The sequence below is a fragment of the Coprococcus sp. AF99-45 genome (assembly GCF_027663865.1).
Taxonomy (GTDB): Bacteria; Bacillota; Clostridia; order Lachnospirales; family Lachnospiraceae; genus Allocoprococcus; species Allocoprococcus comes.
Map to the genome: position 1 here is coordinate 1 of NZ_JAQDGZ010000007.1, position 57,671 is coordinate 57,671.

61 protein-coding genes, 2 tRNA genes and 1 riboswitch (1 of these 64 running past the window's edge) are annotated in these 57,671 nt (G+C 39.9%); of the genes, 12 read left to right on the forward strand and 51 right to left on the reverse strand.

The annotated features are described in order from the left end of the window. Positions 1–191: 191 nt before the first annotated feature. The 10 genes from PGR14_RS07265 to PGR14_RS07310 form a co-directional block, all read right to left on the reverse strand. Positions 192–281, reverse strand: a tRNA-Ser gene (locus PGR14_RS07265). A gap of 231 nt (positions 282–512) precedes the next feature. After that, positions 513–598 (reverse strand) — tRNA-Ser (locus tag PGR14_RS07270). Positions 599–686: 88 nt separating this feature from the next. Further along, positions 687–1,394 carry a 2-C-methyl-D-erythritol 4-phosphate cytidylyltransferase gene (gene ispD, locus PGR14_RS07275; protein WP_008373678.1) on the reverse strand — a complete coding sequence of 236 codons (708 nt, stop codon included), beginning with the start codon at positions 1,392–1,394 and terminating at the stop codon, positions 687–689. 42 nt (positions 1,395–1,436) lie between these two features. Beyond that, positions 1,437–2,468, reverse strand: coding sequence for a tRNA (adenosine(37)-N6)-threonylcarbamoyltransferase complex transferase subunit TsaD (gene tsaD / locus PGR14_RS07280; protein ID WP_008373677.1), 1,032 nt, complete (start codon positions 2,466–2,468; stop codon positions 1,437–1,439). Positions 2,469–2,494: 26 nt separating this feature from the next. Beyond that, on the reverse strand, positions 2,495–3,403 hold the full coding sequence (locus PGR14_RS07285) for a ribonuclease Z (protein ID WP_008373675.1): 909 nt from the start codon (positions 3,401–3,403) through the stop codon (positions 2,495–2,497). Further along, complete coding sequence (locus tag PGR14_RS07290; RefSeq protein ID WP_055158650.1) at positions 3,397–3,648, reverse strand: hypothetical protein; 252 nt, start codon at positions 3,646–3,648, stop codon at positions 3,397–3,399. Before PGR14_RS07290 ends, PGR14_RS07285 begins: the two co-directional genes overlap by 7 nt. Before the next feature lie 141 nt (positions 3,649–3,789). After that, complete coding sequence (gene rimI, locus PGR14_RS07295; protein WP_055247571.1) at positions 3,790–4,254, reverse strand: ribosomal protein S18-alanine N-acetyltransferase; 465 nt, start codon at positions 4,252–4,254, stop codon at positions 3,790–3,792. Beyond that, a complete protein-coding gene (gene tsaB / locus PGR14_RS07300; protein ID WP_008373668.1) occupies positions 4,247–4,984 on the reverse strand; it encodes a tRNA (adenosine(37)-N6)-threonylcarbamoyltransferase complex dimerization subunit type 1 TsaB in 738 nt (245 codons plus the stop codon). Before tsaB ends, rimI begins: the two co-directional genes overlap by 8 nt. A gap of 1 nt (position 4,985) precedes the next feature. Next, positions 4,986–5,417 carry a tRNA (adenosine(37)-N6)-threonylcarbamoyltransferase complex ATPase subunit type 1 TsaE gene (gene tsaE / locus PGR14_RS07305; RefSeq protein WP_022220008.1) on the reverse strand — a complete coding sequence of 144 codons (432 nt, stop codon included), beginning with the start codon at positions 5,415–5,417 and terminating at the stop codon, positions 4,986–4,988. Positions 5,418–5,432: 15 nt separating this feature from the next. Further along, positions 5,433–5,945 carry a YcxB family protein gene (locus PGR14_RS07310; protein WP_055247568.1) on the reverse strand — a complete coding sequence of 171 codons (513 nt, stop codon included), beginning with the start codon at positions 5,943–5,945 and terminating at the stop codon, positions 5,433–5,435. A gap of 162 nt (positions 5,946–6,107) precedes the next feature. Further along, positions 6,108–6,257, forward strand: a riboswitch (FMN riboswitch). Between the two features lie 113 nt (positions 6,258–6,370). On the opposite strand from PGR14_RS07310, the gene PGR14_RS07315 reads away from it, so the two are divergent. Beyond that, on the forward strand, positions 6,371–7,015 hold the full coding sequence (locus PGR14_RS07315; protein ID WP_055158641.1) for an ECF transporter S component: 645 nt from the start codon (positions 6,371–6,373) through the stop codon (positions 7,013–7,015). 118 nt (positions 7,016–7,133) lie between these two features. Here the strand turns inward: PGR14_RS07315 and glgD are convergent, their stop codons facing one another. From glgD to PGR14_RS07345, 6 genes are all read right to left on the reverse strand, one after another. Beyond that, complete coding sequence (glgD, locus tag PGR14_RS07320; protein ID WP_055247566.1) at positions 7,134–8,252, reverse strand: glucose-1-phosphate adenylyltransferase subunit GlgD; 1,119 nt, start codon at positions 8,250–8,252, stop codon at positions 7,134–7,136. Between the two features lies 1 nt (position 8,253). Then, positions 8,254–9,393 carry a glucose-1-phosphate adenylyltransferase gene (locus PGR14_RS07325; RefSeq protein WP_008373659.1) on the reverse strand — a complete coding sequence of 380 codons (1,140 nt, stop codon included), beginning with the start codon at positions 9,391–9,393 and terminating at the stop codon, positions 8,254–8,256. Between the two features lie 223 nt (positions 9,394–9,616). Next, positions 9,617–10,150, reverse strand: a complete 534-nt coding sequence (locus PGR14_RS07330) for a hypothetical protein (protein WP_055247564.1) — start codon at positions 10,148–10,150, stop codon at positions 9,617–9,619. After that, positions 10,141–10,824, reverse strand: coding sequence for a DnaJ domain-containing protein (locus PGR14_RS07335; RefSeq protein WP_008373654.1), 684 nt, complete (start codon positions 10,822–10,824; stop codon positions 10,141–10,143). The genes PGR14_RS07330 and PGR14_RS07335 overlap by 10 nt, the downstream gene beginning before the upstream one ends. Next, complete coding sequence (locus tag PGR14_RS07340; protein WP_055247562.1) at positions 10,805–11,656, reverse strand: DUF5685 family protein; 852 nt, start codon at positions 11,654–11,656, stop codon at positions 10,805–10,807. The genes PGR14_RS07335 and PGR14_RS07340 overlap by 20 nt, the downstream gene beginning before the upstream one ends. A 3-nt stretch (positions 11,657–11,659) precedes the next feature. Further along, complete coding sequence (locus PGR14_RS07345) at positions 11,660–13,813, reverse strand: Tex family protein (RefSeq protein WP_055247560.1); 2,154 nt, start codon at positions 13,811–13,813, stop codon at positions 11,660–11,662. A gap of 172 nt (positions 13,814–13,985) precedes the next feature. Between PGR14_RS07345 and PGR14_RS07350 the strand changes: the two genes are divergently transcribed. Then, positions 13,986–14,594: a TetR/AcrR family transcriptional regulator gene (locus tag PGR14_RS07350; RefSeq protein WP_022220003.1), complete on the forward strand. Its 609-nt coding sequence runs from the start codon at positions 13,986–13,988 to the stop codon at positions 14,592–14,594. 126 nt (positions 14,595–14,720) lie between these two features. Here the strand turns inward: PGR14_RS07350 and PGR14_RS07355 are convergent, their stop codons facing one another. Then, a complete protein-coding gene (locus PGR14_RS07355) occupies positions 14,721–15,752 on the reverse strand; it encodes an aldose epimerase family protein (protein WP_055156242.1) in 1,032 nt (343 codons plus the stop codon). 325 nt (positions 15,753–16,077) lie between these two features. On the opposite strand from PGR14_RS07355, the gene PGR14_RS07360 reads away from it, so the two are divergent. Then, positions 16,078–17,910 (forward strand): NAD(P)-binding protein, encoded by a 1,833-nt coding sequence (locus PGR14_RS07360; protein WP_055247558.1) that lies wholly within the window; start codon positions 16,078–16,080, stop codon positions 17,908–17,910. Further along, positions 17,904–19,640, forward strand: coding sequence for a [FeFe] hydrogenase, group A (locus tag PGR14_RS07365; RefSeq protein WP_008373638.1), 1,737 nt, complete (start codon positions 17,904–17,906; stop codon positions 19,638–19,640). The genes PGR14_RS07360 and PGR14_RS07365 overlap by 7 nt, the downstream gene beginning before the upstream one ends. 185 nt (positions 19,641–19,825) lie before the next feature. Here PGR14_RS07365 and PGR14_RS07370 read toward each other — a convergent pair whose 3' ends face one another. The 3 genes from PGR14_RS07370 to PGR14_RS07380 are packed head-to-tail and all read right to left on the reverse strand — an operon-like array spanning position 19,826 to position 21,481. After that, positions 19,826–20,419 (reverse strand): cytidylate kinase-like family protein, encoded by a 594-nt coding sequence (locus tag PGR14_RS07370; RefSeq protein WP_055247555.1) that lies wholly within the window; start codon positions 20,417–20,419, stop codon positions 19,826–19,828. A gap of 17 nt (positions 20,420–20,436) precedes the next feature. After that, the gene (locus PGR14_RS07375; protein WP_055156236.1) at positions 20,437–21,129 is read right to left on the reverse strand and encodes an LrgB family protein; all 693 of its coding nucleotides are present in this window, start codon (positions 21,127–21,129) and stop codon (positions 20,437–20,439) included. Continuing rightward, positions 21,122–21,481 (reverse strand): CidA/LrgA family protein, encoded by a 360-nt coding sequence (locus tag PGR14_RS07380; protein ID WP_055247553.1) that lies wholly within the window; start codon positions 21,479–21,481, stop codon positions 21,122–21,124. The genes PGR14_RS07375 and PGR14_RS07380 overlap by 8 nt, the downstream gene beginning before the upstream one ends. A 167-nt stretch (positions 21,482–21,648) precedes the next feature. On the opposite strand from PGR14_RS07380, the gene PGR14_RS07385 reads away from it, so the two are divergent. From PGR14_RS07385 to PGR14_RS07395, 3 genes are all read left to right on the forward strand, one after another. Next, entirely contained in the window at positions 21,649–22,563 is a 915-nt protein-coding gene (locus PGR14_RS07385; RefSeq protein ID WP_055247551.1) for a diacylglycerol/lipid kinase family protein, read from the forward strand. 17 nt (positions 22,564–22,580) lie between these two features. Continuing rightward, positions 22,581–23,402: a glycerophosphodiester phosphodiesterase family protein gene (locus PGR14_RS07390; protein WP_070098648.1), complete on the forward strand. Its 822-nt coding sequence runs from the start codon at positions 22,581–22,583 to the stop codon at positions 23,400–23,402. Positions 23,403–23,519: 117 nt separating this feature from the next. After that, positions 23,520–24,191, forward strand: a complete 672-nt coding sequence (locus PGR14_RS07395; RefSeq protein WP_055247549.1) for a phosphatase PAP2 family protein — start codon at positions 23,520–23,522, stop codon at positions 24,189–24,191. Positions 24,192–24,265: 74 nt separating this feature from the next. On the opposite strand, the gene mutY is transcribed toward PGR14_RS07395, so the two are convergent. From mutY to PGR14_RS07430, 7 genes are all read right to left on the reverse strand, one after another. Next, a complete protein-coding gene (gene mutY, locus PGR14_RS07400) occupies positions 24,266–25,990 on the reverse strand; it encodes an A/G-specific adenine glycosylase (RefSeq protein ID WP_055247547.1) in 1,725 nt (574 codons plus the stop codon). 220 nt (positions 25,991–26,210) lie between these two features. Continuing rightward, a complete protein-coding gene (locus PGR14_RS07405; RefSeq protein ID WP_207738560.1) occupies positions 26,211–26,690 on the reverse strand; it encodes a YcxB family protein in 480 nt (159 codons plus the stop codon). A 141-nt stretch (positions 26,691–26,831) separates the two neighbouring features. Continuing rightward, entirely contained in the window at positions 26,832–27,026 is a 195-nt protein-coding gene (locus PGR14_RS07410; RefSeq protein WP_081445273.1) for a hypothetical protein, read from the reverse strand. Between the two features lie 92 nt (positions 27,027–27,118). After that, entirely contained in the window at positions 27,119–28,246 is a 1,128-nt protein-coding gene (locus tag PGR14_RS07415; protein ID WP_270223193.1) for a coiled-coil domain-containing protein, read from the reverse strand. Positions 28,247–28,478: 232 nt separating this feature from the next. Next, a complete protein-coding gene (locus PGR14_RS07420; RefSeq protein WP_172679826.1) occupies positions 28,479–30,590 on the reverse strand; it encodes an efflux RND transporter permease subunit in 2,112 nt (703 codons plus the stop codon). A gap of 344 nt (positions 30,591–30,934) precedes the next feature. After that, complete coding sequence (locus PGR14_RS16260; RefSeq protein ID WP_242856276.1) at positions 30,935–31,132, reverse strand: hypothetical protein; 198 nt, start codon at positions 31,130–31,132, stop codon at positions 30,935–30,937. 205 nt (positions 31,133–31,337) lie between these two features. Next, the gene (locus PGR14_RS07430; RefSeq protein ID WP_270223194.1) at positions 31,338–31,568 is read right to left on the reverse strand and encodes a DUF5348 domain-containing protein; all 231 of its coding nucleotides are present in this window, start codon (positions 31,566–31,568) and stop codon (positions 31,338–31,340) included. Between the two features lie 202 nt (positions 31,569–31,770). On the opposite strand from PGR14_RS07430, the gene PGR14_RS07435 reads away from it, so the two are divergent. Then, positions 31,771–32,304 (forward strand): helix-turn-helix domain-containing protein, encoded by a 534-nt coding sequence (locus PGR14_RS07435; RefSeq protein WP_270223195.1) that lies wholly within the window; start codon positions 31,771–31,773, stop codon positions 32,302–32,304. Positions 32,305–32,332: 28 nt separating this feature from the next. Then, positions 32,333–32,698 carry a hypothetical protein gene (locus PGR14_RS07440; protein WP_055261619.1) on the forward strand — a complete coding sequence of 122 codons (366 nt, stop codon included), beginning with the start codon at positions 32,333–32,335 and terminating at the stop codon, positions 32,696–32,698. A gap of 393 nt (positions 32,699–33,091) precedes the next feature. Here the strand turns inward: PGR14_RS07440 and PGR14_RS07445 are convergent, their stop codons facing one another. The 17 genes from PGR14_RS07445 to PGR14_RS07525 form a co-directional block, all read right to left on the reverse strand. Next, positions 33,092–33,748 (reverse strand): MAE_28990/MAE_18760 family HEPN-like nuclease, encoded by a 657-nt coding sequence (locus tag PGR14_RS07445; RefSeq protein ID WP_055296464.1) that lies wholly within the window; start codon positions 33,746–33,748, stop codon positions 33,092–33,094. Continuing rightward, entirely contained in the window at positions 33,745–34,854 is a 1,110-nt protein-coding gene (locus tag PGR14_RS07450; RefSeq protein ID WP_055260956.1) for a DUF262 domain-containing protein, read from the reverse strand. The genes PGR14_RS07445 and PGR14_RS07450 overlap by 4 nt, the downstream gene beginning before the upstream one ends. 12 nt (positions 34,855–34,866) lie before the next feature. Then, entirely contained in the window at positions 34,867–35,784 is a 918-nt protein-coding gene (locus tag PGR14_RS07455; protein ID WP_055260954.1) for a BsuBI/PstI family type II restriction endonuclease, read from the reverse strand. After that, positions 35,777–37,261 (reverse strand): Eco57I restriction-modification methylase domain-containing protein, encoded by a 1,485-nt coding sequence (locus tag PGR14_RS07460; protein WP_055260952.1) that lies wholly within the window; start codon positions 37,259–37,261, stop codon positions 35,777–35,779. Before PGR14_RS07460 ends, PGR14_RS07455 begins: the two co-directional genes overlap by 8 nt. Before the next feature lie 25 nt (positions 37,262–37,286). Further along, on the reverse strand, positions 37,287–38,273 hold the full coding sequence (locus PGR14_RS07465; RefSeq protein WP_055260950.1) for a reverse transcriptase family protein: 987 nt from the start codon (positions 38,271–38,273) through the stop codon (positions 37,287–37,289). Further along, positions 38,266–38,565 carry a helix-turn-helix domain-containing protein gene (locus PGR14_RS07470; RefSeq protein ID WP_055260948.1) on the reverse strand — a complete coding sequence of 100 codons (300 nt, stop codon included), beginning with the start codon at positions 38,563–38,565 and terminating at the stop codon, positions 38,266–38,268. Before PGR14_RS07470 ends, PGR14_RS07465 begins: the two co-directional genes overlap by 8 nt. A 563-nt stretch (positions 38,566–39,128) precedes the next feature. Further along, positions 39,129–39,503 (reverse strand): TnpV protein, encoded by a 375-nt coding sequence (locus tag PGR14_RS07475; protein ID WP_055260946.1) that lies wholly within the window; start codon positions 39,501–39,503, stop codon positions 39,129–39,131. A gap of 4 nt (positions 39,504–39,507) precedes the next feature. Beyond that, complete coding sequence (locus PGR14_RS07480) at positions 39,508–40,923, reverse strand: plasmid recombination protein (RefSeq protein WP_330663442.1); 1,416 nt, start codon at positions 40,921–40,923, stop codon at positions 39,508–39,510. 297 nt (positions 40,924–41,220) lie between these two features. Then, on the reverse strand, positions 41,221–41,448 hold the full coding sequence (locus tag PGR14_RS07485) for a DUF5348 domain-containing protein (protein ID WP_055066584.1): 228 nt from the start codon (positions 41,446–41,448) through the stop codon (positions 41,221–41,223). Between the two features lie 117 nt (positions 41,449–41,565). After that, positions 41,566–42,903: a virulence-associated E family protein gene (locus PGR14_RS07490; protein ID WP_055260942.1), complete on the reverse strand. Its 1,338-nt coding sequence runs from the start codon at positions 42,901–42,903 to the stop codon at positions 41,566–41,568. Beyond that, positions 42,878–43,522, reverse strand: coding sequence for a CHC2 zinc finger domain-containing protein (locus tag PGR14_RS07495; RefSeq protein ID WP_055260940.1), 645 nt, complete (start codon positions 43,520–43,522; stop codon positions 42,878–42,880). Before PGR14_RS07495 ends, PGR14_RS07490 begins: the two co-directional genes overlap by 26 nt. Positions 43,523–43,709: 187 nt before the next feature. Continuing rightward, entirely contained in the window at positions 43,710–43,880 is a 171-nt protein-coding gene (locus tag PGR14_RS07500; protein ID WP_009243121.1) for a hypothetical protein, read from the reverse strand. A 17-nt stretch (positions 43,881–43,897) separates the two neighbouring features. Next, positions 43,898–44,368 (reverse strand): site-specific integrase, encoded by a 471-nt coding sequence (locus tag PGR14_RS07505; RefSeq protein WP_270223198.1) that lies wholly within the window; start codon positions 44,366–44,368, stop codon positions 43,898–43,900. A gap of 87 nt (positions 44,369–44,455) precedes the next feature. Next, positions 44,456–46,030, reverse strand: coding sequence for a recombinase family protein (locus tag PGR14_RS07510; protein ID WP_118364721.1), 1,575 nt, complete (start codon positions 46,028–46,030; stop codon positions 44,456–44,458). Then, positions 46,021–47,721 carry a recombinase family protein gene (locus PGR14_RS07515; RefSeq protein ID WP_055182399.1) on the reverse strand — a complete coding sequence of 567 codons (1,701 nt, stop codon included), beginning with the start codon at positions 47,719–47,721 and terminating at the stop codon, positions 46,021–46,023. The genes PGR14_RS07510 and PGR14_RS07515 overlap by 10 nt, the downstream gene beginning before the upstream one ends. Beyond that, positions 47,722–48,936, reverse strand: a complete 1,215-nt coding sequence (locus PGR14_RS07520; protein WP_270223199.1) for a recombinase family protein — start codon at positions 48,934–48,936, stop codon at positions 47,722–47,724. Beyond that, complete coding sequence (locus tag PGR14_RS07525) at positions 48,933–49,307, reverse strand: MmcQ/YjbR family DNA-binding protein (RefSeq protein ID WP_118046419.1); 375 nt, start codon at positions 49,305–49,307, stop codon at positions 48,933–48,935. The genes PGR14_RS07520 and PGR14_RS07525 overlap by 4 nt, the downstream gene beginning before the upstream one ends. Before the next feature lie 249 nt (positions 49,308–49,556). Between PGR14_RS07525 and PGR14_RS07530 the strand changes: the two genes are divergently transcribed. After that, positions 49,557–49,880: a MobC family plasmid mobilization relaxosome protein gene (locus tag PGR14_RS07530; protein ID WP_005344262.1), complete on the forward strand. Its 324-nt coding sequence runs from the start codon at positions 49,557–49,559 to the stop codon at positions 49,878–49,880. Continuing rightward, positions 49,847–51,226 carry a relaxase/mobilization nuclease domain-containing protein gene (locus PGR14_RS07535; RefSeq protein WP_270223200.1) on the forward strand — a complete coding sequence of 460 codons (1,380 nt, stop codon included), beginning with the start codon at positions 49,847–49,849 and terminating at the stop codon, positions 51,224–51,226. The genes PGR14_RS07530 and PGR14_RS07535 overlap by 34 nt, the downstream gene beginning before the upstream one ends. Before the next feature lie 15 nt (positions 51,227–51,241). Here the strand turns inward: PGR14_RS07535 and PGR14_RS07540 are convergent, their stop codons facing one another. Both PGR14_RS07540 and PGR14_RS07545 read right to left on the reverse strand, forming a co-directional pair. After that, on the reverse strand, positions 51,242–51,634 hold the full coding sequence (locus tag PGR14_RS07540; RefSeq protein WP_270213417.1) for a hypothetical protein: 393 nt from the start codon (positions 51,632–51,634) through the stop codon (positions 51,242–51,244). A 236-nt stretch (positions 51,635–51,870) separates the two neighbouring features. Further along, positions 51,871–52,137, reverse strand: coding sequence for a hypothetical protein (locus PGR14_RS07545; RefSeq protein ID WP_270223201.1), 267 nt, complete (start codon positions 52,135–52,137; stop codon positions 51,871–51,873). 115 nt (positions 52,138–52,252) lie between these two features. Here PGR14_RS07545 and PGR14_RS07550 point away from each other — a divergent pair, with 115 nt between their 5' ends. Then, positions 52,253–52,456, forward strand: coding sequence for a hypothetical protein (locus tag PGR14_RS07550; protein WP_117579891.1), 204 nt, complete (start codon positions 52,253–52,255; stop codon positions 52,454–52,456). A gap of 226 nt (positions 52,457–52,682) precedes the next feature. Here PGR14_RS07550 and PGR14_RS07555 read toward each other — a convergent pair whose 3' ends face one another. The 5 genes from PGR14_RS07555 to PGR14_RS07575 all read right to left on the reverse strand — a co-directional run. Beyond that, positions 52,683–53,006 (reverse strand): hypothetical protein, encoded by a 324-nt coding sequence (locus PGR14_RS07555; RefSeq protein WP_117484512.1) that lies wholly within the window; start codon positions 53,004–53,006, stop codon positions 52,683–52,685. A 468-nt stretch (positions 53,007–53,474) separates the two neighbouring features. Continuing rightward, positions 53,475–53,774 (reverse strand): metal-dependent transcriptional regulator, encoded by a 300-nt coding sequence (locus PGR14_RS07560; RefSeq protein WP_117579893.1) that lies wholly within the window; start codon positions 53,772–53,774, stop codon positions 53,475–53,477. A 293-nt stretch (positions 53,775–54,067) separates the two neighbouring features. Further along, positions 54,068–54,961, reverse strand: a complete 894-nt coding sequence (locus PGR14_RS07565) for an alpha/beta hydrolase family protein (RefSeq protein ID WP_118364728.1) — start codon at positions 54,959–54,961, stop codon at positions 54,068–54,070. A gap of 340 nt (positions 54,962–55,301) precedes the next feature. Continuing rightward, entirely contained in the window at positions 55,302–57,050 is a 1,749-nt protein-coding gene (locus PGR14_RS07570; protein WP_117484509.1) for an ABC transporter ATP-binding protein, read from the reverse strand. Beyond that, positions 57,043–57,671, reverse strand: the end of a protein-coding gene (locus PGR14_RS07575) for an ABC transporter ATP-binding protein (protein WP_270213419.1). The gene runs 1,153 nt beyond the window's last position; the window shows 629 of its 1,782 coding nt (coding positions 1,154–1,782); its start codon lies beyond the right edge, outside the window; the stop codon is at positions 57,043–57,045. Before PGR14_RS07575 ends, PGR14_RS07570 begins: the two co-directional genes overlap by 8 nt.

Sequence of the window (57,671 nt, forward strand, 5' to 3'; positions counted from 1 at the left end):
GTTTGTCAACAACTTTTTTATTTTTTGTTCTGCATTTAAAACTTTCATTTCTCATGCATCAGCTTGTTTATAATAACATCCGTTTTCCTGAATGTCAAGCACTTTTTTCGACTTTTTTCACATTTTCTTGATCTGTATTTTACATTCAATATTATGTTTTATCGATTACTGCTTTTTAGCTTTGAACAAAACGGAGAAAGAGGGATTCGAACCCTCGCGCCGCTATTAACGACCTACTCCCTTTCCAGGGGAGCCCCTTCGGCCAGCTTGGGTATTTCTCCAAAACGTCCGTTATTTAATATACACGATTCTTTCTTTTTTGTCCAGTACTATTTTCAAGTTTTATATATTACTCACTTACAAGATTAAATTCCACTCTTATGTGGAATTTAATCTTGTAAAATGATGTAACTTCAAAGGTAAATCTTGCCTTTTTTCATTTCACCTTTTTACTCCCCCCCAAAAACCAAGCAGAACAATAAAAAAAGCAGAACATATTGTTCTGCTTCAACCGGAGAGGGTGGGATTCGAACCCACGCGCCCTTTCGGACAAACGGTTTTCAAGACCGCCTCGTTATGACCACTTCGATACCTCTCCGCATTTATTAAGTTGTTGCTGTGTATCAGCGACAAGATAGATAATATCATAGTGATACATTATTGTCAACACTTTTTTTAAATTTTTTTCAATTTCTTTTTTTGATCAGACTTTCTGCTAATATCAGATCTTCTGGCGTTGTAATCTTTATATTCTCATACGAACCTTCTACCAACTTTACTGCACAGTTTTCCATACGCTCTACAACCATCGCATCGTCTGTTATCCCTGTTTCATTTTCTTCATTTTCCATCAATTTAAAATATGCATGACGAATCAATGCAGTCTCAAATACCTGCGGAGTCTGAATACACCACACAAATCTTCGTTCCGGTGTATTTACTGCGAAATCATTCTCATCTACAATCTTTACCGTATCTTTCGATGGCATTCCTGCCACACATGCCCGGTATTCTTTTACTGCCTGGTAAGTTCGTTCTATGATCGATTCATCAACAAACGGACGTGCTCCATCATGAATAAAGACATAACCTTCCGGTTCTATTTCTCTTAGTGCTTTATATACAGATTCATACCGTTCTTTTCCACCAACCACAATTTTATTAACTTTTGTGATTCCATAAGCTTCTATAATATTTTTCCGGCAATAATCAGTCTTACCTTCTCCTGTCACAAGAACAATTTCATCAATAATCGGAGATGCTGCAAATGCAGCAAGAGAATAGTAAAGTACAGGCTTTCCACATATTTCCAGATACTGCTTCTGTATTTTTGTACCCATCCGGCTTCCTTTTCCTGCTGCCAGGACTACTGCTGTACATTTTTCCCTGTTCATATTATTCTCTCCTTTTTACCTGCATTTCGTGGTTCGCCCACTCTATCTTTCGCCAAGTTTCAGATTCGGGACTGCATTCAGATCCCATCCATGTCTGGTTCCATTTATGTATTCATAATAAGCCGCCACACCGATCATTGCTGCATTATCTGTACAGAAAATCGGTGACGGATAGTAAAATTCTATTTCATTCTTTTCACATGCCTGTTTCATTGCTGCACGAAGACTACTGTTTGACGCCACGCCTCCCGCAATTGCAAACTTATTAAGTCCATATTCTTTTACTGCATGCATTGCATTGTCTACCAGCACATCAGTAACTGCTTTCTGGAAGGATGCAGCAATATCAGCACGGTTGTATTCAATCCCTTTCATCTTGCAGCCGTTAATATAGTTTAAAACTGCTGACTTCACGCCACTGAAGCTGAAATCATATGGGGAATCTTCGATATGCGCGCGTGGAAATGGGATTGCATCTGGATCCCCCTCTTTTGAAAGCTTATCAATCTTCGGTCCTCCCGGATATCCCAGACCAATTGCTCTAGCCACTTTATCAAAAGCCTCCCCTGCCGCATCATCTCTGGTTCTTCCAAGAATCTCATAAGTTCCATAATCTTTGACGCATACGAGATGCGTATGTCCCCCAGACACAACAAGACACAAGAACGGTGGTTCCAGTTCCAGATTCTCAATATAATTTGCAGAAATGTGCCCTTCAATATGATGAACTCCAACAAGTGGTAACTTTTTCGCATATGCGATTGCTTTTGCTTCTGCCACACCGACAAGAAGCGCACCAACAAGCCCCGGACCGTAAGTTACACCGATTGCATCAATATCATCCAGTGTAACCTCTGCATTTTCCAGAGCCTCTTCTATTACCTGATTAATCTTTTCAATATGCTTTCTCGATGCGATTTCCGGAACCACACCACCATATAATTTATGTAGATCTATCTGTGATGAGATCACATTTGACAACACCTGTCGTCCGTTCTTTACAACGGCTGCTGCCGTTTCATCACAGGAACTTTCAATTGCCAGTATTAATATATCCTTTTTCTCTGTATCCATATTTTTCCTTCTCTCTACTGCTTTGCTTATTCCGGGAAATCCAGTTCTGTTGTCATACGGTCTTTTCCTGCGATCGCATGTGGAAAGATTGCCCGCACTTCATCCATATATTCTTCCGGATGGCGCAGGGACGGGCTGTAATGCGTAAGCCACATTTCTCCCACCTCTGCCTCTTTTGCCAGGTTTGCTGCCTCATAAAAGGTCATATGCTTATATTCTACTGCCTTTGCCGCTTTTTCTTTTTCTCCGTACATTCCTTCGCAGATAAACAGGTCTGACCCTTTTGCATTCTTCCGGATAGAATCCGTCGGTCTTGTATCTGTACAATAGGTAAGCTTAATTCCTCTTCGAGGTGGTCCAAGGACCATCTCCGGCGTCAGTATTCTTCCGTCAAGCTCTACTGTCTCACCTTTTTGAAGATGTTTCCAGTATTCCTTCGGAATTTTCTGTTCTGTTGCCCTCTGCACATCAAATTTGCCGGCACGGTCGATCTCAATCGTATAACCGTAACAGATCACATTATGTTTTACACGAAATGCTTTCAGACGATATCCATCCATCTCAAAAATCTGTTCTGGCTCTGTAATTTCTCTATAGTGGATTTCAAATGGCAGTTCCGGCGCGATCACTCGCAAAGAACTCACCACTCTCTCCAGACCTTTCGGTCCAATCAGAGTAAGCGGTTCCTTTCTGTCCGCATTTCCCATTGTAAGAAGAAGTCCCGGAAGTCCGCTGATATGATCTCCATGGTAATGTGTGAAACAAATTACATCGATCGGTTTAAAACTCCATCCCTTCTCTTTTAACGCAATCTGTGTGCCTTCACCACAGTCAATCAGCAGCTGGCTGCCGTTATATCTTGTCATAAGTGCGGTCAGCCATCGATAAGGAAGCGGCATCATTCCACCGCTTCCAAGCAAACATACATCTAACATTCTAACTCCTGTTCTCCATATACCGGAATCTGGAAAGATGCTATCCAGGTATCATAACATTCCTCACAGATATCAAATCGATGGAGTTCTCCGTCTTTGTGCGAAAAATATCCCCATCTTTTTTCAACTGTAAGCATCTCTTCCTCCGGTATTCCATTTTTTATTGTGATTTCTTTTTTACATTTATTGCACACAATCTTTGTGACTGTATTTTTTTCTGTCTGAATTTTTTTATAATTACGCATCTTACTTCCTCCTGAGTATCTTTGCAAAAAAAGACTGCCATTTCATTTTTCAGCTCTTTCTATGTTCAGGTACATTATAACGTCACAGACTGACGCCTTCCAGTGGGAAGTCTTGTATATTCTTGCGATTTCTTCCATTTTCTAAACCATGCGGCTCATCAGGATTGCATCTTCCGGATTTTTCCCTCCGTAATAGAACTTTCGCTCTCCATCGATTCCAAATTTGTTTTTTTCATAAAATGCAATCGCTGTCTGATTACTCTTACGGACATCAAGAAGCATTCTTTTCAGTTGCTTTTCATGGCAGATCTGTTCCATAAATCCAAACAGCATCTGTCCAATTCCTCTGCGTCTTTCAGATTCAGCAACTGCAATTCTTGCAATCTCGCATTCATCCAGAACATAATAACACAGAAAATATCCCAGCAGGGTATCCCCTTCCATTGCTGCCGCACAAAAAGTATGCTTCTGTCTGACAGTTGATCTCACTTCATGATAACTCCACGGATCCGGAAATACGTCTGTTTCCATCTGCGCCACCTGTTCCATTCGTTCTCTGTCATTTTCTGTTATCAAAGTAATTTCTATGTTATCTCTATTACTCATGTGTTTTTTCTGCTTTCAGACGTTCTTCTCTTTCCCGTTCTGCCTGTGATACACGCAGATAATCCGGTTTGTGTTCCATTGCGGTTTCTGTTTTTCCTTCTTTATAATACTGAATTCCAAGCATACCGACTGCTGCCGCTCTCTGCTGGTTCATATGTGCCGGTGCAAATGCAATATCATAATTCGTCATCAATTCCTTCTCCAGCCTGTCTTTATGCACCGGTACACCATCTCCAAGAAAGATCACTGGTTTTCCATAAGTACAAAGTTTTTTGGCAAGTTCATCGATTTCGACTGCCATCTGTGCTTCCAAAACCTGCAGTTTATCACCGTCCATCTGATAAATACCAGTATATACCTGATTTCTTCTTGCATCCATGATCGGACAAATGATCCTGTCTGTATAACACAGATTATAAGCAAGTCCGTCTACTGTCGGAATGTGAATCAAAGGCTTCTTCAGTGCCAGCCCCAGTCCCTTTGCAGTTGCTGAACCAATTCTGAGTCCGGTAAATGATCCCGGTCCTCCTGCTACCGCAATCGCATCAATCGTATCCAGATTCATATCCGTCATCTTCACGATTTCATCCAACATCGGTAATAAGGTCTGTGAATGTGTCTTTTTATAATTGATCGTATACTCTGCAATCGTTTTGGAAATTTCGTTTTCTTCTTCAACTACTGCGACAGTTGCAACAAGTCCCGAACTGTCTATTGCTAAAATGCGCATATTATTCTCCTCTTTTCTCTACCGTAATCCGGCGGAAATCAAATCCCTGTTCCAGATCTTTTTCTATCGTGATCTCTGTCCGGTTCGCCGGAAGAATCTCATCGATCAGGTTCGCCCATTCGATCAGGCTTACACCGTCTCCATATACATAGTCTTCAAAACCAATCTCGTCCATCTCTTCAATGTCACCAATCCGATACACATCAAAATGATAGAACGGAAGTCTTCCGTCATCATATACCTGGACTATTGTAAAGGTTGGACTGCTGATCGGTTCTTCAATCCCCAGTCCTTTTGCCAGTCCCTGGGTAAATACGGTCTTTCCGACGCCGAGATCTCCTACCAGTGTATAGACTTCTCCTGCTTTTGCATGACTCCCGATCTTCTTACCGAGATCATAGGTTTCTTTGGCACTTCTTGTTTCAATTATCATCTTCTGGTCTGCCTCCTAATTTGCACTGACGTGTCTGATATTGACTTTCTTGGCTGGCATATGTGTAGAAATCATCTGCACTGCTGCCGCATACTGTTCTCCCAGGGATTCTCTTGGAAAAATCAGTGCTCTTACCTTTGTTACATATATAATTACAGACTGACCGGTTGAAACTGCCTTCCGGAAATCTCCCCATTCATTAAGCACACTTTGTTCATCCTGTGAAATGCGGATTCCTTCTTCGTTAAGTTCATAACTAATCGGTTTCTGAAACATCGGAGAGCGCATTACCTGTTCTGCCGCACGTGCTTTTAAATGAAGTGGGTTTCCGATCAGAAAAATTGCGGCAAACAAAAAGAACGTTGCAGCTGTACTGTAGCTTCCAAACATACATTGTCTGATTCCCAGCACCAGTGTTACACCACCGAAAATCACACCAACGATTCCGCTAAGGCTTGTATAGGAAGTATAGAGCATAAAATCAAACATGGCTTTTTTTGTCATTTTTACTTCAAACTTTATATTCATTCATTTTCCTCCATATCAGATTAAGTCACACCGATTATATCATACCGAATCTTTGGAAACAAGTCGTTACTGCTCACTCCGGGTTTAGAAAAACACTGTCTTTTCTTAACTTGTACTTGTATTTTATATACGCCTGCGCTATAATGTGTTCAAATGAACAAGGAAATTCTTCGGGGTAGGGTGACTTCTTATCGCTATAGTATAAGCAGAATTCCCAACCGGCGGTTACAGTCCGCGACCTGTCAGATTTCTGACAGCTGATTTGGTGCAATTCCAAAACCGACAGTAAAGTCTGGATGAGAGAAGAAAAAGTGATTTTGCAAATAATCCCCCCGACGTATTACGTCGGGGATTTTTTTGCATAGGCTTTCGAAGATTTTCCTCCTCAATTCATCTGATTATGTCAAGAGAAAAGGAGAGAAAAAATGAGTACAGATGTAATGACAAACCCAAAAACAACAACGAAAGAAAAAAAACGTATCAGCACAAAGGTAATTGCACAGATTGGTGTGCTCGGAGCAATCGCTATGGTTCTGATGTTATTTGATATTCCACTTCCATTTGCACCAACCTTTTACAAAATTGATTTCAGTGAAGTTCCGGTCCTTATCGGAGCATTTACCATGGGACCTGTAGCCGGCGCTTTGATCGAACTGGTCAAAATCCTGTTGAACCTCCTGATCAGAGGTACATCAACAGCTGGTGTTGGAGACCTCGGAAACTTCCTGATCGGATGTGCAATGTGTATTCCGGCTTCCCTGATTTATCAGAAGTTACATTCTCGCAAGGGTGCGATCATCGGTATGGTAACAGGAACTGTTTTTATGACAATTGTCGGATGTTTTATCAATGCATACCTTCTGCTTCCGGCATACGCTGCTGCATTCCATATGCCGATCGACGCACTGGTTGCCATGGGAACCGCAGTCAACAGTCATATCAACAGTCTTCTGACTTTTGTTTTACTTTCTGTTGCACCTTTCAATCTGCTGAAAGGTTTCCTGGTATCATTGATCGTATTCCTGATCTACAAAAAGATCAGCCCGATTTTACAAATGGGACGCGAATAGATTATAATTTTACAAAACAGCAAAAGGGGTTCGTTATGAGCCTCTTTTTTTATGAAACCAAAAAACAGAGAGAAGTCTGCCCAAGCCGGCATTCTTCTCTCTGTTGAATTTCTTTTGATTATAAAGTATCGTTTCTTCTTACATATCCTGGTTTTTCCGGATCTGCAATCAGTTCCTTTGCATGGACAATCCTTGCACTCTTGTCCACTACCTGCGCTTCAATCCGTGCATCCTCTCCAATTACAACTCCCGGAAGGATAACACTGTCTTTGACAACTGCACCTTTCTTAATTACGCATCCACGTCCGATTACCGAATTCTCAACAGTACCCTCGATCAGGCATCCATTGGAAATTACTGAACTCTTGACACTTGCTCCTTCATAATACTTTGTTGGGCATGAATCATTTGTTCTTGTGTAAATCGGCCAATTCTTATCAAACAAAGTCACTGCATTCTTCATATCGATCAGTGATAAGTTTGCATTATAGTAGCTCTTAAAATCTGTGATAGATGCAAAGAATCCTCGATGTGACACTCCACGTACATCCAGTTCACTGCATGCCATATTCACAATATCATTAAGTGTGAACATGGAAGAAATCTTTCTTCCCTTTTTAACCAGTTCCATAAACAGATCTTTGCGCATTACATAAGTGTCCATGAAAATATTACGGTTTTTCGCGTTACCATGGTTCGGTTCCAATGAAAGGACACCCTTCTGCTTGTTCAGATTAAGTGTTGAACAGTTCAGATAGTATTCTTTTGCATTATCCACACTGTGATATAACAGGGTAATATCTGCACCGGATTCAATATGTGTCTTAAGTAATTCATCATAATTCTGTGTATAAATCATATAACTTGGTGCAATAACTACATATGGATATTTTACAGCTTCAATACACTCCATATTTTCTTCATATGCCGCCAGGTCATTATTGTATACACTCCATTCTGCATTTGCAAAATCAGAATAAAGAATATGAAGACGGCCACTCTTTGAGTTGATATTGTAATGACGGCCTGTTCCAAGATGTTCTGTAAGAGAACGCGGTTTTCTTCTTACATAAACCTGAATATGTTCGATTTCACTGTTGCTCATATTAGAGATTGGGAAATCGATAACTCTGTATCTTCCAAGGAATGAAACAGCACCAACCGGACGGTAATTCTGCATCTCTCCTACCCGGATATTGTTGCCGGCAAAACTTACGATTCCAAATGCCTGTGCCATATTACTCATCCCCCTTAACACGTTTTGATACTAATTCAATATGTTCACTGTCTGCTGATCCGACAACTGCATTTTTGCCAATCTTTACGCCATCAGCCACAAGCGCTCTTGTTACAACTGCACCTTCTTCTACTTCAACGCCCGGCATCAGTACACTGTCAATAATCTGTGCACCTTCGCCGACTCTTGCACCTGTAAACAATACAGAATTTTTGACTTTTCCATTGATCACACATCCCTGGTTGATAAATGCTCTTTCAATCTCTGCTGTCGGGCCAACATACTGAGGAAGCACAGTTGTATCCTCTGTGTAAATCTTCCATGAATCATCATTCAGATCAAGTTCATTTTTACTATTGATCAGATCCATATTTGCTTCCCACAGGGAATCAATTGTTCCGACATCTTTCCAATATCCTTTGAACTTGTATGCATAGAGCTTTCTTCCATCATTCAGCATAGTCGGAATGATATCTTTTCCGAAATCATGATTGGAATCCTGATTTTTCATATCTGCAAGGAGCATCTTTCTTAAAAGCTTCCAGTTGAATATGTAAATACCCATGGATGCCAGATTGCTCTTTGGATTCTCCGGTTTCTCTTCAAACTCTACAATTCTTCCCTCATCGTCCGTATTCATAATACCAAAACGGCTTGCTTCCTTCATCGGAACCTCAATGACCGCGATTGTTGCATCTGCTCCAGTCTCTTTATGATAATCAAGCATATTATCATAATTCATCTTATAAATATGGTCACCGGAAAGAATCAGTACATATTCTGGTGCAAACATGTCCACAAAATCAATGTTCTGTGAAATTGCATCTGCTGTTCCTCTGTATACATCCAGATCCGCATCCGCTTTTTCACGCGGTGGAAGTACATAGACTCCGCTGTTCTGGGCATCTAACCCCCATCTGCGGCCTGCCGCTACATAACTGTTAAGTAAAATAGACTCATACTGTGTCAGGACTCCTACATTATCAATTCCGCTGTTGGCACAGTTGCTAAGTGGAAAATCAATGATTCTGTATTTTCCACCATATGAAACCGCAGGTTTGGCTACTTTATTTGTAAGCTCGTGAAGACGACTTCCTCGTCCGCCCGCCAAGATCATAGCAAGCATATTATTCTGCTTCATAAGTGAATCCTCTCTTTCCTATTTGTCCTGTCTTATATTATACAATTTTTCTGTTAAATTTTCCACTTTTTTGTGCAAAAAATACATAAAAATTTATATTTTTATTATTATGATGTGTTCGAGGATTATGGGAATTGCGTAGCAATAGAACAATCCGGTTACATCAGTGAGCAGCAAAATTTACTTTCGACACTCACATCATCATTATTGTATTATATATGCTTTAAAATCCGAATTTATGTCTATTTTCTTTCCAGATTTTCCCCATTGCATATTCATATGTCTTATCAAAGACAAAAAGTATAAGTTGTCCGAATACAACAGACATAAGCATTATTCCTTTTGCGGTCTTTTTTTCAGATAACATACTCCAGAAATATATTAAACCCGGAATATAAAGTACATTAAATACCAGATATTTCATGAGCCAGAAAAAGTTACGGCTTCTGATCCATCCGGAAGCTCTTCCAGAAAAATGCCATATTGTTTCTATAATTAGAATATAAAATCCCATAAATGCATAGGAAACCACATATAATTTATTCGGAGACAGAAGGATTGCCAGCAAAATTCCTGCCAGTAAAAAGCCTGCCCCGCTTTTCAATCCAAATTCCTGAATCACAATCCCGACAAAAAAGGACGCCGCCGCCAGTAAAAAAAGGGTATTCGTTTCGATCACACTGCCAAGCGCAATCCCCACTTCTGTCAGTGCAAGCATAACGCCTGCAAATGCAATCTTTTTTGTATTTAGATGCATGGACACAGATCTCCTCCCATACATTCACATAATGAATCTGCGATCCACAGATCACAGCACATATTTCCAGTTCCACACGGAGAGGAATTACGATTGCCATATCCCTGACCAAACGGATTACTATTATATCTCTGTGCTCCCCAGTTCAGCTGGTTCATCAGCTCTCTGTACTGCGGGTTATTCGGGTCCATATTCACTGCCTGCGCAGCATAATCCCTTGCCAGCACATTGTTGCCTACGCCGGCGTTGGCCATGGAACTTGCATAATACCATTGTGCAGTCCGGTCATTCATACGGTTCAACACATTGATCGCGTCCTGATATCTACGGTTATTGATAAAATTGAATGCCGCCTGCATCTCCGGATTCATATTATTGTACTGCTGATATCTGCCATTGCCATAAGATTGATTTCCATAGGAATTATTACCATAAGAATAGTTCCCTGAACCCGCGCCGTATCCGTAATTATATCCTCCATTCGCCCGCTCTTTCATAATTTCATCATAAGCTTCCTGTACTTCTTTGAACTTTTCTTCAGCAAGATCCCGAAGCGGATTATCCACATTGGCATCCGGATGATATTTCCGGCTCAATTCTCTGTACGCCTTTTTTATCTCCTCTTCCGACGCATTTGGTGATACGCCAAGCACCTCATAAGGATTCTTTGTCATCTTCCTTTTCCTCGCTTTTCTTTTCTTGTATCTTTCTGTAATGTTTCCATACGCCATCATACAGGATATTCCGCAGGATATCCACGTCCAGTATACATGGCAGAATTTCAAAATTTCTTGCGCATTCGCCGATCATCATGCACAGAATGTCTCTGCATCTTTCTTCATATCCGGCTTCTTCATGCATCTTTTTTAATGGATTATAAGTCCCTTTTTCCAGGTCCTTATCCAGATCTTCGTAAGCATCCATAATATAAATATATTTGCCCAGATAGAAACCGATCCCTCGAAGCTGCTGTTCCCAGCAGTCTTCTTTATATACCATCATCTCTTCCATCAGCCGGCCAAAACAGCCTGCCGGATAGTCAACTTCCTGTATACCCTGACTTTCATATTCCGAAAGCTTTGCCATTTCTTCTCTGATCACACGACTCTGCCTTGGATATTTCCGAATTGCTTTTTCTACTTTTCGCTTCAAGGCCATACTCCCGAGAAGCCCTGCTACTTTCTTCTCATCCTTCCAATCATCTTCCAGATGATAATACGCCATGATCAGATTCATATCGGCCGCATACTCTGTGATCTCATTTTCCAGCATTGGCTGTGGCTTTAACGGATGCATCTTACAGCGATGGCTTTCTGCCTTTGTTTCACTTTCATATAAAGAAGTAAGTAAAATGATCACAAATGTCATATCATAGGCAAGCGTAAGCTGACCTGCGCTGCCATACTGTCTCTTCAGCGACTGACAAAGGCCACAGTAATACGCTTTATATTTATGATAATCTTTTACTTTTAATTCCGGCTCATTCGCCGTCACATATCCGAACATGTATTACTGAATTCCTCTCATTGTAAGCTGGATCCGCTTCTTCTGTAGATCAACGCTCATCACCTTTACATCTACAACATCTCCTACGCTGACTGCTTCCAGTGGATGCTTGATAAAACGATCCGTGATCTGGGAAATGTGCACCAATCCGTCCTGATGCACTCCAATATCGACAAATACACCAAAGTCAATGACATTTCGCACGGTTCCTTTCAGAATCATTCCTTCCTTCAGATCCTTCATATCAAGGACATCCGTTCTGAGAATTGGTTTCGGCATCTCATCTCGTGGATCACGCGCCGGTTTTTCCAGCTCTTTGACAATATCCCGAAGGGTGATCTCTCCTATTCCAAGTTCCTCAGCGAGCTTTTTGTAATCTTTGATGGTAAGAGACAGACCTGCAAGTTTGCCGCCTGCAATATCTTCCGGCTTGAAGCCCTGCTTTTCAAGAAGCTTTCCTGCCGCCTCGTAAGACTCCGGATGTACACTGGTTCCGTCAAGTGGATTGATTCCGCCCTGTATCCTCATAAACCCGGCACACTGCTCAAATGCTTTTGGTCCAAGTTTTGGTACTTTGAGAAGTTCTTTTCTATTCTCAAATTTTCCATTTTCTTCCCTGTAAGCAACAATATTTTTCGCAAGGGTTCCGGAAATACCGGAAATATAAGAAAGCAGCGGAGCCGATGCAGTATTTAGGTCCACACCGACTTTATTTACACAGTCTTCTACCACACCGCCAAGTGCTTCTCCTAATTTTTTCTGGTTCATATCATGCTGATACTGCCCGACACCAATCGACTGCGGATCGATCTTTACCAGTTCGGCAAGCGGATCCTGAAGCCGTCTTGCAATGGATGTCGCGCTTCTCTGCCCGACATCGAATTTTGGGAATTCTTCTGTAGCAAGTTTACTTGCTGAGTACACAGATGCTCCCGCTTCATTTACGATCACATACTGCACTTTTTCCGGAATCTCTTTTAACAGTTCTACAATAAACTGTTCTGATTCTCTGGATGCTGTTCCATTTCCCAGGGAAATCAAAGAGATGTGATACTTTGGAATAATCTTTTTCAGCAGATCTTTTGCTGCCTGGATCTTCTTCGGAGTCGTAGGCGCTGTCGGATAAATTACAGTCGTACCGATTACTTTTCCGGTCGGATCTACCACAGCAAGCTTGCATCCGGTACGGAATGCAGGATCCCATCCAAGCACAACCTGTCCGACGATTGGCGGCTGCATCAGAAGCTGCTCCAGATTCTTTCCAAACACAAGGATTGCGCCATCTTCTGCTTTTTCCGTCAGTTCGTTTCTCAGTTCACGCTCGATCGCCGGTGCGATCAGTCTCTGATAGCTGTCGGCCACAACCTCTTTCAAAATCGGTGTTGTGTATGGATTATCCCTGCGGATCGCTTTCTTTTCCAGATAACGGAGAATTTCCTCTTCCGGTGCTTCAATCTTAACACTCAGGAATTTTTCTTTTTCTCCACGGTTGAGTGCCAGCACACGGTGTCCGGCTACTTTGCTGACCGCTTCTGTAAAATCATAATACATCTCGTATACAGATTCTGCTTTTTCATCTTTTGCAGCAGAAACCAGCGTACCCTTTTTGAACGTCAGATCGCGGATCCTCTTTCTGTAATCTGCCTCATCTGAAATATTTTCTGCAAGAATATCTTTCGCACCGTCAATCGCTTCCTGCACATTTTTCACGCCCTTTTCTTCAGAAACATATTTTTCTGCCTCTTTTTCCAGGGGTTCCTTACTATTCTGAAGAGAGATCAGAACCGCCAGTGGTTCCAGACCTTTTTCTTTTGCAATTGTCGCACGGGTCCGGCGTTTTGGTCTGTACGGACGATAAAGATCATCCACCAGAACCTGCGTCTCTGCTGCCACGATCTGTGCTTTCAGCTCAGGTGTTAACTTGCCCTGTTCTTCAATACTTGCAAGAACCTGTTCTTTTTTCTCTTCCAGGTTCCGCAGATAGGTCAGTCGTTCATATAATTTACGAAGCTGTTCATCATCCAGTGTACCGTGTGCTTCTTTTCTGTAACGCGCAATAAACGGAATGGTATTTCCTTCATCGATCAGCTTTACAGCCGCATCTACCTGCCACTTTTTTACGCCCAGTTCTTCTGTTATTTTCTGGTTAATATCCATTGATATCCAATCCTCTCTTTTTGTTCGCTATGGATTTAATGATACCATGTCATCTCTTATTTTTCAATTCCCGTTAAAATTACAGAGTTCGCTCGGTTTTCTTGTCTTTTTCTATTAAATATGCTATACTACATCTAATCTGACTGAAAAGTTTTAAGAAAGGATTAACCAAATGTCAAGCGATATTGAAAAAGAGCCACTGTCCAGACAACAGAAAAAATCAAAAGAAACCAAAGCACGTATCTTTCATGCAGCCAAGACAATTCTGCAGAAGCAGGGATACGATCAGCTTTCCATAAAAAATATCTGTGATGAAGCAGGTGTCTCCAACGGCAGCTTCTATCATCATTTTAAAACCAAAGATGATCTTTTATCTTATTATATTGAAGAACAGCCAAGCATCAATCCGGATCTTCTGGATACGCCGGAAGATGCAGATGAGGCAAAGATCGGTATCATCCACGTTTATCTGAATTACGCACAGTACTGCCGGGAACTCGGAGTAGAATTCATGTCCAACTACTACACACCGCGCAACCAGGCACTGAACCCAACGATCCGTACCGAGCGACCGTACCCGATCCTTACCGTAGAGAATTATCTTCGCAAAGCGATTGATGCCGGCATCATTGCGCCAAAGATTTCCCTGGATGAAATCTGCACTGATATCCGTATGCTGGTTATCGGAAATGTATTTGAATGGTGTCTGCATAACGGAGAGACTGATTTTGAAGGTAATATCCGCCGTTCGATCGGGCATTATCTGGATGGCATTTTCTGATTTCACAGATATACCACAGCGTAAAATGAATTTTTCATATTCCTTCGCTGATTTTTTACAGCACATATTTTCAAAAAAGGTGTCATGGATTTTTATGTCCATGGCACCTTTTCGGCTTATCTGTTGTTATATAAACTTGTACATCGTTGTTGTTTCGTAAGTTTCGCCCTTCTTGCATACCGGCCCAGCAAAATTCTCTTTATGGATTGCATCCGGGAAGAACTGTGTCTCGAAGCAGGCTGCCTGGCGTTTGTGGTAATGCGCCCCGCCTTTTCCTTTGGCATCAACAATAAAGTTGCCTGTATAAAGCTGCATTCCCGGAAGGTCTGTATAAACTTCCATAGTGATTCCGCTCTCTTCCGAGGACATCTCTGCCACTTTCGCAAATTCTCCTTTATTGTTCAGAACCCAGTTATGATCATATCCTTTCCCGAAATTCAGTGCTTCATAATCTGTCTCGATTTCTTTGCCAATTGCTTTCTTTGTGCGGAAATCCATCGGTGTTCCTTCTACCGGTGTGATCTCGCCTGTCGGAATAGACTCGGCATCGGCTCTGGTAAATGCATCTGCATCAATCCATACTTCCTGATCCAGTACATCTCCTGATGCATGTCCATCCATATTAAAATAGCTGTGATTTGTCATATTGATCAGAGTATCTGCATCCGGAACTGCATGGTAAGCGATCTTCACTGCATTGTCTTCTGTCAGAGTATATGTTACCTCAATATGTACAGCTCCCGGATATCCCTGATCACCATCCGGGCTGTCCAGTTCAAATGTAATATGATCATCTGCGGTTTCTTTTACCTTCCACATTCTCTGGTTATAAAAATCCATTCCGCTGTGGAGATTATTGCCATTATCATTCTTTTCAAGCTGATAGGTCACTCCGTTCAGTTCAAAGGATGCTCCTCCGATACGGTTTGCACTTCTCCCGACAATTGCACCGAAGAACAGATCTCCTTCTTCATATCCTGCTGCCTCATCATATCCAAGCACAACATCACACGGCTTGCCTTCTTTGTCCGGTACGATCACCTGTACCAGCGTTGCACCGTAATCGGATACTGCAATCTCCATTCCGTTTTTATTTGTGAGCGTATATAATTTTGTCTCGTCACCTTTAACTGTTGCACCAAAATCTGTTACTTTCATTTTTCCTCTTCCGCCCTTTCTGTTAATTGTGCCTGTAAAACAGACATCTCTTTTACAGGTGTTATTGTAACATAATTTTTTTATTTTTTGCACCCTTTATCGTTGTTCTGCCATTTTGTACATATTGCTGATATTTTTTATCATTTTGTGACAAAATTAACTTATTTGTCTATTTATTAACTTTGCTTGCAAGATTGTACTAAAATGCATACAATATCATTATAAGTGTGTCCATAGAGTTAATCTATAGTATTCAGATGCTTTCCCTATGATTTTCTTCATCTGTCCTGTAGATTAGCAAAAAAAGTTAAAGGAGAAAAAAGCTATGAGTAGACTTGAAATCACTGCACCGGACAAAGCCCAGCTGGTTATCGAAGGGCTCTACAAAGATCTGGAGCGAAGAATTGAATCCAGTCCTCCGGGACTATGTCCTGTTGACATGACTCGTGCTTTCCTGGAGATGTGTCATACACATACCTGTGGAAAATGTGTGCCGTGCCGTGTTGGTCTGTGGCAGCTGAAAAACCTGCTGACCGACGTTATGAACGGAGACGCAACTATGGAAACATTAGACCTGATGGAAGAACTCTCTGTATCAATCATGGAAGGAGCTGACTGTGCGATCGGGTATGAAGCAGCTCACATGGTTTACAAAAGTCTGATGGGATGTCGGGAAGACTATGAAGAACATGTGCGCCAGGGAAGATGTACCTGCCAGTACGCACAGCCTGTTCCTTGTGTATCTTTGTGCCCGGCACATGTAGATATTCCGGGATATATCGCTCTTGTCGGAGAAGGACGTTACGCAGATGCGATCCGCCTGATCCGTAAGGACAATCCATTCCCGACCACCTGTGGTTTTATCTGCGAACATCCTTGTGAGGCACGCTGCCGTCGTAACATCGTAGACGATGCAGTCAATATCCGCGGTCTTAAGAGAATGGCTGCTGATTATGCCGGAAAAGTTCCACCGCCGCCATGCGCTCCATCTACCGGAAAGCGTATTGCCGTTGTTGGTGGTGGCCCTGGTGGATTAAGTGCAGCTTACTATCTGCAGCTGATGGGACACCAGACAACCGTATTTGAGATGCTGCCGGAACTTGGCGGTATGCTCCGCTATGGTATCCCGAACTACCGTCTGCCGAAAGACCGTCTGAACGATGATATCAATGCCATCCTTGAGACCGGTGTCAAAGTTGAATTTGGCAAACGGATTGGAAAAGATATGACAATCCAGAGTCTGCGTGAAGAATACGACGCAGTTCTTATTACAATCGGTGCAAGTACCGATAAGAAACTTGGTATCGAAGGCGAACACTCAGAAGGGGTCCTTTCTGCTGTTCAGTTCCTTCGTGATGTAGGAAAGAACCAGAACCCGGATCTTACCGGACAGGAAGTAGCCGTTATCGGTGGTGGTAACGTATCTATGGATGCTGTCCGTACCGCAAAACGTCTGGGTGCTAAAAAAGTCAGCATCGTTTACCGCCGTCGCGTGGCAGATATGACTGCCCTTCCGGCAGAGATTGAAGGTGCTGTTGCAGAAGGAATCGAAGTACAGACTCTGATGGCTCCTTCCCGCATCGAAACAGATGAAAACGGTCACGTAAAAGGAATCTACGTTACACCACAGATGATTAGTAAGATCAAAGACGGTCGTGCAAGTGTACGTCCGACAGGTGCTCCTGACGTATTCATTCCATGCCAGACACTGATCGTTGCGATCGGACAGGATATTGAATACCAGCACTTTGAAGAAGCCGGTGTTCCTGTACAGAGAGGTAAGATCTTAACCGAAAAATACGGCGGATTCGATAACATTCCGGGTGTATTTGCCGGTGGAGACTGTGCTTCCGGTCCTGCATCCGTAATCAAAGCTATTGCTGCTGCAAAAGTAGTAGCTGCTAACATAGACGAATACCTGGGATATCACCACATTATCAGCTGTGACGTTGAGATTCCTGAAGCGCGTCTTGATGACCGCCCGCCGTGCGGAAGAGTAAACATGACCGAGCGTGAAGCCTGCGAACGTGTCTGTGACTTTAACGGTGTAGAAAACTGCATGTCCGAGGCAGAAGCGAAACAGGAAGCCAGCAGATGTCTGCGTTGCGACCACTTCGGCTACGGCATTTTCAAAGGAGGTCGTGAAACATTATGGTAAATCTTACAATTGATAATATAAACGTATCTGTCCCGGAAGGTACTACTATCATGGATGCTGCCAAAATGGCGGATATCCCGATTCCAAAGCTCTGCTATCTGAAAGATATCAACGAGATCGCAGCCTGTCGTGTCTGTGTTGTTGAACTCGAGGGAATGGAACGGCTGGTAACTTCCTGCAACAACGTAGTAAAAGAAGGTATGGTAATCCATACAAACAGCCCAAAGGTTCGTACAGCCAGAAGACAGACTGTACAGCTTATCCTTTCCCAGCACGACTGCAAATGTGCTACCTGTGTCAGAAGCGGTAACTGTACTCTGCAGAGTCTCGCAAATGACCTGAACATCATCGAAATACCATTTAAGCAGCGTCTGGAAGAATTCCCTTGGGATAAAGAATTTCCGCTGATCAGAGACTCACAGAAATGCATCAAATGTATGCGCTGTATCCAGGTCTGTGACAAGATCCAGGATTTACATATCTGGGATGTGACAAGTACTGGTTCCCGTACTACTATTAATGTAACCGGCAACCATAAGATCTCCGAGGTTTCCTGTTCTCTGTGCGGTCAGTGTATTACTCACTGCCCGGTCGGCGCTCTGCGCGAACGTGATGATACAGAGAAAGTATGGGATGCAATCGCTGATGACAAGAAAGTCGTTGTTGCACAGGTTGCTCCTGCTGTACGTGCTGCATGGGGTGAAGCTCTTGGTCTTTCCCGTGAAGAAGCAACTGTCGGCAAGATCATGGATGCTCTGAAGAAAATGGGTATTGACTATGTATTCGATACCTCCTTCACAGCAGACCTTACTATTATGGAAGAAGGAAATGAATTCCTGCAGAGATTTACAAAAGGCGAATTAAATCTTCGTCCGATGTTTACCTCCTGCTGCCCTGGATGGGTACGCTTCCTTAAATCACAGTACCCACATCTGGTGCCACAGCTTTCAACAGCCAAATCACCACAGCAGATGTTCGGTTCCGTTATGAAGAGCTATTTTGCGGAATCCATCGGTGTGAAACCGGAAAATATGTTTACTGTATCTATCATGCCATGTGTTGCCAAAAAAGGCGAAAGTAACATGGAACTGTTCTATGGTGAATATGCCGGACACGAGACAGACGTTGTACTTACAACTCGTGAATTGACACGCATGATCCGTTCTGCACATATTGATCCTGCTTCTTTGGTTGATCGTGAATGCGATCCTCTGATGAAAGAATGGACCGGTGCCGGTGTTATCTTCGGAACAACAGGTGGTGTTATGGAAGCAGCACTTCGTTCTGCTCACTACCTTGTAACCGGACGTAACCCTGATCCGGATGCATTCAAGATTGTCCGCAATCCTGGTGGACAGCCAGGTGTTGTAGAAGCAGAGATCCAGCTTGGAGATGCTACTGTTCGTGCTGCTGTTGTCAGCGGACTCGGAAACACACGTAAACTGATCGAAGCAATCGAACATGGTGAAGTACATTATGATTTTGTAGAAGTCATGGCCTGCCCTGGCGGATGCGTCGGCGGTGGCGGTCAGCCAATCCATGACGGAGAAGAACTTGCACGGACACGTGGTGAAAATCTTTATTTTCTTGATAAGAATGCACCACTTCGCTTCTCACATGAGAACCCGGATGTACTCCGTCTGTACCGTGATTTCTTTGAGAAACCGCTTTCTCACAAGTCACATATGTTGCTTCACACGGATCATAACGCATGGGAGATGCCTAGATAAATCAAATTTTGCCCTCTAAAAGATTGTAACGAATATATAAATAATTTATAGAAGCCAAGTATTCTATAAACTAAGATATAGAAATTGAGCCCTTCTATATCTCTAAAATCCAGAAATGGGAAATGACCTGCCATGTCATTTCCCATTTTTGGATTCAACAAACTAGTATATTCTTTTTATACCTTCTAAGCTCTGTCAGATTCTTCTGTCATCTTCTTATAATACAGAATCAGATCTGCTGCCTGTTCATAGGACAACTCTGTAGTGCTGACCGAAAGATCATAATTCTTCGACATTCCCCATTCCTGTCCGGTATAATCCTTACGAAAAGCGCTTCTTTTCTCATCCACATCCTGGATCTTACGTTTCGCTTTCATTCTGCTTGTAATATGATCACGCTCTTTCACGCGTTCAATTCGTGTTTCCATATCTGCATGGACAAATACACTAAAAGCTTCTTCTCGGTTTCTCATCAGATAACCTGCGCACCTTCCCATAATAATACATGGTCCTTCTTCCACAAGCTCTTCAATCAGTTTAAATGGATATGGCTTCTTCTTCGGTTCTGCAAAATTCATTGCGATTGAATAAAGAAGGCTGTCCACCGGCTGTTCATCCAGATACTCCTGCATTTCTTTCTCGTATCCGCGCATCTTTGCAATTTCAAACAGCTTCTCTTTATCGTAAAACGCATAACCGGTACGCTTTGCCAGCAATTCACCGATTTCATGTCCGCCGCTTCCATATTCCCGTCCGATACAGATAATTGTTTTCTCCATATTCTGCACACTCCTCTCTAATACAGGTGATAGAAAATCGATGCACCTACAACCGTCATCAATCCGGCCACTGCAATAGAAAGACTGCTCATTGCTCCTTCAATCTCTCCGATTTCCATTGCCTTTGCCGTTCCCATAGCATGGGAAGCTGTTCCGATTGCCAGTCCTTTTGCAATCGGATGCTCAATTTTGCAGAGCTTACAGATTCCCTCTGCAAACATATTTCCAATAATTCCGGTAATTACGATTGCAGCAACTGTAATCGTCACAATTCCACCAAGCTCTTCTGAGATTCCCATACCGATCGCTGTGGTAATTGATTTTGGAAGAAGCGTTACATAGAACTGCTTCTTCAGGTGGAACAACATAGAAAATACCCATACACCGGCAAGGCTGACAAATACACCTGTTGTAATTCCTGCAATGATCGCTTTCAGATTCTTCTTAAGAAGATTCATCTGCTGATAAAGCGGAATTGCAAGACAGACTGTAGACGGTGTCAGAAGGTAGCTCAGTACATTCGCTCCCTTATCATAAGTATCATAATCAATTCCAGTCACTTTTAGCACGATAATTACAAAAACAATCGAAACAAGAAGTGGATTGAAGATACCAATTTTTAACTTTTTACGCAGAAAAATTCCTGCCTCATATCCAAAAAGGCTGATCGCCATACAAAAAAAGGTCGATCCATGCAGCATATTACTCATCCTTCTTCTCCTCTTTCTTCAGTACAAACTGAGCGGTTCTTCCACTCACGCCCATAACCAGCACTGTTGTCACTACAATTGTAATCATGATCGGGACAAGAACCGGTTTTAAGTCTCCCCATGATACCATCAGACCTGCTCCTGCAGGGATAAAAAGCATCGGCATGATTTCAATCAGAAATCCACCAGCCTCATCAACTGCTTTCAAAGGAATTACTTTTGTCTGCAAACCTGCCAGCAAGATCAGCAAGCCATAAATACTTGCAGGAACCGGTAGTGGAAGGATTGCATGCAAAAGCTCTCCTGCAAAAGAAATCAATATGATAATCAAGAATTGTCTTATAAATTTCACAGTATTACCTCCATTTATTTTATGTTCATTTTTTAACACATGTACCAGAATAGCACTTTTAACACTCTGCCTCAATAAATTTTTGCATTTTTATTGTTTTTTTGACAATATCCTCTCATTCCGATGCTAGAATGAAACTAAATTTACAGAAGTGAAGGGATGACTTTATGTATCATTTTATAGCCAATCCTAACGCCCGCTCGGGTCAGGGACTTGCACTATGGGAAAAGATTAAATTAAAGCTGATAGCAGAACATATAGATTACCAAATCCATTTTACACATCACCGGCATCACGCAACGGAAATTGCCTCCGAGCTTACCGCCTCCGGGGATCCTGTTACGATCGTTGTACTTGGTGGTGATGGAAGTGTGGATGAAGTAATCTGTGGTCTGCAGAATTTAAGCCTGGTTACCCTCGGTTACATTCCGATCGGCTCTGGCAATGATTTTGGCCGGGGACTTGCCCTTCCATCCGATACCATGAAAGCTCTGGATCTGGTACTTCATTCTGAACAGACGCGCAAGATCAATCTTGGTGTATTGCACTATCATGACAAGGTTCACCGTTTTGCCGTCAGTTCCGGAATCGGATACGATGCAGCTATCTGCCATCAACTTTGTATTTCCAGGGTTAAAGTCTTTTTTAACCGGCTCGGTCTGGGCAAACTTGCCTATGCAGCCTGCTCACTCTACCGTCTGCGCCGCTGTCAGCCAGATGAGATGGAAATTCTTCTGGACGATACCAAAAAACTTCATTTTAAACGGGTTTTCTTTGCCTCTGCATTTAATCTTCCTTATGAAGGTGGTGGATGCAAATTCTGCCCGGATGCCAAACCGGATGATGATCTGCTGGACTTTATTGTGATTGCAAATGTTCCCAAAATTATTGCTCTGGCAATTCTGCCGACTGTGTTTTCCGGAAAGCATACCCGACTTCCAGGCGTACATATCTTCCGCTGTAAAAAAGCAGAAGTACACTCAAAAGTAGCACTTCCGGTACATTCTGACGGCGAACCGATTTATCTCCAGAAGGATGTTTCGTTCTCTCTCGAACCTGAGACACTGAAAATTATTACATAAAAGAAGGGGACTTTTCTATGCTGTTGTTTTGGATTCTTTTAACTGTTGTTGTATGTTTTTTCTTATATTTGTATATGATCATGCCGAATACTTCCCGCCGAAGCAAAATCCTCCCTTATCTCAAGCGGGATTATGCCCATCGCGGACTACATGATTCTTCCCGGCTGATTCCCGAGAATTCTATGCCGGCATTTCGTGAGGCAGTAAAACAAAATCTTGCCATCGAACTTGATATCCATCTCACCCGTGATGGAAAAGTAGTCGTATTCCATGACGAGTCTTTAAAGCGGATCTGCAATGCCGAAGGGACAGTTGAGGGTTCCACGTTTGATGCGCTACAGCACCTGCATCTTTCCGGAACTTCGGAGCATATGCCACTTTTTTCAGATGTCCTTCGCTATGTCAATGGGCGGGTTCCTCTTCTGATTGAACTGAAGCTTCCGGACAGCAATATGAAGCTCTGTCCTGCCGCATGGGATATTTTAAAGGATTATAAAGGACCTTATATGGTCCAGTCTTTCAACTCCCTTGGAATCCGATGGTTTCACAAGCATGCGCCTCAGGTTCTTCGTGGACAGCTTTCTTCTGCCCTGACTCGCACGAATCCGGAAAATCCTTTTCTGGCGCGCTTTTGTGTACAGTTCCTGCTGACCAACCTGATCTGTCGTCCGGACTTTATTTCTTATAAACTTGCAGATGCCGGCAATCCTTCCGTCTGGCTGAACCACTATCTGTACCGTATTCCGATGGCAGTCTGGACACTCCGCAATCAAAAAGCTTATAAAACTGCACGGAATAAATATGATATGTATATCTTTGAAGGTTTCTCCGTAAAATAGAGAATAGAAAAAAATATGAATGTTTTATGAAGTCTGTTGTCGAGAAAAATTTTTAATGTTATACTACCTCTAGTAACAAGGAAGAAACATCTTCACCCGAAGGAGCTGATTTTTATCATGAGTCATATTTTTAAAAAATTAAAGACACTGATGCATACATACAGCCATGCATGGGTATTACTATATGCTTTTATTTATTTTCCATGGTTTACTTATCTGGAACGCCATGTGACCGACAATTATTTTGTAATCCATTCGATATTCGATGACTACATCCCGTTTTGTGAATATTTCATCATTCCGTACCTGCTATGGTTTGCTTATATTGCAGTCACACTGGGATATTTGTTCTTTAATGATAAACAGGGATTTTACAAAGCCTCCGCGATCATGTTCAGCGGTATGACCATTTTTCTGATCATCTGCACGGTATTTCCGAACGGATTGAACCTGAGACCGGAAGTATTTACGCGTGATAACTTCTGTATCGAGCTGGTTAAACGGATCTATCAGACGGATACACCTACGAATGTGCTTCCAAGTCTTCATGTATACAACTCTATTTGTTGTTACATCGCAATTTCCCATTGCGAGAAGCTTCAGCACTCCAGACTGATCCAGAAAGGATCTCTTGTTTTAAGCATTCTGATCATTCTGTCAACCATGTTCCTGAAGCAACATTCCGTAGTGGATGTAGTTGCTGCATGTGTGATGGCATATTTCCTGTACACACTAATTTATGCACAGGAAGGTGCAAAGTCACCACGGCTTGCACGTCAGGTGATTTAAACACTTATAATTATTTTGTTTGACTCAAAGAAAGGACATCGCATTTCGCAAAATCGAAAAGCAATGTCCTTCTTTTATTTCACCTTCCATGCGCTAAACGCCGATGGCATGGAATATTCCTTTTGTATTTCTTCCGGATGTGCAAAGATCATCTCTTCTTTGCAGTTCTTCTCCAGTTCATCCACGATCACCTCATACGCAGTCATATGCCATTCAATATGGCTGAAAATATGCTTCGCATTCCGCAGCTTTTTCACACGGATCGGTGCAAGACCGATAGATTTACTGTAAGCAGTTACTTCGTCCATCGTAAGCTTTCCGTCCAGATTCGGGAACTCATACATACCTGCAAGCAGTCCCTTATCCGGTCGTTTCCGGATTGCCACATGATCACCATCCTTAAAAATCAAAACGGTTCTCTCCTCAATCCTGCGCGCTTTTGCCTTTTTCTTCACCGGCAGTTCATTCTGGATTCCCAGCCTTTTCGCTTCACAGATTCCCGTAAGAGGACAGATTTCACACTTTGCCTCCCCATTCGGCACACAGACAATCGCACCAAGTTCGATCAGCCCCTGGTTAAAATCCGATGCTGCATCTTCCGGGATCACCGGTTCAATCGCATTTTCTATCTTTGTCCTGACGGACGCTTTCATAATATCTTCATCGCTCGCCAGCAGTCTTGATACCACCCGGAGAACATTTCCGTCCACTGCCGGCTTTGGAATTCCATAGGCAAAAGAAGAAATTGCCCCTGCCGTATAATTTCCAATTCCTGGAAGCGCCTTGATCTCCTCATAATTTTCCGGAAATTTTCCTGCGTATTCTTCCTCGATCTTCTGCGCTGCTTTTTGCATATTGCGTACCCGGTTATAATATCCAAGCCCTTCCCAGAGCTTTAAAAGCTTATCCTCCGGTGCCTCGGCTAGATCTTTTACCGTTGGAAGCTCTGTCATGAAACGCTCAAAAAATGGCTTTACTGCTTCCACTCTCGTCTGCTGTAGCATAATTTCAGACACCCATACCCGATAGGCATTTACATGATGTCTCCATGGCAGATCCCGTTTCCGCTCTCTGTACCATTCCACAAGCAGCTCCGGTGCTTCATAGAGCTGTGGATTGGTAAGTACTACCGGAACTTCGTCCGCAATTGCAATGGAATCCTCCGTTACAAAACAGTCCTTTGCGATCACCTGAACCCCGGTTTCCGCTGCTTCTGCAAGAACATCTGCAAATTCTTTGTGAGTCCGTCTGTTTGGTGTAAAATAACGTACTCCTTTCATCTGGACCACAAAGAATACATAAGCCTCGTACCCATCCTGCACCGCTTCTTCCAGCTCTTTTAAATGCTTCACTGCCCGCTCGCTCGGTGCATCCGGAAACTTTACCACGCCTTCTTCTTCCAGCGTAACCCCTTTCACTTCTATAAACGCTTTTTTCTCTTCATATTCCACATACAGGTCAAACCTGGAATTCTTATAGGTAACTTCCGGTCTGACGATCTTAACGTCCTTGAACCATCTCCCGGCTTCAATCCATTCCTGCACCACTTTGTTTGTCACCTGGGAATCCATATTGATCAGCCGGTCAGCCTTCCTGACACTGATCAGATCCCAGCCAGTCTTACGCCCTGCACTTTCAGACTTCCGGACAAACACTTCTGCTCCCGGAACCAGAAGTTCCGCGCACCTCCCTGTGTTCTTCACATGGACCGTTTCTTCTTTTCCATTTATTTCTATTTTTGCTATAAATCGATTAGGGCGCTTTAAAAAGCGCCCCTTTTGTATTCTCTCATATATCATATTATTGCTCCCGGTTTCCGGCTATCACAAGTGGAATCTGTTCATGCTCCGCTTTTCGGATATACTCTTTGCTGATCTGCGAATCCGTAATGATCTTGTATACATCCTTAACCGGACAGATCACGGCTCAAATCCGCAACTCTTACTTTTCCATTTTCTGTTACTTTCTGTAATATATGATTCCGTCTTTCCTGTAACATTTTCCCCTCCACATAACAGGCTATCTCAGATGTACTCTGGCCGGTCCGAGTTTTTTTGTTGCCAATGTCAAAATCGGTACAAACTTGTCCCCAAAATCCGGTTTTGGTACAATCAATTCCTTTTCTGTCTCATAATAAAATCCAATTGTCTTTGGTGTTGTAACTACCTTCTGGATCTGTTCCCATTCATAAGTTTCTTTTTTATCAGCAAACTCTACCTGGATACCTTCATCATTGAAAGTCATTTCATTCGGAACGTGGTAACGTTCAATTCTTTTTACCTGCCTTTTAGAACGGTATTTCAGAAGCAATGGTGTATACACAATAAACACAACCGCTGCTACCAGATAAAAAATAATCTGCACGGGTTTTATCTTTCCCATAACCAGCATGATGATTCCCATAAAAGCAATCGCTGCTACCAGAATATTTGTCAGAAAACCTGCCAGTTTCGAATAAGTATGATATAACGTAAAGTCAAACAGGTATGTATCTGTCATCCGAACTGTAATTTTCTCTTCCACTTTCCTTTCTTTAATAGTTTTCACCCTTTCGTTCGACAACTATTCTCTATAAAACAAAAGTCCTCTTGTATTGTAACACACAAGAGGACTTCATTCCATAAACAAATTATAACATTTTTATTCTTCCGGTGCAGCTTCACCTGTAACTTTGTAGTGAGCCCATCCTTCCGGTGAGTAAATACCTTTCTGTTTCTTCTGCATGGACTCTTTACAGGACGTGCTGCATGGGATGCAGATAAATTCGACAAGCTGATACGTGACGCTAAGGCAACCTACGAAGCACAGTAACCGGACTTCTCCAGTACAAAGCAAAATATGCCTTTTCAATTCACTGAAAATACATATCCCATTAAATTCAAAAGCGGGGCAGTAAAAGGTTTGTCCTTTACTGCCCCGCTTTTCTTTTACCAATCTGTATACAGATCTATATTTCCGGATCCACTTCCGGTATCATATACTTTTCCAGCACCAAGTGACGTCTCTACAACTGTTCCTCTCGGGTAATCATCACTTGCCAAAACAATGTAACCATCGGCATCCCTGATTGTTCCGTCACTTGCTATATGGCGTCCTGGGATCGCAAGCCCTCCTCCCGGAAGTACCTTCTGAGAATAGTAAGTCTCGGTATGTCCATTATACCAGATCCTTCCCTTTGACGGGGTAAGACCGCCTGATGGGATCACATAGCCACCGCTTCCAGAATTGGAAGAATCGGAACTAGTATTATTCGATGAATTGTTGTTGGAAGGATTATTATTTCCAGAAGAACTGTTATTCCCCGCTGAACTGCTGTTCCCGGAATTATTGCCCGCAGATGTATTACTTCCGGTGGAAGCTGACGCCTGCTTTGTCTCTTCCTGTGCCTTTTTTGCCAGCTGCTCATCCGCTTTCCTCTGGGCTTCCTCCTCCTGCTTTTTCTGTGCCGCACGTGCCGCCTCAAGCTGTGCATTTACCGTGGCAAGGTCTGTCGAAGTCTCTTCTGCTTTTGCCTGCAACGCTGCCTGTTCACTGTCCAGCTGGCTTTGCAGGTCAAGCAGTTCCTGCTGCCTGCTTTTCAGTTCAGCCTCCTGCTCTTCAATACCTTCACGTACTTTCACCATATTCTCCAGCATATCCTTATCGTACTTTGTAATATTCTGGATAAAGTCTACACGGTTCAGGAACTCTCCCATACTTTTTGCTTCATATACCATAGAAAGCAGTGTGTCCGAACCATTTTCATACATGTACTTAATTCGAGTCTTCATGTTTGCATACTGTACTTCCTCGTTATTACGGGAAATCTGGAGCGATGCTTCCAAACGGAATACTTCATTATTAGACTCTTCAATTTTCACTTCTGTCTCAGCGATTTCATTGCTGATCGTAACCAGATCCTGGTTGATCCCTTCCAACTGACTCTGTAGATTACTGGTCTTATCTTCGAGGCTGTCCACCTCTTCTGCATGTACCGACATCCCCGACAGCGCGATACCGAATGCACAGATCAGAGAAAGTCCGCACTGTACGATTCGTTTTTTCTGCATTTTCATAAATGTAATCCTTTCTTGAATGTTTTGGGGTAACACTAAGATAGTATATACCATTTTAATCAAAAGAACAACCTTCTATTTTCCGGAAAGGTCTGTACACAGCCATTACTTCCCATTTTCAACATACAAAAAGCTTCTTCAGATGCCATTTTTCTCTAAGTGTATGACAGCAAAAAGGAACAGGCTTTTTGCTGATTTCAATCAGTTAAGCCTGCTCCCTTTTCAGCAGAGCCTATGCTGTCGGCTCTGCAACTGTTTTACTTTTATCTTTTTTCACTCTGTATCCAGCAGTTGTTCTGCAGATGACTGGATCAAAGATCAGGAACATCGCCGGAAGGACAGTCAGTACTACGATCACACTGATGATCGCTCCCCTTGAAAGAAGTTCACAGATAGAACCGATCATATCAACCTGTGTATAACAAGTCACACCAAATGTTGCCGCAAAAAAGCTCAATCCACTAGTAATGATCGATGGCATACTGATTCTGTGTGCAATCGCAACAGATTCTTTCTTACTCTTGCCTTTCATACGTTCTTTCTGATATCTGGTCGTCATAAGGATTGCATAATCAACGGTTGCTCCCAACTGGATTGCTCCGATAACGATACTTGCAACAAACGGAAGACTCTTGCCCTGATAGAACGGAATCGCCATATTAATCGTAATCGCAAACTCGATAACCGAAACCAGAATGATCGGAAGCGAGATGGATTTAAATATAAGCAAAATGATAATAAAGATTGCTGCGATTGAAATAACGTTAACCCTTGTCAGATCGATATCTGTTACATCCTGCAGGTCTTTCATCAGTGGTGCTTCACCGATTACCATTCCAGACTTATCATAGGATTTTACAATCTTATCAATCTGTTTGATCTGTTTGTTGACCTGCGGAGTTGCAGACTCATACTTGGTACATACAAACATCAACTCGGTATCCTTACCCTGAAGCATACTCTTTACATCATCCGGGATCATCGATTCCGGAATAGAAGATCCAACGATGGAGTTAAGTCCAAGTGTCCATTTTACACCTTTGACATCATCAATTTCACTCATCATTGCCTTTTTCTCTTTGGCATCCATGTCTTTATCTACCATAACTATATGCATTGTACTCATATCAAAGTCATCTTTCAGTTCACTGTTTGCCACATTTGATGGAAGTGACTGTGGAAGTGACTGTGCAATATTATAATAAATTTTTGTATGATTATTGCCATAAATAGCAGGAATAAGCAAGATCAGGAAAGCAACGATCCATACTTTGTAATGTTTGGTGATAAATGCTGAAACCTTATCCATGCTCTTGATCAGCGGTTTATGCTTGGTTTTTTCAATCGGTTTATCAAAGATAAGAATCATTGCCGGAAGGATTGTTACACAACAAAGCACTCCAATGATAACACCTTTTGCCATAACAATACCAAGATCTCGACCAAGTGCAAATGTCATAACACAAAGAGCTACAAATCCTGCTACTGTGGTGACAGAACTTCCTACAATGGATTTGAATGTATTAGAAATCGCATGTCCCATCGCACGGTTCTTATCTCCCGGGAAACGGCGCTTGTTCTCTTCGTAGCTATTCAGCAGGAAAATGGAGTAATCCATCGTAACCCCCAGCTGCAATACCGCCGTCAGCGCTTTTGTAATGTAACAGATCTCGCCAAGGAAAATGTTACTTCCCAGATTATATACAATCGCTACACCTATACTGATTAGGAAAAAAATCGGTACCAGGAAGGATTCTCCGGTAATTTCCAGCACCAGAAAAGAAAGAATTGCCGCAATTACAACATAAATCGGGACTTCTTTCATTGCTACATTCTTGATATCGGCTACAACACCTGTCATACCTGCAATAAAACACTGTTTGCTGGCAATCTTACGCATCTCACCGACTGCATTCATTGCTTCGTCAGATGAAGTCGTATTGTCAAATAATGCGAGCATCAGTGTCGCATCTCCGTTGTAGAAGGCTTTTCTCAAATCGGATGGAATCATCTCTACCGGCAGTGAAAGATCTGCCACATCACCATACCATAATACTTTTTCGACATGATCAACCTTATTAAACTGATCTGCCAGCTTCTGGATATCTTTCATGTCCGTATCCTCTACAACAACCATGGCGAATGCACCCATACCATATTCATCCACCATAACGTCCTGTCCTTCTACTGTTTCCAGTGATTCCGGAAGGTAACTGAGCAAGTCGTAGTTAATTCTTGTCTTCGCCATTCCAATAAATGACGGAATCAAAAGCAGTATCCCCAGTAACAAAATTATAAATCTGTGTTTTGCTATCCATTTTCCCGCTTTGACCACAATAATCATCTCCCTGTCTTTACATTTTTATTCTATAGAATATTATACAAAAAAATGACTAATGGTCAATATCAAATAGTCACAATAATTTCATAATTAAAAAATGAATTTTGGTCATTTTTAGCATGGTTAATTTTTTATTATTTTCCAAAAACTATAAACTACAAAAAAACTGCTACTAGCAGTTTTTCTTATACACAAACATAATCAGGTAGGAGGTAAATAATTATTTTATTTACCGTCCTCCCACACCACCGTACGTACGGTTCCGTATACGGCGGTTCTTTAGTTTTCACAGATTATTAGATAATAGTCGAGTATGGATGTATATCCCAGCTTGGCTATTATTTTTTTTAAAAGATTTGGTTCAAGACTTTCGTCATTTTCCAATAACCTTTTCTACTATTGGCTAGTTCCTTGGCTTTCCAATCCTCTAAACCTAGTGCTTTCAGCATTCGGTATTTCGTTTTGATTTTCTTCCACTGTTTCCAATAGACCGCTCGGATTCTCCGCCTTGCCCATTCATTCGTTTTTCGGAGGAGCTCTTTCATATCTGCGAGCCTGAAGTATTCCACCTATCCCCGCACATACTCTTGATACCTCTTTTCTCGTACTTCATTGCTAATGCCTTTGTTCCTGTCGGTATGTTCTCTTTCGACAGCCGTACCGTCCATAAAAGTCCCCTTGCGCCCTGCCGGGAGCATAACGTCCGGTGGACGTCTGCTTTGCACCGACCGAAGCAGATCATAGATCTATTTATCCAGATATCCTTGCCTGCACATATTCCAGATTTCCACAATAAGGTGTCCCCACCAGATACCATTCTCTTGCCCGATTCATCTCCATTCTGGTCTGTACCCATTCATCATCTAGCAGCACTTCCAGTCCTTCCCCCCAGTGGAAGCCTGTATCAACCCATAAGTCTGATGCTAATAATCCATATCTTCCATTGCGGCTGTTATATCCTAATCTTCCCTGTTTCGTCATTTTCTGCTCCTTTCCAGTCACTTTTATGACTCTTTTGATGTTTTATACTACGATTCACTTTTGTGACTTTGTCAATAACCTTTTGCGAATTTTATTTTTATAATCCATTCTATATTTTCATACTCTGCGAAAATCAACCTCTTTCGTGCCATTCACTTTTGTGCTAGAATAGAGCCACAAATCTTATTAATGAGGCAGCATTATGGTTGGTAAAAAAATCCGGGCATCCCGGGAATTTAGAGGATACAGTCAGATACAGTTAGCCGAGCTGTCCGGCATTAACGTAGGAACGATCAGAAAATATGAACTGGGAATCCGGAATCCAAAACCGGATCAGTTAGAAAAGATAGCAACTGCATTGGGATTAAATGTAAGTGTTTTTCTGGATTTTAATATTGAAACAGTCGGAGATGTACTCTCCCTGTTGTTTTCTATTGATGATTCAGTGAATCTCTCACTTGCCGAGACACCTGATCAGAAGGTTTCACTGACGTTCGATAATCCTACAATGCAGGACTTTTTCAGGAAATGGTGTCAATTTAAAAATGTCTATGAAAAGGAAAAAGCTGAAATATTAGCTATCGAAAATGAAGATAAAAGACAGGAAGAACTAGATAAGCTAAACGCTACCCAGGACGAATGGAAACTGCGTGCTATGGGAACTACGATAGGTTGTCATACTATCGTTAAAAAAGGTACCGAGGGCAATACTGTCAGAGTTTATGATCTAACTTAGTTTTAGTATATATAGAAAGTGTGACGAAATGGTTACTTTTAGATTAATTGAAGAAACTGGTCAATATCTTACTTATTGGTATTTTCCAAATGGTAATGAAGATGAAATGTATGGAATTATACTAATTGACAAATTAAATGAAACTGTAGAAATTCAGAAAATGGCACATGATGATTTTTCCCATATTGTTACTGTAGATGAGCAAAATGAACTCAGAAATTCTATTAATGAAACGAGAAAAGAAGAAGGACTTCCACTTTTAACCGAAGAAGAATGGCCTTCAGCAACAACTGCGCTTACAAAAACTTTTTTTGCAGATCATGCTATCAGTAAAATCATAGAAAGTTATAATTCCGGGGAAATTTTAAAAGAAGGAATGTCTGCCTGGTATTAAAAAGCGAAAATTATATATTTTGTTATCACAAACGGTTGTCAGGTCACTCTCCCGGCACCCGTTTTTCTATGCTGCTCGTTATTATCTCCCACTCTTTTATATATTCCCAGCCAACAGAAAACCCCGTAGAACCGAAGTTCTACGGGTATCTTACCTTTGGACACAACGCTATGTTACGATATCAAATCTATATTCAGATTGTACTACTCGATAATTGTAGCAACACGTCCTGATCCTACAGTACGTCCACCTTCACGATATCAGACTGGTGTATTGCGGTGTGCAAATGGTGGTTTTTCGTTTGATTCGTGGGGGAAACTCCGGATTTTCCGTTGTGTCCGTATGATTTTTGGGGATTTTGTTATCATGGTGTTATCACAACACAGCTTATACTTAATTTAATTTCTGTTTATATTCCTTCAAACACGCTGCATTCATTATTTGTATTGAAAACATATTCATCATATCTACAATCTTATCATAGACTTCATTAAATCTATCTTGATCCAAATCAATGTATTCCGGTTTTTCTCCATGTGCAATTTCATTTCTCATCTTCAGTAATACTTCATCCAATAGCTTAAAATTCCCTTCATATTGAGAATAATCCAAACCTATTGTTTCCATTATTTCTATAAAAACATCTGAATTTAAATTACTTTTTGTTTTTATTACATCTTCGTATGGTATATGAGCCCTTTTATCTTCCATATTTCTAATATTCTTTATAATTTTATTATGTCTTGAAGATTTTCTAGTCTCATCAAATCCTAACAAATCATTTTTTACAGCTATTGACCAAAAATTATTCTTTAGTTCTTTATACTGTAATCTCTGATTTGCTACAAATGACAAATATGCTGTTGCAATATTTTTTATCATTCCTTCCCAATGAGCATAGAGTATTGCAATTCCAGATCTTAAAGCAGTATTTTTTGCAAATTCTTTTGCCACAAAAATATTACTTTTTATTGCCGATAATTCCTTTCTTCTCCAAGACATTTCTTTATCAACATAATCTTGTAGTTCATCTATTGTACGAATTTTCATTTCTTAAAATACTCTTTCCCCCATTCTGATAATGCTCTATAACGTGATATTACTTTTGTTCCTGGTGTTAAGTTGTCTATGTACACACCTTCTTCATACATATTTTTCACTTTTTCATTAATCCATTTTATCGGATTTTCCATTTCTAATATTGTATCTATATTTGTGTACACTCCTATTGAAATCACTTCATACGCAGACGTCAAAAATGCTCCAACAAATCTATCATCTGTTTTTCTATACTTTTTAAAAGTATTTTCTCCTAACGCTGTACTTAATAAGGCAAATGTTTTTTTAAACTTCTCAGTTATTAAATCCAAATCTAATTCTTTATTATCACATAATAGTAATATTTCCTGATCCAATAACTCTGACATTTCTCTATAACCTTTGCTTCTCTCCCACTCAATATTAAGTGCAACTAATAACCTAACAACCAATTCCATTCTAAATTGTTCATCAGCTTTTCTATCACTTATTGAAATACAATTTCTATAGCTTTCCAGTTTATCCAACTGGCAAATAAATTTATAAAATTCTCTATTTTCCATAATAATCAGGCAATTTCTAACTTCTTGATCACTTAAAAAAGCGCCACCCGTATTTAAACGCTGAAACAATTCGTACTTTGCCTTTGAGTCACTTGCTTTCTTTAATATTGTTACATCTATACGTGATCTTTTAAATTCTAACTGTTGTTCACGTGTAAACTCCAAATCCTTATTTTCTTTATTTTTCCATTTCATACCCTCAAACGAAGGCAAATCTTTAGTTCCTAATAAAGTTAATGGCTCAATTTTTTTCCCTTCATCATCTTTTAATATCCCCATAAATTGAAAAATAGTAGATAATCTTTGTACACCATCTATTACATCCCAAACTCCTTCCTCATTTTGACTCACATAAATTTGAGGAATAGGTATATTCAACATAACTGATTCAATCAATTTTGTTTTTTGATAATCAGACCATCTGTATAATCTCTGGAATTCTGGATGAACATCTATTTCTTCATCCCTATATAAATTTGCTAATTCCCCTATCGACATTTGATAAGATTCCTTATATATTTCGCTTGATTTCTTTTTAATTTCATCTTGTAACATCTATTCTCCTCCTTATCTCGGTCCCATAAATTTGTCGCCATTCAAATGTATCATATGCTCTGGCATTTCAGCTATCCATACTTCTGTATCCCATGCCAACTCTTCCGAAAACTTTTTATACGTTTTAAAATCCAAAAATGCCGTAACAAATATTTTTCCAGCGGTTACATCTTTTGTCATTTCTGTAATTTCCAGAATACGTTTTGGATCCATTGGACCTACTGAAGTCACTGACTCAATAAAATAAATCCAATTTTTGTCTTCCCTGTACAATACGACATCCGGCATTTTATCATGAAGTGTAATCTCAAAGCCCAATTTCTTCAGTTTATCTATATTTTTCACTAAATCTTTCTCTATCGTATCTCCTACATATAGACACTCTGCATTCTCAGCGAATCTCGGTGCAAACTCCTCTATAATTGCTTTCTGTAGTTCATTATGTTTCCCCGGCGAAAACTTAAAATCATCCCCATTTATTTTCACAGGCATCATCTTCATTTCCTTTTTCGATGCATAAATGTCAACTAGTCTTTCATGGTACATCATATATCTCGATGATATTTCGTTCCAGCCAACGCTTTGATAGTGTTTCAACAATTCCAATGTTTCATTAGTTAAGCGATAACGATAATTTGGACTATTCGTTGCTTTCCCATTATCTTCTACTAATGCTGCTGTTCTAAATCTGTGTAATGCTTGCTTTCTAAATGTTTCTCTACTATTTTCTGCGTAAGTGCTTCCATAATTTGAATTTGTAAACTGAATAATATCATGAATTCTAATCCACTCATTTGTTGCATTTCTCCATGACATATCTGGTTTTATTCCAGCCATCGCTAATAAAACATAACAACATATATCTGCCTGCTGTGCTTTTGGCATTCCTACAAATTTCAATATTTCGCGTGCTTCTTCAATCTTATCCACAGTACCCCTCCAATATCATATTACAATTTTTTTCTGACATATCTTTGCTTTTCATTATTTTCCTTCCCATTTCCTGAATAATATTAATATCAGGAACTGGCATTGCATTAATTTCAGTTGAATTAACCTGCGTTGAACCATTCAAAATCCGGTAATATTCATCATAAATTGTTGAATTAAACAGCACATACAAACCATACACCAAGCACTCAGACATATTTGTAAGTAGCCCATCAATAAAATTAATCTTATTTTGTGTACTTATCTTTGAATACTGTGGGAATTTTTTCGACAAATATACACCACACTGCAATCTTCTCGGTTCTTCCTTAGCTGTGAATCTCTTTACAAACAAATAGTTGTGATTATCCTGCATTAAACCCTTCTGCTCTGTCACAACATATTCATGCTCCTTTTTAATAGGAAACTGGACTACACCATCTTTTATATGTTGTGAATAAAATAAAGGTATCGCCCCCTCTTCTACATCGTCTCGTAAAATATCTCGATTTCTGAAATCAACAGTCAATCCTGTTTTCATTTTTAATCCTATATCCGGAAGCGTTTTATCCCACTGATGCAACTTCTTCAATACTGAAACTTCTTCTTCATTTGTAACCAAATATACATATAATTCTTTTCCAGAAACAACAAGATTATATGGAACTACTAATGTGGTACACTGGTCAAAATCCTTATTTGTATGCGTAGATGTAATAGTAACATTATCTGGCTGCACCTTTGTCTTTTTAACTTTTACTATAATAGTTTCCTGTAAAACATTTTCTTTATCAAATACTTTATTTCTGCTACCAAACAAATGTATATGAATGATCTTTCCTTCTGACAAAAAATATTCTCTGAATCTCTTAAAATAAGCTCCTGATGTCCATGACCTTGGAATTATATAAACCATTTCCCCAGCATCTTTTAGGTTAAATAATCCCATTGCCGCAAAAATGAAATACATATTAGGCGCTCCATAACAAACTGACGGCATTGCTGTCGCTTCCGGAGCATCCTTTGATATTTTCATATACGGGGGATTTCCAATCACTATGTCATATTTTTCCGGATTCCAATTTCCACCTAACATATGATTAAAATCGAGATACTGGCTGGTTATATAATTCTCAGTTATAATTTTTATATCTATTTTTTTACTTGAACATTTCTGCATATAAAGAAGATTTTCCTGCAACAATGGTAATACATTCTCATCGTTCTCATAACAGGTTACAATAATCTCTTTAATATCCTCTATTTTATCTAAACGTTCGATCATGGCACATGTTAAAATTCCGGATCCCGCACCAGCATCTAGTAACGTTACTGTAGTCTGCTCCGGTATAACAAATAATCCAGCCATATATCTAGCTGTTTCAATGCTCGTAAAGAACTGTCCGTATTTTTTTCTCTCTTTTTTTGGCATTTCTTCAATATATTGATTAGTTTTCTCCACAATTTGTTCTAACATCAACTTCCACCTATCTATTTTATTTCTAAACCAAAGCTACGTCTTCACGCCTTTGAACTTTTCCCCTTTTTCTCATGTTGCGATAATAACGATTTCTCGCCAACAAGTTTAAATCATCTTTATATTTTTCTACAAATCTATAAATTTCCGGAAATATATCAGGTTCTATTTGTCTGGCAGAAATAAGCAACCCTCTTAGCTTTTCAATCTCAACTATATCCTTATTCTTCAAGCAGGTTTTATACATTTCAATAATCTCATATCTTTTTTGATTTGGAACAAGCAATTTTCCTTTTTTTATTCCTACTCCTGTCACTTTCTTAAATGCATTGTTTTGATAGTAATGATCTTTTTTTGCCTTTGCATGTAAACAATAACTATTCAAAAGTTCTTCAACATCTTTTCTCAACTGTTTTGATATACCAATATTCGATGAAAAAGTCATATCATCCACATACAACGTAAACTCACATTTATATTTTCGTGCAATTTCATATATATTTTCAAACATATCACTATAAGACCAGTATACCACAAGTTGGCTCGTTGGACTTCCTGTAGGTAACGTTCCTCCACACATGACTAGATCTGTCATAATCCAAGCGATATCATCTGCCATTAAAAACTTTTCTTTAAACATACTGTATACATATTTTCTTTTTGCCGAATCATAAAATTGTGAAATATCCATTGTTTTCACATTATAATTTCTACAATGATTTCGGGCATTTGAAATATAACTATGTTTCTTTTTTCCAGATATTACCCACTCAGGTGTTTTTATCCTACTCATTAATTTACAAATTCTTTTTTGAATACTTTTTAATTCTTTTTCCGGGACCATGAAATTTCGAGTTCCAATACCATTAGATTTTGGTTCCGAAAAATGATTATATTTGTATGTATGATTTTGCTTAAAATATTTTTCATCCAGCTTTAGTATTCTAGCCAACTTTCTTCTGTTTCTCATTCTATACAATGGACTAAATTCTATAGGGTATGTTTTACTCATCTTCAAATTCCCCTACCTTTTCCAATATTTTAAGTAATTTCATTCCGGCACGAGCAATTCTTTGTTTTTTATCATTTTTTATTTCTTCACCTTCTAAAGATTCCGCAAATAGCATTAATGTTGATTTTTTCATTTCAAACACTTTCGCATATTTGTCTAAAACCTCCATCGTAGGCTGTTTTTTCCCATTTTCCAATTCTGACACATAGCTCTGTGATAATTCCAGTTTTTTTGCTAATTCTGCTGATTTATATCCATTAAATATTCTTAACAATCTTAATGCTTCACCCATTGTATCCTCTTCCATTTCTGTAAATAAAAAAATAGATTAGTTGGTATTAAGAGTAGTTATCTAATAAATATTCGATAACTGTTTTGCATACATAGATAACAAACTTACCAGCCAATCTAGCAATTGTACTTTTATGTTTCTTACAAAATGCAACAACATTCTCAATACCGGATTTGAAAAACGCTTTAACTTTTCTGCAAAACATATCTTTTGCCTCCTTTCTCATCTTTGTAAACAAAGACGCCATCCAAGAAAGGAATTATGAATAAGGTAGTTTTTCAAATCACTGACTAATCTATCATTAAAGCGTGTTCCATCCACACGCTTAAGACGTAGCAACCTCGTATCACAGTAACACATTTACTTGGCATCACAGTAGATCATCTACTCTTCCTAGACCATTACGACATTGCCCGGGTTTAATTTAAGGTCGTCCAACCTTCCAAGCATTTCTGCTCACATTACATCTTCTGGATGGATATACCTTCGTTAAAGTAGTTTCATTATACCCAACTTCTCATTTTATGTCAAGATATTTTATCGCTATTAGCGATATTTTGTATTTATTTATATAGAAATCCCTTCTCTACCATTTCTTCCGCAACATTCTTAATATTGTTCATCCTCCGCACCCATTCCATCTGATCCTGCATCTTCAGTTCTTCTGTCACGCCCCACTGTTCAGCCATCTGTTCCACCAGCATCTCGACTTTTTCTCTTGCTTCTTTATCGACCTGATTCAGATGCTCCGTCAGTTTTCCGGTCAGTACCAGATATTGATACCTGGCACTCCTGTGTTCCTTCAGAAACTGTTTTCGCATTATTCCATATTTCCCATATGTAGGTTCTTCCTCATTGATTTCCAGATCCGGCAGATAATAATCTCCATGCAATGTGTAGCTCAGTCCGTTCTTTTCATCATAAATCTGTTTCTTCATATTCTTACAACTCCATTCCTCTGTATTTTGCTTTGTTCTTTTTTATCTGTGCATTGTATTCTTCACTTCGTTCTTTCGCCCATGGTATGCGATCACTTATTTTTTTCGGCATTTGTTCTTTCTGCTTTTTCGCTTCAAGTTCCGCCTGCATCCGGATATCGTCCTGCACCAGTCGTTCTACCATATCTTTACCCAACATGCGTAAAAGTCGGTTATATCTGTCTGCAATTCCCTGCAGAATTTCTTTCTCACCGGATAATTTCTGATAATCCTTCTGAACTTCTGCCAGTTCCTTTTTAGTGTTCTCGTGCTCCTGCTTTTTCTTCTGAAACTTACTTTTCCACTTATCTCTTTCTCTGGTAAGTTCTTTAACCTGTGCAGCCATCGCACCAATTTTATTCTTCATTTCAATGAACAAGGGTTTTATTTTCTTATCCCGATAAGTTACCGCACGTTCCAATGCTGTAGCTTCCGGCAAAAATGTTTTGATCATTCCATATTCTTTTATTTCCTTACTGACATTATCCATCACTGGTTGCAGGAATTCTCTTCTGTCCTCCAGTTTTTTCAATTCCGTTTCTGCTTTCTCCGCACGTTTTTCCGCTATCTCTTTATCTTTCTGGAACTGAATTTTTTCTTCTTCCAGTAGTTTAATATCTGCCCTTGCGTCCGCAATCTGAGAAGTCAGGCCTTCATTCTCTGCTGTCAGATTTTCTTTTTCCTGTTCCAGTTCATGCACTTCCTTCTTACGTTCTTTCTTTTTGAAATTGTAAACATCCAGATGCTCTTCATGTGTACCTTTCTGCTCCCATTCAATTCCATGCTGCATTGCAATTTCTGCCAGCACTTCTTTTTCATAATTTATCCACTGGTTCAGTTCTGTATCATGCTTATTTCCACCTTGACATCCAAGACTTTTCAATGCCTGTTTCAGTGAAACTCTGGTATCCGTGCCTTTTCCCTTCCAGTTGGTGACATAAGGAACAAGGTCAAGATGCAGATGCGGAGTAGCTTCGTCCTGATGCAGATAGCAGCTAAATACCCGAAGTGTCGGATTCCGTTTCTGGAAGTCTTTCACATATTCGCCCAGTACCTTTACAGCCAGATTTCCTTCTGACGTTCCCACTGCCATATCCTCACAATTACCAATCTGGAATATCACTTCATGAAATAACTTCTCCTGTTTGCCCTGTCGGATTTTTTCATAATAATTTGCAATTTTCCGGTCCTTTCTTTTCCCGACATTATATCTCTCAACCGCATCGTCAAACAGCTCTTTATAAACTTCCTTCAGATTCTCATTCTTATAACAAATGTTCAGTTGTACTCTGTCCGGATCTACATTTTCTGCTACAAAATCCCGTCTGTTATGAGCCAGTGAACCGGCTCCGATCATGCCACTGATTGTTCGTTTCATCATAAATTTTCTCACCTCTTTTCTGTTTGAGTGCCAGATATGGCTCATGATTTTTATTTACGCCAGACATGGCGATATTTAAGAAACTTTCACCGGATACGATAATTTAGGAATCTTCTCGAACCTTAGTAGTTCGAGAAGTATCGGGGACAAGCCCCTCTTTTGTTACTTTTGTCAAAAGTAACGCAAAAGCACTTTCGACAGCGTACCGTCCATCAAAAGTCCCCTTGCGCCCTGCCGGGGGCATAACGTCCTTATGGACGTCTGTTCTGCACCGACCGAAGTGGATCATAGATCTGTTTATTCTGGTATCCTCGCCTGCACATATTCCAAATCTCCACAATAAGGCGTTCCCACCAGATACCATTCTCTTGCCAGATTCATCTCCATTCTGGTCTGTACCCATTCATCATCTACCAGCACTTCCAGTCCTTCTCCGCAGTGAAATCCTGTATCAATCCATAAGTCTGATGATAATAATCCATATCTTCCATTACTGCTGTTATATCCTAATCTTCCCTGTTTCATCATTTCCTGCTCCTTTCCAGTCTGTAAACGGAATTTGTAAACGGGGCTCAAAAGATTTTAAAAGTTAACTTTTTAAGTTTTTCCTTCAAGTTCCGTTTACATCGTTTACAATAATCTTTACTCAAACGGTATCTCCAACTGTTCCGGTACTTCCATGAATCCGTCTTTGTCTTTTTTCTCAATACCTTCTATTCGTTTCCATGACCGCTGGATGCCATATTCCTTTCCAAAACGGTGAGTACCGTGTTGTTTCCATCCTTCTATTGCATTATTCATAATATTTGCGATTTCTTTGCTTTCCCATTGTTTCATCTCACCTGTCCGATGCAGTGCATCATCAAACAAAAGCTTTGTACATACATAATCGTCTTCATAGTCATCAAGAAACGCCTGGATAATTCCTGCATTTGTATCTTCCGGCATAAATTCTTTCTGCAGTTTCTTCGCTTCTTCCTCAATCTCTTTTGTAAAACTGAGGTATACATTTCCCTGTTGATAAAGCACCATAGCCTCTGCCCATGCCTGTACAATATAAGCTCTGCTCTCTTCTTCATTGTCTAGAATATGAACTTTTGCTTTTGTTATATCTGTCATAACTGGGGCAAATCTCCTGTTTCCGGTTCTATCCAATGGAAGAAAATTTAGGTCATTCGATGTTCCACAAAATACACACTGTCGTGGTCTGTCCTCTGGATAAACCTCATAAGGAACTTTGTAAGTTTCTTTCTGTCTGCTTAGAAACGATTTTATCTGTTCAATGTTCTTTGCAGTAACAGTTGCTTTCATTTCTCCCATCTCTATAATCCAATGGTTCTGTAATTTCCGATAAATATTTTCATCATCCAGGTGATCCAGATTGTCACTGAACCAATCGTCATTTATTGCCAGATATTTAAAAAATGTAGATTTTCCGGCTCCCTGACTTCCTACCAGGCAAAGCATAATATCATACTTTATTCCTGGTTCATATATCCTGGATATTGCTGCCAGCATATGCATTTTCATCACGCCAGTCGTATAACTGTTCTTTTCAGCTCCAAGAAACCGTGGAAGTAAATTCTCAATACGTGGAACGCCATCCCACATTAGGCTCTCCAGATAATCTCGAATCGGATGATACTTATTTTCATTGGAAACAATATCTACCCCTTTTTTTATTACTCGTTCACTAGTAATCTCATAATTATCTTCCAGATACATCTTTAGATTACTATCGTCCGTATCTGTCACTGTGAGGCTCTCGCTTCTCCGTTCCCAAGGCACCTCTTTCACAATGTCCATTCTTCCAGAAAGTTCATTTCGTTTAATCGCTTTTTTCAATACCGGATCATTTTGAAGTACGGTTACACAATTTCTGATTGTCTGCTTTGTTCTTCCTTTATCCGTATGCTCCAGCATTTCATTAACATCTTCTACTGTAAGCATCTCCTCATTCACAATATCTTCTAATTCCATCAAGGACTTCTCGCTGATATTCGTTAATTCTTTCTTCAATTTTTTCAACCTCCCTTCTCTTTATCTTGAAAAACTCTACAATTTCTTCTCCCGTTCCAAACATCAGCACGTCCAGATAGTCATTTATCTTTCTTTCATTTGCCAATGCCTCCGTAAATAATTCGTGCCACTCTTCTTCCGGTTCTGGTTTGTAAAACTCTTTCCAGAATTGAATCCATTTCAGATATCTAATCAGCACGTCTGTTGCATGTTTCAACCACTGCTCCAGTTTTTCTCTGATCATCACAACTTTAGGTTTCTTTGATATCAAAGTATTCCTGCTTTGGTGCGTCCTTTTGTATTTGTTTCTGTCTTCGACTTTTATATCCAGTCCAAAATCTTCTACCAGCTTTTTTGCGGCTTCATACTGTGATATTCCAAATAACTTTGCTGTAAAATCTATTGCATCACCGCCCACTCCACATGCAAAGCAATGATACATTTTATCTGCCTTCATACTTGGGTGTCGGTCTTTATGAAACGGACAACACGCCATTCCATTTCTTTTTACTTTAATCCCGTAATGCTCCGCAGCCTGTCTCGCTGTCACACATTCTTTTAGCTGTTCAAATAATGTCACTTCTACCTCCTGCCCATCCGGGCAAGTCTCTGATGAACAGATCTCCGGGAATTGTTGTATCTTTCAATTCGTGATATACTTAATCTGCCAAGATGGTATATCAGTGAATCTGATTATCAGAGAACTTGCTCAGATATTTTGTCTGGGCTTTTTCTTTTTGTCTGTCAGTAGTCATAGCTTTTGCTCCTTACACAAATCTCCTTGTAGGAATAATGATAATTTCAAATTTGCTTCCGTCCTCTAATTCAAGAAGAATCACATAATCTGAATCTCGATCTGGTAAAATGGAACTTATCTTCAACTTCTTACTGTAGTTAATTGCATCAAATATTTTTCCGACTACTTTCTTTGTTTTCATTTACTTCTTCCTCCGTATTAACGTTTGTTGTCCAGCATCTCAGCTACTTTTTTCTGCTGTGACGGGTACAGATGCCCATAAGTGTTCAATGTCATCTGAATGTCTTTGTGCCCCAGCCTTTCCTTGATAATCAGTGGTTCTACTCCCTGATAGATTAGATATGCCACATGACTGTGCCGGATATCATGCACTCTGATTGGTTTTACACCAGTCAATGCTTCATATTTCTTGAGACGTTTCTGCAGTGTTCTCGCTACAATCGGAAACAACCTCTGATCTTCCGGAAATCCATAATGTTTTTTCGCATACTTCTGCACCTCTTCTTTAAGAAAATTAGGAATATCAATGGTACGGACTGAATTTTCTGTTTTTGGAGTATCAATCACATCTCTTTTCCTGATCCGGTTATAAGTCTTATTGATATGCAAAAGATTACCACTCATATCAAAGTCTGAAAGACTCAATGCCAGAAGTTCTGCTTTTGTCAATATAAGTCTAAAAAAAATTTGCTTTTAATTCGCAAAAAGCACCACTGTTTTCATCCAGTGATGCTCCTGCGAACAATCTTATTCCGTTTATGCTTTTTCTTCTTTGTAGAAAATGTCATCCATCTTCCAGCTTATCTCCATACGACCTGGTTCATAAATAAAGACTTTCTCAATAATCTTTGACAGCTGTATTTTGTCAAAATCCTGCAATGCTGCAATCTCATTTACTTCCATTTCTTTTTCTGTTGCTTCATCACATTTTTTCTTCGCTACTGCAATCTCATTCTCCAATTCTGCTATCTGCAAAGTGATTTCTGAAATACGGGAAGTCGTTTTTTCCAGTTCTTCCATATACCCTTCCTTGTCCAACACTTCTGAACGATAATCAGAATACAGTTTCATTTTTCTTGACGAGAGTCGCTTTTTTTCACTTTCCAGTGTTGCGATATTTTCTTCTTTCAAAATTGTTTTATGCCATTCACTTTTCTTTTTCTCAAGATTTTCCGAAATGAGTTGTGCCATATTTATGGCTGCATCCAGTACTGTTTCTTCTGCTTCTTTCCTGTCCATTTTACTTTCCGCACACCCACTAAGACCGCTGATATGTGCCTGCATACAGCGATACCCAGTCTCTCTGCTGGTAAAACCAAGTCTTCTTCCACAGGTCGGACAAAAGAAAATAGGGCAGGCTACTCCTCTTTTTGTAAGAACTCTTTTCTGGTTAGTAAATGCTTTTTCATTTGCTTTCTGGAATAATTCATCGGATATAATTGGTTCATGTGCATTTTCTACAACAATCCACTCTTCTTTATCATTGGAAACCAATTTATTGCTTCCTGTTCTTGCCACTCTCTTTTTATTCCAAATAATTTTCCCAAGATACACTTCATTTTTGAGCATATCTGAGATTGTTGTGACTGACCAGAGTTTCTTTTCTTTTTCGTTTTCTCTGTGCATTTTTATACCTTTTCTGCACATATACTCCCGGCATGTAAGCACATGGGTTTCGTTCAGATATTTTGCTATCTGTCCTTTTGTTTTCCCATCTGCCGCCATTGTGAATATCAGTTTCACTATTTCAGCCGCTTCTGGGTCTATAACCAGATGATGCTTATCTTCTGGATCTTTAATATATCCATATTTGGGAAAAGCCGGCATATATTCACCGTTTTTAGCATGTGTTTTCATAGCAGAACGAACTTTTCTGGACAAATCTCTGCTGTACATTGCATTCAGCATATTTTTTAACGCTACGCTCATTCCTCCAGTAAAACCAGAGGAATTGATACTGTCAAAGCCATCGTTAATTGAGATAATTCGAATACCAAGGACTGGCAGGATTTTTTCCAGATAATTCCCCACTTCCAGATAATCTCTTCCAAATCTTGAAAAGTCCTTTATAACAATACTTTTTATACGTCCTGTTTTTGCATCTTCCATCATCCTCTGAAAGCCAGGACGGTTAAAGTTTGTACCACTGTACCCATCGTCTACATATTCAACTACTGGACAGTTAGTAAATTCGTCCTGTTTTTTGATAAATTCGTTTATCAGCATTCTCTGTGCACTGACACTGTTACTTTCGGCTTTTATACTGCCATCTACATCATTATCCTCCGACGAAAGTCTGATATAAACAGCGATACATTCTGTTACTGGCATAACTCAGCCTCCCGTTCTTTTGCATATTTTCTTAATTCTTCCAACATATCATCATACACCAAACGTACCGTAATAGAACCGCTTTCATGTATTTCGATTTTTTCTACAAAAGCATTGACCATTTCCTTTGTCAGCGTTCTCGTATTGCGGTATTTATTGATCAATGTTTCCCATTCTTCCTCTGTGTGAAAATTTTTTTCATATCCAACCTGATGCTTTAATAAAATTTCCATGTTATTCTGGATCTCTTTTTCTGTTTCCGCATCCTGCTTTGAAAATGTTTCATACTGCTCTGCATCAATAATACGGCACACATAATCCTCAAACAATCTTTCCCGGTGTACTGCCACTTTTTCCAGTTCTTTCCGGCATTTCTTGATTTCCCTGTTAAACACATCATATTTTTTAATGCTTTCCTGTCTTTGATTCAACCGCCGAATCAAATCTACATTTTCAACATATACATTGATATGTGCACGTATCACACGCAGTACATAATCATTCACTTCCAAATCAGTGATAGAATGTGGCGTACACTTCCCGTGGAGCTTATTATTTCCACAGTAAAACCTACGATGATTGCCTTTTGTTTTCCCATATAAATACATGGTTTTTCCACAGTCTGCACATACAATTTTCTGCTTGAAAAAGTTGAAGTCTCTTACATTATTGCCATTTGATTTACGAGCTTCATTAACCCGCTTTACGATATGACCAATCTTTTCCTGTACCTCATCAAAATCCTTTCTGCTCACAAGTGCCTCATGGGTATTTTTGATAATGATCCATTCTTCTTTCTGATTCATTTTCTGTCTCTGTGCAGCCCAGGAATCATTGGTAAACTGATTATGCACACTATCACCGGCATAATATTGATTCTCAAGGATTTTGTGGACTGTTCCTCCACTCCATGTCCATGCCGCTGACTTTTCATTTGCTTTTCCTGCTTTATCCAGCTTGTAGGCTTTCGGGCAGAGATACCCATCCGCATTTAATTTCCGGGCAATCTCAGCATAAGTCATTCCATCAATAAAATACTGAAATATCTTTTTCACCACTGGTGCTGCTACTGGATCTGGAATCAGCTGATGAGGATTATCCTTGTCTTTTTCATAACCATAAGCCATCTGACCGGAAGGAAATTCGCCATTTGCCCAGCTCGTCCGGTATGAACTTCTTATTTTCTTTGCCAAATCTCTGGAATAAAACTCATTATACACGTTTGACATGCTGATCAGCAGACTTATGTCATCTCTGAACGAATCATAATGATCATTCACCGAAATAAAACGCACATTAAAGAATGGGAACACTCTTTCAATATAGCTTCCCGCCTCTACATAATTTCTTCCAAGCCTAGAAAGATCTTTAACAATAACACAGTCAATATTTCCCTCTTTGATGTCCTGCATCATCTCATTAAAACCATCTCTCTCAAAATTAGTTCCGGTTTTAGATATATCATAATATTCCTTTGCAACCACGATATCTTTCTGTTCTTTTACGAAATTATGAAGCAAAACCATCTGCGTTTCTATCGTATTTCTTTCTCTGTTTTTTTCACTCTCATAAGAAAGCCTTGCATAAAGGGCTGCATGTGAAACTTTTTCACACTGGTTTTCAGCTTCTGTAACCAAATTTTCTTTATTTCCAACATTCACATAATCTACTTTTCTTGATTTTCGAGCCATTTATACGACCTCCCTCTTTTGAATTTCTATTCTTCCGTCCATACCTGTGCTGACATCACATCCCACCGACTGTATCTGCCGTAACAGGGATTGATAACAGTCATCAAAATTAAATCTGACTTCAATATGTTTTTTGTCATATACCAATATCTGGTCAATCAGTTCAACAGCAACAGTTCTTGTAAGTTCTTGTATATTCTGATGCTCGGCAAAATAATCCAGCCAATGATATTTATCACTTTTTGATTCCAGGACTTCACTGATCTGTTGATCAATGCTTCGGACTGCTTCCTCGGCTTTTTTCCGTTTTTCTGTGTACCCGTCATGAAGCTCTTTATAATCTTCTTTTGAAATGATTCCTTCACGGAAATCCTCATATAGATAATCTCTTAACTCCCGGCATCGCACGGCTTCTTTTTCTTTTGCTTCTTTTCTAATTTCCAGTTCTTTTATATCCAATTCTTGAAATGGTACTTCATGGATAAAATCCATGATTTTTTTCATATCAAGGATATTTTCAATATGGATTTTTACCAGTTCCAATACTGTTTCTTCTAGTTTACCCATTGGTATTCTGTGTGCTGCACACGCTTTCGTAGCCGCATGTCTGGAACAGATATAGTAAGCATATACCTTTCCTCCTGCCGGAACATCCCGTTTGATCATCATTGCCCCACAGTCTCCACAAACCACAAGTCCAGATAATGGATATACCTTTTCCTCGTTCGGAGAAGTCCTTGTATCTATCCCTAATAATCTCTGCACCAGTGCAAATTCTCGTTCTGATACGATAGCCTTATGGTTTTTTTCAATTCTAACCCAATCTGTCTCCGGCTTTTTCATCAATTTTTTTACTTTATGGTTTGGTGTTGTTCTTTTTCCCTGCACCAGAGTTCCAGTGTATACTTCATTTTCAAGGATTCTTTTTACCGACATGGCGCTCCATTCTGCCTGTTCGTGTGTTTTAAAATTATCCTGAATCAGAAATATCTTTTTGTCGTCCGGTAGATTCTTCTCTGCAAATTCCAATATCGACTGATGCAACCTTGAAAAATAGATTCCTGATGCAAACCCAATCATATCATAACTGCTCAGGTCTGCATCTGGCTGTTTCACAGCATCAATCAAATCCACCTGACATTCTTCTGCGATCCTCTTTACTAATTTTTCTGTATTTCCATGATGCACAGATGCGTATACTATCGCTGTTCTCATTTTTCTTCCTTTCTGTCTGCTCCGTCAATCAGGTCATAGCTCATATCCAAAAAGTCCAATATCTTCGCTTCACTGACTGAACCATCCAGTAAAATCGTGATCCAGTGCTGTTTATTCATATGGTATCCTGGTAAAAATCCATAAGTCTGAATAATCATGCTGGTCATTTCTGGATCGCACTTTACATCCATGATTTCAACCAGATCATTTCCCTCTAATCCCAGTTTCGATTTTTCAACCGTCATGATCACTGCATACCATTTCCCATTTTTATGTCGAAGTACTGCACTGTCCGATAGTTTACTCCATAAATATTCCGGCATTGTGCCATACTGTTTCTGCACATATTCAAAAATTTCTTCTTTCTTCACAATCTATTCAACTCCTGATTTTTCTGATATCCTGCCCATAATCATACCACATTTTCGTATCCCATACTACCTGCCAAATTCTTTTGCATTTTTCCGGTTCTCCTGACTTTAACTAATAGAGGGGTAAAACAGCAAGGACAGGAAGTGAGGATACACTTCCGGAAAATCCCAATTTAGGGAACCCTGCCCTAAATTGAAAAAAGCTGAAAGCAACGATACTACTACCTTCTCAGAAAGGAGAACACGCCAATGGCTGAAAGAAAGAGAAGCAAAGAAATCCATTTCTATGTCACAGAAGAAGAACGGAAGCTTATCCGCAGAAAGATGATTGAATCAAAGACCAAAAACATGGGAGCTTATCTTCGCAAAATGGCAATCGACGGTTACATCGTCAACACAGATACCACTCCACTGAAGAAACAGTATGAGGAAATGCACAAGATTGGTGTAAATATCAACCAGATTGCAAAAAAGGTAAATACCACCGGAGATCTATATCCGGAAGAAATGCAAGAATTGAAAGAGATGGTGAAAGAATTATGGCGTATCTTAAGATCTTCCCCATTAAAGTAACAGACAAGAAAGCTCTGGACTACATCACAAATCCAGATAAAACAGAAGAAAAACTGTTAGTTTCCAGTTTTGGCTGTTCCCCGGAAACTGCAGATCTTGAATTTTCTATGACTAGAGAAATGGCAAAAAAGAATGGAATGGATAAAGGTGATAACCTGGCATTTCATCTGATCCAGTCGTTCAAACCTGGAGAAGTTGATGCCGAAACAGCCCATCGCTTAGGACAGCAATTCGCAGATGAAGTACTAAAAGGAAAATATGAGTATGTGATCAGCACCCACGTTGACAAAAATCATATTCATAACCATATCATCTTCAACGCTGCAAGCTTTGTTGATTACCACAAATATGTTTCTAATAAGCGGAGCTACCATAAGCTCTGCAGAATCAGCAATCGTATCTGTCATGAAAATGGACTTGCCACCAGTATGCCAACCGGAGAAAAAGGCAAAGGTTATAAGGAGAACATGGAATATCATCGTGGCACCAGTTGGAAAGCCAAGCTACGTGTTGCAGTTGATAAAGCAATCTGGACTTCCATCAACTATGAGGAATTTTTACAAAAAATGCAGTTAGCCGGATATGAAGTCCGACAGGGAAAACACCTGTCCTTCCGTGCACCGGAACAGAAAAACTTCACTTATATGAAATCTCTTGGAAGCTATTATTCAGAAGAAAATGTCCGCATCCGTCTGTCAAAAAATCGTAACAAAGTAAAAGCTCCAAGGCATCTGTCCAGAGAAGCTCGCCTGTATATCAATATCTCCACGTATGTTACAACCGGCGATCGAGAAGGATTTGAACGATGGGCGAAATTAAGTAATCTAAAAGTGGCAGCCCGCACCTTCAACTATCTTTCCGAAAATAACCTGCTGAATTATGAAGATTTCAAGCAGCACGTTTTCGATATTGAAAATTCTATTAAAGCAACAGATCAGCGGATTGAAGAAATCAACACTGAACTTGGGACCAAAAAACTTATTCAAAAGCATTGTGATTCTTACCGACGCTGCCGTAAAGTTATTGAAGATTGCAAATCTGTCAAAAATCCAAAAGCATACCGCACCGGGCATCAGGCAGAATACCAACTTCACGATTCATTAAAAAAAGAGCTTCAGGATCTGGGCGTTACCAGAATCCCAAGCTCTGAAAAAATCCAAAAGCAGATTGAAAATCTTGAATCGGAACAGTCTGCCGCTGTCCGGGAAAAACAAGAATTACAGAAAAAACAAAAGACACTGGATATCATTCAGCAGAATTTCACTGCACTGCTCGATGCTCCTGAGATCAGTTCAGACTTACTTCCGGCAAAAAAGGAACCTGTTTCTGTCACAAGAGAAAAATAAGATTGCACTGGCAACTCACTCATTTTCTTCCAAATCTTCCCAAGGTTTCAAATCCTTTTCCTCCCAGGTGACACCATACGGTGCACCTCCGGAGGTATAACCAGCAATACAGAAAAATCTGTCATCTTGCAAGATCTCTTCTTTGGTCAGATTATCTCTTGCTTCTTTTTTCCGTTTTGCTCGCCTCTGTTTCCTCTTTTGTTTCGCAACAGCTGCTTTTTCTTCCGGCGTTTTCCTATCTCCTTTTGCCATAAATGTTTCTAGTGTAATTCCACTCTGAATGTCTTTTAGTATACGAGTTTCATACCCTGGTTCACGTTTCTCAACAATTCTATAAAACTCTTCATATTCTGTTTTGGGAGCGATTGCTTTAACTGCTACAAATAAGCTTTTGCAAATATCATTCATTTCAGCAACATCCGGCATTCGCTGATTTTCAAGATAGAACTTCAAGTACATCTTGTATGTTTTATCTGCTATTGTACTCTTCTGTTTTTGTTTTAGATTTTTATAGCTTCTGTTATTCCTCTACATCTATACTTCCTCATCTGCCTTCTTTCTCCCGTGCCATCAAAAGCATTTTTTCAAAAGACTGAGCGAATCTTTCATTGTGAACTTCCAGAAATTTTACAACTAAATCCAACCTATATCCATTCATCGACATTCCGAATCAAGTCAATGATTTCATCCAATGAACGCTCGCTTTCCACGTATGCATCATACAACGCCTGCTTTGCCCTCTCGATTTTCCGTTCCGGATGTCGTTCATCCAACAGTGTGTAAAGCTCCTCAGCAAGAACACTGTATTCCTTATCTTTTTCCTGAAGTCTTTCAATTTTTCTGTCCAGAGCTTCTATGTAATAATCCGACCTCCGTGTCCCATAGTCTTGACTGAGATGTTTTTCGAGCATTCCGGGAAGCTTGTGCTCTTTCAATACATTTTGGATCACAATATATGTTCCGATCCGGAGGACGCAGCTCCGATAAGCTTCAGGGCGTTCCTCCGGCATAGGAGAGTCGGGAAAGATGTCAGTCAGAAAACTTTTTATTTGGGTACATCATTTCCGGATGGTTTGGATCAAGTTTTCCGATGCTGACCCGCACAGGGATCGTGTATTTCTTTTCCGGGTAATACGTGCGACCGGTTTCGAACTGAATGTATGTGAGATTTCCTTTTTTCATCCGGGTAATTTTTCCCTGTGCTTTGGAATCGGCACCGTAAAACTGTAGTACATGTGAACCTCCTTTAGTATGATATTTACACTAAGGAGGCCCACATTTCCAAGAAAAAATTCAATCAGAAAGTGCGTAAAATCAAGGAATTTGGCAAGTTTTTCCTGCTTCGTTTTTGCTTTAATGCGAAGTACACGAAGAATTCACAATTGTATGAATGGCTTTTTTTTAATCTCTATCCATTAGGCCTTGGAACACTCAAATTACCCCTATCAAATATTAACTAATAGTATTTTCTGAATATTGCGTTTTCCTGCAACTTCTTTTCGTAATCTACTGAATTCTCCAGCTTCATCCCAATCTCCAGATCAATATCTTCATGCTCGCCATTGCTCGCAAAAAAATACTTTTTCCCTGTCCGAAGGTTCTTTCGGATTGTTTCATACTGGAACCGGACTTCATAAAACGGGATAATGACCTGCATATTTAATATCTGCTTTGAATGCAGGTTCTTCACAAAATCCCTGTATTCCTGCGTTGCCGGAATTGTTCCTCCAATTGCCTCCTGAGCAAATTCACAGCAGTCGGCAAATTCATGGATATGCACGTTTTCACTCCTTTCTCCACTGTCCTTCTTTGATCATTTTCCAAAAGCACAAAAAAGGAACGTAAACACTCCTTTCTCGCTCCACATCATTTTCTTTGTTTTTTAGTTTTCATTTTGTTTCCCGCATTCCTGCTCGTTTATAATCAATCAAAGGTTGTTCTTGTCTTCCCTCCTTCCGCCAGCCTGAACATAAAAAAAACACCAAAAAACAATTCTTTGCTTTTTGATGTCAATTCTGTCTTTTCAGGCTAATTCCTGAACCAATATTACAGAAGCCCGAACAGACTTCTTCGGTGCGTTTCGCACAATCTGCTTTCAAATCCCGGATCATTTCGAGATGAAATTTCTTATTCAGGATATTCCCCGAATGAAACTGTTTACGCATTTATCACGGCACTAGATTTTGTTTTCGTCAACATTTTCAAGTACAATATATTGATATTTTTGCACTAAATGGTATTCATAGTACTACAAAAGATATAGCAGCAATAGCTTAATATCCAGCATTGCTAACGGTTCCGGGGTGCATTCATATTTTTGAACAATTCTTTTAATTTTTTGAAAGCTCTCTTCAGATAAATCATGTTCCATCTTACAAACCTCCTTTTGCGCCAGTTTATCATCAATTCCGGCTGAAACCAATAACTCATAAGAGAAGCAATGTTTTTCATAAATTTCTTTCGCACATTCACTTCCTTTTTGAGTCAGACTAAGAATACCCTTGTCATCTTTTTGAACCATTTTCTCATCAATCAAAATTTTTACCATATTCGTAACACTTGGTTTACTGTATCCGAGAAAATCTGCAAGATTGATTGAACGTACCTCTGATAACTTTTTTGTAATAGATATAAAGCTTCTAAGTAATCTTCTGCTGATTCATGTAATGCCATTAAGCACCTCCTATCTTTTGCCTGACTAATTTTTTTGATAAATTTCCTTTGAAAAACTATCTTACTGCACCGGAACACAATATCTCTTATTTTGTTGCAACAGCAAAATGCAGTGAAAAACTATTATTATCCCTTATTTTTTTGTATGCAATTAATACATTAATTCATTTAAGTGTCTTTAATGTATTCTTTTATCACTTCAAATATCTCTTTGTTTATTACTATATCCTTTTCGTTTTCAATCCTTGTAGGATAATGACCTCTATTCTTTTCCAACAAAAATTCAGCCTGGTTATTGATAATATCTTTCCGTAAACTATATAACGAATTATTTACTTCGACTTGATCATCTTTAGCCCCCTGTATAATTAACACAGGTTTTTGATATTTATTAACGCCATCTTTTCCACTAAGTAATGCATACTTACCAAATTGAATCTTTTCAAATACAGCTATCCAAAACTGTAATAAATATGCAAAACATTTCATGTTTTTTTGCATACACATTCTCACAAATTTATTTGGAACATCAAAGGCCGATATTATAATTGCCTTATTCAAATTTTCTTTCTGTATATTCAACAATGCCGCCACAGCATATGCACCTGTACTATGCCCAAATGCGATAATTTTATCTAGTCCTTGTTTTTTTAAATATAGTACAGCATTTTGGGCATCTATAATAAACTGTGCAAATCCCTTTATATTTTCTCCTTCACTTTCACCACATCCTGTCATATCATAAGAAAATACAAGGTATCCACAGTTTACCAGTTCACATATTTCTGGCATATAAGCATTATACGTAACTCCATACCCATTCACAAGCAAAACAACCTTATTATTAACTTTATTTTGATTAATTCCATAGAAATATCCTGTTAATTTATTTTTTCCCGAATAAAATTCTATTTTTTTTCTTCTGGGAATATCTGATTTTTTATCCGCTTCACAAATATCTATTCTCTTTCCAAACTGCATACGATACATTATGAACGTAAGCAAAAAACTCAAAGCAAGAATAATAAATGCCAATAAGATAATAATAATTATTATTTTCATGATAACCTCTTACTAATATTTAGGTATGCCGTTTCATTAGGAAAGCAAATTTTTCATTATTATAATTATAATTTTTTGCTTTCCTAAAATACCAACGACATATTAAATTAATCCAAACTTAACACCGCACTCTGCAAGCAGTCATAATCCATAAACAAACAATGTGCAGAATACTCCTTGCATCTCAAGAACACAAATTGCACAACAATGTTTATAAATGACTTTTTTTAATCTCAATACATTATGCCAGAAAACACACAAAACCTCAAATCACTCCTATCAAATATTAACCAATGGTATTTTCTGAATATTGCATTTTCCTGCAACTTCTTTTCGTAATCTACTGAATTCTCCAACCTTCAGCCTGCTCACGAATACTAATAAAATCTCGATAGGTTCCTTTTTGTTTCAGTAATTCTTTATGAGTTCCTTTCTGCACTACCGTTCCTCCATCAATAACGAGAATCTGATCCGCATTTTCAATCGTTGCTAACCTATGGGCAATCGTTATGATTGTTTTACCATGTGTTAGAGCAGAAATAGCTTCCTGAATCAAATGCTCGTTCTCTGGATCAATACTGGCTGTTGCCTCATCCAAAATAACAATTGAAGCATCTTTTAACATGGCTCTTGCAATCGAAATCCGCTGCTTTTCGCCGCCAGAGAGGGACGAACCACCCTCACCAATTACGGTATCATACCCATTTGGCAGGGCCATGATAAAATCATGGCAGCGCGCTTTTTTTGCGGCAGCAATGATCTGTTCCTCCGTAGCATCTGGGCTGCCGAATTTAATATTGTTGCGAATCGTATCCCGAAACAGATACACATTCTGGAACACCATACTGATGTTCTTTAACAGACTATCGCAGGTAAATTCACGAATATCTGTTCCACCCAAAGTAATTGTTCCGGCATTAACATCATAAAAGCGGGCGATCAGACTACATAGGGTAGATTTTCCGCTTCCAGAGGGGCCTACAATCGCTGTTGTGGTATTCTGAGGAATCCTGAAATTTACATCATGCAGCACAATCCTTTTATCATAACCAAAGGACACATCCTGAAAGGCGATGTCATAAGAAGTCGGCGTAATATCTTTTCCGTTCTGGTCAATATAATCTGCATTTTCCAGAGATTCCAGCTTGTTCATAGCTGAATCTATAAGCCCCAACATGTGCGCCGCATCGTTAACGTTTTCCACACTTCCAAAAACCACGAAAGAAAACAGGACAAACATCAGGAAATAGGCAAGGCTCATTTGCCCTTCAAGAGCCTGCCATGCACAGATGAATACAATTCCCATCGATGCCAGTTTCAAGGCAAACAGATGCAAACAATTAAATGGCGTATAGCCTTTTTCTACTCTGATATGAATATCTTTCAAATCTTTATTTGCGTTGCGGAAACTCTCAATAGAAGCGCCTTCCTGTCCGAAAGATTTGACAATGGGCAGGCCCCGAATATATTCAATCGCAGCGCCGGACATATCCTCCATCGCACGATGTGTTATAACGGCTGTCTTTTCGCTGTGCCTACTGATTCCATGCAAAGCTAATGCAGAAAGTACAACACCTACGGTCGAAATGACTGCCGCGACACGACTAAAGAAAATGAAACAAAGGAGAATCGCGATAAACTTTGCATAACCATTGATGATAATATCCACCATCTTCATTCCCTGTAATTCAAGCGTGGATAGTTCCGTAGTAACACCTGTTAGTATATCCCCGACACTGTTCTGCGAAAAATAGCCCAAAGGAACCCTTTTCAGCACATCACCCAAATGAATTCGCTGCTGGGAAGCCACTTCATAACCGATACTTTCCTGCAAAACTGCCCGAAGATAAGAGAGCAGAAAGTTAAGCGCAATCGAACCTATGATGAGCAAAAGCATCTGCCAGATCAAGGATGACTCTATCATACTGCCTGCCCAATATGCCGCTATTGCTTTATCCAGAGCATAAGCGGCACCCATTGTGGGGATCGCAGTGGATAAGCTGCTGAAAAAGGAAAAGACGGAACCAAGATAGAGGCGCCTCTTATATTTTCCAGACCATCGAATAATCCGTTTCATGGACTTAAACATTGGAAGCCACCTCCTTTTTTTCACTCACAGACCAGTTCTTTGCCCCGATATGTGCTTTCCACATCTCCGCATAAAGCGTACAGCGTTCCAATAATTCTTGCTGTTTTCCGCAATCTACTATCTGGCCTTTCTTCAAGACAATAATCTGATCTGCGTTCTGAATGGTAGAAAGACGATGGGCAATTACAAGCAGGGTCTTGCCTTTTGACAACGCCATAATAGACTTCTGGATTTTATCCTCGTTCTGTGGGTCAGTAAATGCTGTGGCCTCGTCCAGAATAACAATCGGAGCATTTTTAAGAATTGCTCTTGCAATCGCAATCCGCTGTTTTTCACCGCCAGACAACCGCTTTCCGGCATCGCCGGCAGGCGTATCATATCCTTTATCCAGACGAACAATAAATTCATCACAGCAGGCTGCTTTTGCTGCCGCATATACTTCTTCATCCGTAGCATTCGGATCTCCGAGACGAATATTTTCCTTTAAGGAACAGTTAAACAGAAAATTATCCTGCGTCACAAAACTGACCAACTCGGAAAGCTGACGTATGGACAGTTCTTTGATATTTTTCCCGCCTATGGTAATGCTGCCGCCTGTCACATCCCAAAATCTCGCAATCA

What these genes read in the sequence shown, in the direction of transcription:
- ispD (WP_008373678.1), bottom strand. Translation starts at nt 1,394, where the DNA reads ATGAACAGGGAAAAATGTACAGCAGTAGTCCTGGCAGCAGGAAAAGGA.
- tsaD (WP_008373677.1), bottom strand. Translation starts at nt 2,468, where the DNA reads ATGGATACAGAGAAAAAGGATATATTAATACTGGCAATTGAAAGTTCC.
- PGR14_RS07285 (WP_008373675.1), bottom strand. Translation starts at nt 3,403, where the DNA reads ATGTTAGATGTATGTTTGCTTGGAAGCGGTGGAATGATGCCGCTTCCT.
- PGR14_RS07290 (WP_055158650.1), bottom strand. Translation starts at nt 3,648, where the DNA reads ATGCGTAATTATAAAAAAATTCAGACAGAAAAAAATACAGTCACAAAG.
- rimI (WP_055247571.1), bottom strand. Translation starts at nt 4,254, where the DNA reads ATGAGTAATAGAGATAACATAGAAATTACTTTGATAACAGAAAATGAC.
- tsaB (WP_008373668.1), bottom strand. Translation starts at nt 4,984, where the DNA reads ATGCGCATTTTAGCAATAGACAGTTCGGGACTTGTTGCAACTGTCGCA.
- tsaE (WP_022220008.1), bottom strand. Translation starts at nt 5,417, where the DNA reads ATGATAATTGAAACAAGAAGTGCCAAAGAAACCTATGATCTCGGTAAG.
- PGR14_RS07310 (WP_055247568.1), bottom strand. Translation starts at nt 5,945, where the DNA reads ATGAATATAAAGTTTGAAGTAAAAATGACAAAAAAAGCCATGTTTGAT.
- PGR14_RS07315 (WP_055158641.1), top strand. Translation starts at nt 6,371, where the DNA reads ATGAGTACAGATGTAATGACAAACCCAAAAACAACAACGAAAGAAAAA.
- glgD (WP_055247566.1), bottom strand. Translation starts at nt 8,252, where the DNA reads ATGGCACAGGCATTTGGAATCGTAAGTTTTGCCGGCAACAATATCCGG.
- PGR14_RS07325 (WP_008373659.1), bottom strand. Translation starts at nt 9,393, where the DNA reads ATGAAGCAGAATAATATGCTTGCTATGATCTTGGCGGGCGGACGAGGA.
- PGR14_RS07330 (WP_055247564.1), bottom strand. Translation starts at nt 10,150, where the DNA reads ATGCATCTAAATACAAAAAAGATTGCATTTGCAGGCGTTATGCTTGCA.
- PGR14_RS07335 (WP_008373654.1), bottom strand. Translation starts at nt 10,824, where the DNA reads ATGACAAAGAATCCTTATGAGGTGCTTGGCGTATCACCAAATGCGTCG.
- PGR14_RS07340 (WP_055247562.1), bottom strand. Translation starts at nt 11,656, where the DNA reads ATGTTCGGATATGTGACGGCGAATGAGCCGGAATTAAAAGTAAAAGAT.
- PGR14_RS07345 (WP_055247560.1), bottom strand. Translation starts at nt 13,813, where the DNA reads ATGGATATTAACCAGAAAATAACAGAAGAACTGGGCGTAAAAAAGTGG.
- PGR14_RS07350 (WP_022220003.1), top strand. Translation starts at nt 13,986, where the DNA reads ATGTCAAGCGATATTGAAAAAGAGCCACTGTCCAGACAACAGAAAAAA.
- PGR14_RS07355 (WP_055156242.1), bottom strand. Translation starts at nt 15,752, where the DNA reads ATGAAAGTAACAGATTTTGGTGCAACAGTTAAAGGTGACGAGACAAAA.
- PGR14_RS07360 (WP_055247558.1), top strand. Translation starts at nt 16,078, where the DNA reads ATGAGTAGACTTGAAATCACTGCACCGGACAAAGCCCAGCTGGTTATC.
- PGR14_RS07365 (WP_008373638.1), top strand. Translation starts at nt 17,904, where the DNA reads ATGGTAAATCTTACAATTGATAATATAAACGTATCTGTCCCGGAAGGT.
- PGR14_RS07370 (WP_055247555.1), bottom strand. Translation starts at nt 20,419, where the DNA reads ATGGAGAAAACAATTATCTGTATCGGACGGGAATATGGAAGCGGCGGA.
- PGR14_RS07375 (WP_055156236.1), bottom strand. Translation starts at nt 21,129, where the DNA reads ATGAGTAATATGCTGCATGGATCGACCTTTTTTTGTATGGCGATCAGC.
- PGR14_RS07385 (WP_055247551.1), top strand. Translation starts at nt 21,649, where the DNA reads ATGTATCATTTTATAGCCAATCCTAACGCCCGCTCGGGTCAGGGACTT.
- PGR14_RS07390 (WP_070098648.1), top strand. Translation starts at nt 22,581, where the DNA reads ATGCTGTTGTTTTGGATTCTTTTAACTGTTGTTGTATGTTTTTTCTTA.
- PGR14_RS07395 (WP_055247549.1), top strand. Translation starts at nt 23,520, where the DNA reads ATGAGTCATATTTTTAAAAAATTAAAGACACTGATGCATACATACAGC.
- mutY (WP_055247547.1), bottom strand. Translation starts at nt 25,990, where the DNA reads ATGATATATGAGAGAATACAAAAGGGGCGCTTTTTAAAGCGCCCTAAT.
- PGR14_RS07405 (WP_207738560.1), bottom strand. Translation starts at nt 26,690, where the DNA reads ATGACAGATACATACCTGTTTGACTTTACGTTATATCATACTTATTCG.
- PGR14_RS07415 (WP_270223193.1), bottom strand. Translation starts at nt 28,246, where the DNA reads ATGAAAATGCAGAAAAAACGAATCGTACAGTGCGGACTTTCTCTGATC.
- PGR14_RS07420 (WP_172679826.1), bottom strand. Translation starts at nt 30,590, where the DNA reads ATGATTATTGTGGTCAAAGCGGGAAAATGGATAGCAAAACACAGATTT.
- PGR14_RS16260 (WP_242856276.1), bottom strand. Translation starts at nt 31,132, where the DNA reads ATGAAAGAGCTCCTCCGAAAAACGAATGAATGGGCAAGGCGGAGAATC.
- PGR14_RS07430 (WP_270223194.1), bottom strand. Translation starts at nt 31,568, where the DNA reads ATGACGAAACAGGGAAGATTAGGATATAACAGCCGCAATGGAAGATAT.
- PGR14_RS07435 (WP_270223195.1), top strand. Translation starts at nt 31,771, where the DNA reads ATGGTTGGTAAAAAAATCCGGGCATCCCGGGAATTTAGAGGATACAGT.
- PGR14_RS07440 (WP_055261619.1), top strand. Translation starts at nt 32,333, where the DNA reads ATGGTTACTTTTAGATTAATTGAAGAAACTGGTCAATATCTTACTTAT.
- PGR14_RS07445 (WP_055296464.1), bottom strand. Translation starts at nt 33,748, where the DNA reads ATGAAAATTCGTACAATAGATGAACTACAAGATTATGTTGATAAAGAA.
- PGR14_RS07450 (WP_055260956.1), bottom strand. Translation starts at nt 34,854, where the DNA reads ATGTTACAAGATGAAATTAAAAAGAAATCAAGCGAAATATATAAGGAA.
- PGR14_RS07460 (WP_055260952.1), bottom strand. Translation starts at nt 37,261, where the DNA reads ATGTTAGAACAAATTGTGGAGAAAACTAATCAATATATTGAAGAAATG.
- PGR14_RS07465 (WP_055260950.1), bottom strand. Translation starts at nt 38,273, where the DNA reads ATGAGTAAAACATACCCTATAGAATTTAGTCCATTGTATAGAATGAGA.
- PGR14_RS07470 (WP_055260948.1), bottom strand. Translation starts at nt 38,565, where the DNA reads ATGGGTGAAGCATTAAGATTGTTAAGAATATTTAATGGATATAAATCA.
- PGR14_RS07475 (WP_055260946.1), bottom strand. Translation starts at nt 39,503, where the DNA reads ATGAAGAAACAGATTTATGATGAAAAGAACGGACTGAGCTACACATTG.
- PGR14_RS07480 (WP_330663442.1), bottom strand. Translation starts at nt 40,923, where the DNA reads ATGATGAAACGAACAATCAGTGGCATGATCGGAGCCGGTTCACTGGCT.
- PGR14_RS07485 (WP_055066584.1), bottom strand. Translation starts at nt 41,448, where the DNA reads ATGAAACAGGGAAGATTAGGATATAACAGCAGTAATGGAAGATATGGA.
- PGR14_RS07490 (WP_055260942.1), bottom strand. Translation starts at nt 42,903, where the DNA reads ATGGAATTAGAAGATATTGTGAATGAGGAGATGCTTACAGTAGAAGAT.
- PGR14_RS07500 (WP_009243121.1), bottom strand. Translation starts at nt 43,880, where the DNA reads ATGAAAACAAAGAAAGTAGTCGGAAAAATATTTGATGCAATTAACTAC.
- PGR14_RS07510 (WP_118364721.1), bottom strand. Translation starts at nt 46,030, where the DNA reads ATGCCAGTAACAGAATGTATCGCTGTTTATATCAGACTTTCGTCGGAG.
- PGR14_RS07515 (WP_055182399.1), bottom strand. Translation starts at nt 47,721, where the DNA reads ATGGCTCGAAAATCAAGAAAAGTAGATTATGTGAATGTTGGAAATAAA.
- PGR14_RS07520 (WP_270223199.1), bottom strand. Translation starts at nt 48,936, where the DNA reads ATGAGAACAGCGATAGTATACGCATCTGTGCATCATGGAAATACAGAA.
- PGR14_RS07530 (WP_005344262.1), top strand. Translation starts at nt 49,557, where the DNA reads ATGGCTGAAAGAAAGAGAAGCAAAGAAATCCATTTCTATGTCACAGAA.
- PGR14_RS07535 (WP_270223200.1), top strand. Translation starts at nt 49,847, where the DNA reads ATGGCGTATCTTAAGATCTTCCCCATTAAAGTAACAGACAAGAAAGCT.
- PGR14_RS07540 (WP_270213417.1), bottom strand. Translation starts at nt 51,634, where the DNA reads ATGAATGATATTTGCAAAAGCTTATTTGTAGCAGTTAAAGCAATCGCT.
- PGR14_RS07545 (WP_270223201.1), bottom strand. Translation starts at nt 52,137, where the DNA reads ATGCTCGAAAAACATCTCAGTCAAGACTATGGGACACGGAGGTCGGAT.
- PGR14_RS07550 (WP_117579891.1), top strand. Translation starts at nt 52,253, where the DNA reads ATGTCAGTCAGAAAACTTTTTATTTGGGTACATCATTTCCGGATGGTT.
- PGR14_RS07560 (WP_117579893.1), bottom strand. Translation starts at nt 53,774, where the DNA reads ATGGTAAAAATTTTGATTGATGAGAAAATGGTTCAAAAAGATGACAAG.
- PGR14_RS07565 (WP_118364728.1), bottom strand. Translation starts at nt 54,961, where the DNA reads ATGAAAATAATAATTATTATTATCTTATTGGCATTTATTATTCTTGCT.
- PGR14_RS07570 (WP_117484509.1), bottom strand. Translation starts at nt 57,050, where the DNA reads ATGTTTAAGTCCATGAAACGGATTATTCGATGGTCTGGAAAATATAAG.